The organism is Mycobacterium sp. (assembly GCF_019247635.1).
Classification (GTDB): Bacteria; Actinomycetota; Actinomycetes; order Mycobacteriales; family Mycobacteriaceae; genus Mycobacterium.
Map to the genome: position 1 here is coordinate 1 of NZ_JAFBAR010000081.1, position 56,297 is coordinate 56,297.

General features: G+C 64.1%; 58 protein-coding genes and 1 pseudogene (1 of these 59 running past the window's edge). 39 read left to right on the forward strand and 20 right to left on the reverse strand.

Translation table 11 applies throughout. The features are described 5' to 3' along the window. The coding region (locus JO236_RS12430) for an AMP-binding protein (RefSeq protein WP_323802155.1) at window positions 1–264 on the reverse strand (264 nt) is incomplete at its 3' end. Window positions 265–321: 57 nt separating this feature from the next. On the opposite strand from JO236_RS12430, the gene JO236_RS12435 reads away from it, so the two are divergent. After that, window positions 322–1,188: an SDR family NAD(P)-dependent oxidoreductase gene (locus tag JO236_RS12435; RefSeq protein WP_293330139.1), complete on the forward strand. Its 867-nt coding sequence runs from the start codon at window positions 322–324 to the stop codon at window positions 1,186–1,188. An 11-nt stretch (window positions 1,189–1,199) separates the two neighbouring features. On the opposite strand, the gene JO236_RS12440 is transcribed toward JO236_RS12435, so the two are convergent. Further along, the gene (locus JO236_RS12440; protein WP_293330142.1) at window positions 1,200–2,027 is read right to left on the reverse strand and encodes an enoyl-CoA hydratase/isomerase family protein; all 828 of its coding nucleotides are present in this window, start codon (window positions 2,025–2,027) and stop codon (window positions 1,200–1,202) included. 52 nt (window positions 2,028–2,079) lie between these two features. Between JO236_RS12440 and JO236_RS12445 the strand changes: the two genes are divergently transcribed. From JO236_RS12445 to JO236_RS12485, 9 genes and pseudogenes are all read left to right on the forward strand, one after another. Beyond that, window positions 2,080–3,330 (forward strand): hypothetical protein, encoded by a 1,251-nt coding sequence (locus JO236_RS12445; RefSeq protein ID WP_293330145.1) that lies wholly within the window; start codon window positions 2,080–2,082, stop codon window positions 3,328–3,330. Between the two features lie 4 nt (window positions 3,331–3,334). Continuing rightward, window positions 3,335–4,141, forward strand: coding sequence for an enoyl-CoA hydratase/isomerase family protein (locus JO236_RS12450; protein WP_293330148.1), 807 nt, complete (start codon window positions 3,335–3,337; stop codon window positions 4,139–4,141). A 12-nt stretch (window positions 4,142–4,153) separates the two neighbouring features. After that, window positions 4,154–5,413, forward strand: coding sequence for an acyl-CoA dehydrogenase family protein (locus JO236_RS12455; protein WP_293330151.1), 1,260 nt, complete (start codon window positions 4,154–4,156; stop codon window positions 5,411–5,413). Beyond that, window positions 5,410–6,225 (forward strand): enoyl-CoA hydratase/isomerase family protein, encoded by an 816-nt coding sequence (locus tag JO236_RS12460; protein ID WP_293330154.1) that lies wholly within the window; start codon window positions 5,410–5,412, stop codon window positions 6,223–6,225. The genes JO236_RS12455 and JO236_RS12460 overlap by 4 nt, the downstream gene beginning before the upstream one ends. Beyond that, a complete protein-coding gene (locus tag JO236_RS12465; RefSeq protein WP_293330157.1) occupies window positions 6,222–7,022 on the forward strand; it encodes an enoyl-CoA hydratase/isomerase family protein in 801 nt (266 codons plus the stop codon). The genes JO236_RS12460 and JO236_RS12465 overlap by 4 nt, the downstream gene beginning before the upstream one ends. After that, window positions 7,019–8,470 carry a class I adenylate-forming enzyme family protein gene (locus tag JO236_RS12470; protein ID WP_293330160.1) on the forward strand — a complete coding sequence of 484 codons (1,452 nt, stop codon included), beginning with the start codon at window positions 7,019–7,021 and terminating at the stop codon, window positions 8,468–8,470. Before JO236_RS12465 ends, JO236_RS12470 begins: the two co-directional genes overlap by 4 nt. A gap of 114 nt (window positions 8,471–8,584) precedes the next feature. After that, the gene (locus JO236_RS12475; protein ID WP_293330163.1) at window positions 8,585–9,187 is read left to right on the forward strand and encodes an SDR family oxidoreductase; all 603 of its coding nucleotides are present in this window, start codon (window positions 8,585–8,587) and stop codon (window positions 9,185–9,187) included. Further along, window positions 9,184–9,942 (forward strand): SDR family NAD(P)-dependent oxidoreductase, encoded by a 759-nt coding sequence (locus JO236_RS12480; protein WP_293330166.1) that lies wholly within the window; start codon window positions 9,184–9,186, stop codon window positions 9,940–9,942. The genes JO236_RS12475 and JO236_RS12480 overlap by 4 nt, the downstream gene beginning before the upstream one ends. Before the next feature lie 317 nt (window positions 9,943–10,259). Beyond that, window positions 10,260–11,438: pseudogene (locus JO236_RS12485) on the forward strand (amidohydrolase family protein). Window positions 11,439–11,547: 109 nt separating this feature from the next. Here the strand turns inward: JO236_RS12485 and JO236_RS12490 are convergent. The 4 genes from JO236_RS12490 to JO236_RS12505 are packed head-to-tail and all read right to left on the reverse strand — an operon-like array spanning window position 11,548 to window position 16,475. Beyond that, complete coding sequence (locus tag JO236_RS12490) at window positions 11,548–13,107, reverse strand: class I adenylate-forming enzyme family protein (RefSeq protein ID WP_293330169.1); 1,560 nt, start codon at window positions 13,105–13,107, stop codon at window positions 11,548–11,550. After that, window positions 13,104–14,306 carry an acyl-CoA dehydrogenase family protein gene (locus tag JO236_RS12495; RefSeq protein WP_293330172.1) on the reverse strand — a complete coding sequence of 401 codons (1,203 nt, stop codon included), beginning with the start codon at window positions 14,304–14,306 and terminating at the stop codon, window positions 13,104–13,106. The genes JO236_RS12490 and JO236_RS12495 overlap by 4 nt, the downstream gene beginning before the upstream one ends. After that, a complete protein-coding gene (locus JO236_RS12500) occupies window positions 14,303–15,271 on the reverse strand; it encodes an acyl-CoA dehydrogenase family protein (RefSeq protein WP_293330175.1) in 969 nt (322 codons plus the stop codon). The genes JO236_RS12495 and JO236_RS12500 overlap by 4 nt, the downstream gene beginning before the upstream one ends. A gap of 7 nt (window positions 15,272–15,278) precedes the next feature. Beyond that, window positions 15,279–16,475 carry an amidohydrolase family protein gene (locus JO236_RS12505; RefSeq protein WP_293330178.1) on the reverse strand — a complete coding sequence of 399 codons (1,197 nt, stop codon included), beginning with the start codon at window positions 16,473–16,475 and terminating at the stop codon, window positions 15,279–15,281. Window positions 16,476–16,741: 266 nt separating this feature from the next. On the opposite strand from JO236_RS12505, the gene JO236_RS12510 reads away from it, so the two are divergent. Beyond that, on the forward strand, window positions 16,742–17,866 hold the full coding sequence (locus tag JO236_RS12510; RefSeq protein WP_293330181.1) for an acyl-CoA dehydrogenase family protein: 1,125 nt from the start codon (window positions 16,742–16,744) through the stop codon (window positions 17,864–17,866). Beyond that, a complete protein-coding gene (locus tag JO236_RS12515) occupies window positions 17,863–18,765 on the forward strand; it encodes a TIGR03619 family F420-dependent LLM class oxidoreductase (RefSeq protein WP_293330184.1) in 903 nt (300 codons plus the stop codon). The genes JO236_RS12510 and JO236_RS12515 overlap by 4 nt, the downstream gene beginning before the upstream one ends. Window positions 18,766–18,771: 6 nt before the next feature. Here the strand turns inward: JO236_RS12515 and JO236_RS12520 are convergent, their stop codons facing one another. Continuing rightward, window positions 18,772–19,209, reverse strand: coding sequence for a nuclear transport factor 2 family protein (locus tag JO236_RS12520; RefSeq protein WP_293330187.1), 438 nt, complete (start codon window positions 19,207–19,209; stop codon window positions 18,772–18,774). A gap of 50 nt (window positions 19,210–19,259) precedes the next feature. Here JO236_RS12520 and JO236_RS12525 point away from each other — a divergent pair, with 50 nt between their 5' ends. The 4 genes from JO236_RS12525 to JO236_RS12540 all read left to right on the forward strand — a co-directional run bounded on the left by JO236_RS12525 (window position 19,260) and on the right by JO236_RS12540 (window position 22,533). Beyond that, on the forward strand, window positions 19,260–19,889 hold the full coding sequence (locus JO236_RS12525; RefSeq protein WP_293330190.1) for a cysteine hydrolase: 630 nt from the start codon (window positions 19,260–19,262) through the stop codon (window positions 19,887–19,889). Between the two features lie 99 nt (window positions 19,890–19,988). Further along, the gene (locus tag JO236_RS12530; protein ID WP_293330193.1) at window positions 19,989–21,182 is read left to right on the forward strand and encodes an amidohydrolase family protein; all 1,194 of its coding nucleotides are present in this window, start codon (window positions 19,989–19,991) and stop codon (window positions 21,180–21,182) included. Continuing rightward, window positions 21,179–21,655 carry a MaoC family dehydratase gene (locus JO236_RS12535; RefSeq protein ID WP_293330196.1) on the forward strand — a complete coding sequence of 159 codons (477 nt, stop codon included), beginning with the start codon at window positions 21,179–21,181 and terminating at the stop codon, window positions 21,653–21,655. Before JO236_RS12530 ends, JO236_RS12535 begins: the two co-directional genes overlap by 4 nt. After that, a complete protein-coding gene (locus JO236_RS12540) occupies window positions 21,652–22,533 on the forward strand; it encodes an SDR family oxidoreductase (RefSeq protein ID WP_323802156.1) in 882 nt (293 codons plus the stop codon). The genes JO236_RS12535 and JO236_RS12540 overlap by 4 nt, the downstream gene beginning before the upstream one ends. Before the next feature lie 139 nt (window positions 22,534–22,672). Here the strand turns inward: JO236_RS12540 and JO236_RS12545 are convergent, their stop codons facing one another. The 3 genes from JO236_RS12545 to JO236_RS12555 form a co-directional block, all read right to left on the reverse strand. Next, window positions 22,673–23,077: a VOC family protein gene (locus JO236_RS12545; RefSeq protein ID WP_293330199.1), complete on the reverse strand. Its 405-nt coding sequence runs from the start codon at window positions 23,075–23,077 to the stop codon at window positions 22,673–22,675. Window positions 23,078–23,188: 111 nt separating this feature from the next. Next, window positions 23,189–25,585 (reverse strand): CaiB/BaiF CoA transferase family protein, encoded by a 2,397-nt coding sequence (locus JO236_RS12550; protein ID WP_293330202.1) that lies wholly within the window; start codon window positions 25,583–25,585, stop codon window positions 23,189–23,191. Next, on the reverse strand, window positions 25,582–27,042 hold the full coding sequence (locus JO236_RS12555; RefSeq protein ID WP_293330205.1) for an aldehyde dehydrogenase family protein: 1,461 nt from the start codon (window positions 27,040–27,042) through the stop codon (window positions 25,582–25,584). Before JO236_RS12555 ends, JO236_RS12550 begins: the two co-directional genes overlap by 4 nt. A 259-nt stretch (window positions 27,043–27,301) precedes the next feature. Between JO236_RS12555 and JO236_RS12560 the strand changes: the two genes are divergently transcribed. Genes JO236_RS12560 through JO236_RS12595 form a run of 8 tightly spaced genes read left to right on the forward strand, consistent with a single transcriptional unit; the run spans window position 27,302 to window position 34,016 of the window. Then, window positions 27,302–28,474: a cytochrome P450 gene (locus JO236_RS12560; protein WP_293330336.1), complete on the forward strand. Its 1,173-nt coding sequence runs from the start codon at window positions 27,302–27,304 to the stop codon at window positions 28,472–28,474. Beyond that, window positions 28,474–29,682 (forward strand): acyl-CoA dehydrogenase family protein, encoded by a 1,209-nt coding sequence (locus tag JO236_RS12565; protein WP_293330208.1) that lies wholly within the window; start codon window positions 28,474–28,476, stop codon window positions 29,680–29,682. The genes JO236_RS12560 and JO236_RS12565 overlap by 1 nt, the downstream gene beginning before the upstream one ends. Then, on the forward strand, window positions 29,679–30,227 hold the full coding sequence (locus tag JO236_RS12570) for an FAS1-like dehydratase domain-containing protein (protein WP_293330211.1): 549 nt from the start codon (window positions 29,679–29,681) through the stop codon (window positions 30,225–30,227). The genes JO236_RS12565 and JO236_RS12570 overlap by 4 nt, the downstream gene beginning before the upstream one ends. Then, window positions 30,227–30,640, forward strand: coding sequence for a Zn-ribbon domain-containing OB-fold protein (locus tag JO236_RS12575; RefSeq protein WP_293330214.1), 414 nt, complete (start codon window positions 30,227–30,229; stop codon window positions 30,638–30,640). Before JO236_RS12570 ends, JO236_RS12575 begins: the two co-directional genes overlap by 1 nt. A gap of 21 nt (window positions 30,641–30,661) precedes the next feature. After that, window positions 30,662–31,771 carry an acyl-CoA dehydrogenase family protein gene (locus JO236_RS12580; RefSeq protein WP_293330217.1) on the forward strand — a complete coding sequence of 370 codons (1,110 nt, stop codon included), beginning with the start codon at window positions 30,662–30,664 and terminating at the stop codon, window positions 31,769–31,771. Further along, complete coding sequence (locus tag JO236_RS12585) at window positions 31,768–32,220, forward strand: MaoC family dehydratase (protein ID WP_293330222.1); 453 nt, start codon at window positions 31,768–31,770, stop codon at window positions 32,218–32,220. The genes JO236_RS12580 and JO236_RS12585 overlap by 4 nt, the downstream gene beginning before the upstream one ends. Then, entirely contained in the window at window positions 32,217–33,395 is a 1,179-nt protein-coding gene (locus tag JO236_RS12590) for a lipid-transfer protein (protein WP_293330225.1), read from the forward strand. Before JO236_RS12585 ends, JO236_RS12590 begins: the two co-directional genes overlap by 4 nt. Before the next feature lie 21 nt (window positions 33,396–33,416). After that, window positions 33,417–34,016 carry a TetR/AcrR family transcriptional regulator gene (locus JO236_RS12595; RefSeq protein ID WP_293330228.1) on the forward strand — a complete coding sequence of 200 codons (600 nt, stop codon included), beginning with the start codon at window positions 33,417–33,419 and terminating at the stop codon, window positions 34,014–34,016. Here the strand turns inward: JO236_RS12595 and JO236_RS12600 are convergent. Further along, window positions 34,013–34,312: a hypothetical protein gene (locus JO236_RS12600; protein ID WP_293330230.1), complete on the reverse strand. Its 300-nt coding sequence runs from the start codon at window positions 34,310–34,312 to the stop codon at window positions 34,013–34,015. The two genes, JO236_RS12595 and JO236_RS12600, sit on opposite strands and share 4 nt — an antisense overlap. A gap of 309 nt (window positions 34,313–34,621) precedes the next feature. Between JO236_RS12600 and JO236_RS12605 the strand changes: the two genes are divergently transcribed. After that, window positions 34,622–35,089, forward strand: a complete 468-nt coding sequence (locus JO236_RS12605; RefSeq protein ID WP_293330233.1) for a hypothetical protein — start codon at window positions 34,622–34,624, stop codon at window positions 35,087–35,089. 1 nt (window position 35,090) lies between these two features. Here JO236_RS12605 and JO236_RS12610 read toward each other — a convergent pair whose 3' ends face one another. The 3 genes from JO236_RS12610 to JO236_RS12620 all read right to left on the reverse strand — a co-directional run bounded on the left by JO236_RS12610 (window position 35,091) and on the right by JO236_RS12620 (window position 38,215). Next, a complete protein-coding gene (locus JO236_RS12610) occupies window positions 35,091–36,323 on the reverse strand; it encodes a cytochrome P450 (protein ID WP_293330236.1) in 1,233 nt (410 codons plus the stop codon). Next, window positions 36,320–37,552, reverse strand: a complete 1,233-nt coding sequence (locus JO236_RS12615) for a CaiB/BaiF CoA transferase family protein (protein ID WP_293330239.1) — start codon at window positions 37,550–37,552, stop codon at window positions 36,320–36,322. Before JO236_RS12615 ends, JO236_RS12610 begins: the two co-directional genes overlap by 4 nt. A 132-nt stretch (window positions 37,553–37,684) precedes the next feature. Continuing rightward, entirely contained in the window at window positions 37,685–38,215 is a 531-nt protein-coding gene (locus JO236_RS12620) for a nuclear transport factor 2 family protein (RefSeq protein WP_323802158.1), read from the reverse strand. Between the two features lie 114 nt (window positions 38,216–38,329). On the opposite strand from JO236_RS12620, the gene JO236_RS12625 reads away from it, so the two are divergent. Then, on the forward strand, window positions 38,330–39,943 hold the full coding sequence (locus tag JO236_RS12625) for a class I adenylate-forming enzyme family protein (RefSeq protein WP_293330245.1): 1,614 nt from the start codon (window positions 38,330–38,332) through the stop codon (window positions 39,941–39,943). Here JO236_RS12625 and JO236_RS12630 read toward each other — a convergent pair. After that, on the reverse strand, window positions 39,940–40,380 hold the full coding sequence (locus tag JO236_RS12630) for a hypothetical protein (RefSeq protein ID WP_293330248.1): 441 nt from the start codon (window positions 40,378–40,380) through the stop codon (window positions 39,940–39,942). The two genes, JO236_RS12625 and JO236_RS12630, sit on opposite strands and share 4 nt — an antisense overlap. Window positions 40,381–40,490: 110 nt before the next feature. Between JO236_RS12630 and JO236_RS12635 the strand changes: the two genes are divergently transcribed. The 3 genes from JO236_RS12635 to JO236_RS12645 all read left to right on the forward strand — a co-directional run bounded on the left by JO236_RS12635 (window position 40,491) and on the right by JO236_RS12645 (window position 43,371). Then, entirely contained in the window at window positions 40,491–41,279 is a 789-nt protein-coding gene (locus JO236_RS12635) for an SDR family NAD(P)-dependent oxidoreductase (RefSeq protein WP_293330251.1), read from the forward strand. Between the two features lie 51 nt (window positions 41,280–41,330). Beyond that, the gene (locus JO236_RS12640) at window positions 41,331–42,389 is read left to right on the forward strand and encodes a dihydrodipicolinate reductase (protein WP_293330254.1); all 1,059 of its coding nucleotides are present in this window, start codon (window positions 41,331–41,333) and stop codon (window positions 42,387–42,389) included. 169 nt (window positions 42,390–42,558) lie between these two features. Continuing rightward, window positions 42,559–43,371, forward strand: a complete 813-nt coding sequence (locus JO236_RS12645; protein WP_293330339.1) for a mycofactocin-coupled SDR family oxidoreductase — start codon at window positions 42,559–42,561, stop codon at window positions 43,369–43,371. Window positions 43,372–43,436: 65 nt separating this feature from the next. Here JO236_RS12645 and JO236_RS12650 read toward each other — a convergent pair whose 3' ends face one another. Further along, window positions 43,437–44,411 carry an LLM class flavin-dependent oxidoreductase gene (locus tag JO236_RS12650; RefSeq protein ID WP_293330256.1) on the reverse strand — a complete coding sequence of 325 codons (975 nt, stop codon included), beginning with the start codon at window positions 44,409–44,411 and terminating at the stop codon, window positions 43,437–43,439. A 182-nt stretch (window positions 44,412–44,593) separates the two neighbouring features. Here JO236_RS12650 and JO236_RS12655 point away from each other — a divergent pair, with 182 nt between their 5' ends. Together JO236_RS12655 and JO236_RS12660 are read left to right on the forward strand one after the other, a co-directional pair. Continuing rightward, window positions 44,594–44,893 carry a hypothetical protein gene (locus tag JO236_RS12655; protein WP_416362231.1) on the forward strand — a complete coding sequence of 100 codons (300 nt, stop codon included), beginning with the start codon at window positions 44,594–44,596 and terminating at the stop codon, window positions 44,891–44,893. 11 nt (window positions 44,894–44,904) lie between these two features. Then, complete coding sequence (locus JO236_RS12660; protein ID WP_293330258.1) at window positions 44,905–45,540, forward strand: NAD(P)H-dependent oxidoreductase; 636 nt, start codon at window positions 44,905–44,907, stop codon at window positions 45,538–45,540. A 164-nt stretch (window positions 45,541–45,704) separates the two neighbouring features. Here the strand turns inward: JO236_RS12660 and JO236_RS12665 are convergent, their stop codons facing one another. Next, window positions 45,705–46,547, reverse strand: a complete 843-nt coding sequence (locus JO236_RS12665) for an SDR family NAD(P)-dependent oxidoreductase (RefSeq protein WP_293330260.1) — start codon at window positions 46,545–46,547, stop codon at window positions 45,705–45,707. A gap of 134 nt (window positions 46,548–46,681) precedes the next feature. On the opposite strand from JO236_RS12665, the gene JO236_RS12670 reads away from it, so the two are divergent. From JO236_RS12670 to JO236_RS12680, 3 genes are read left to right on the forward strand one after another with little or no spacing between them, the layout of a single operon-like run. Beyond that, complete coding sequence (locus JO236_RS12670) at window positions 46,682–47,326, forward strand: fatty-acid--CoA ligase (RefSeq protein WP_293330263.1); 645 nt, start codon at window positions 46,682–46,684, stop codon at window positions 47,324–47,326. Further along, window positions 47,326–47,523 carry a (2Fe-2S)-binding protein gene (locus tag JO236_RS12675; RefSeq protein ID WP_293330266.1) on the forward strand — a complete coding sequence of 66 codons (198 nt, stop codon included), beginning with the start codon at window positions 47,326–47,328 and terminating at the stop codon, window positions 47,521–47,523. The genes JO236_RS12670 and JO236_RS12675 overlap by 1 nt, the downstream gene beginning before the upstream one ends. After that, on the forward strand, window positions 47,520–48,278 hold the full coding sequence (locus JO236_RS12680) for an SDR family oxidoreductase (protein ID WP_293330269.1): 759 nt from the start codon (window positions 47,520–47,522) through the stop codon (window positions 48,276–48,278). Before JO236_RS12675 ends, JO236_RS12680 begins: the two co-directional genes overlap by 4 nt. A 37-nt stretch (window positions 48,279–48,315) precedes the next feature. Here the strand turns inward: JO236_RS12680 and JO236_RS12685 are convergent, their stop codons facing one another. Together JO236_RS12685 and JO236_RS12690 are read right to left on the reverse strand one after the other, a co-directional pair. After that, window positions 48,316–49,380 carry a dihydrodipicolinate reductase gene (locus tag JO236_RS12685; protein WP_293330272.1) on the reverse strand — a complete coding sequence of 355 codons (1,065 nt, stop codon included), beginning with the start codon at window positions 49,378–49,380 and terminating at the stop codon, window positions 48,316–48,318. A gap of 14 nt (window positions 49,381–49,394) precedes the next feature. After that, the gene (locus JO236_RS12690) at window positions 49,395–50,633 is read right to left on the reverse strand and encodes a cytochrome P450 (RefSeq protein ID WP_293330275.1); all 1,239 of its coding nucleotides are present in this window, start codon (window positions 50,631–50,633) and stop codon (window positions 49,395–49,397) included. Between the two features lie 114 nt (window positions 50,634–50,747). Here JO236_RS12690 and JO236_RS12695 point away from each other — a divergent pair, with 114 nt between their 5' ends. Beyond that, complete coding sequence (locus JO236_RS12695; RefSeq protein ID WP_323802157.1) at window positions 50,748–51,821, forward strand: dihydrodipicolinate synthase; 1,074 nt, start codon at window positions 50,748–50,750, stop codon at window positions 51,819–51,821. Here the strand turns inward: JO236_RS12695 and JO236_RS12700 are convergent. Beyond that, window positions 51,813–52,958 carry an ABC transporter substrate-binding protein gene (locus JO236_RS12700; protein ID WP_293330278.1) on the reverse strand — a complete coding sequence of 382 codons (1,146 nt, stop codon included), beginning with the start codon at window positions 52,956–52,958 and terminating at the stop codon, window positions 51,813–51,815. The genes JO236_RS12695 and JO236_RS12700 overlap by 9 nt on opposite strands. Window positions 52,959–53,094: 136 nt before the next feature. Between JO236_RS12700 and JO236_RS12705 the strand changes: the two genes are divergently transcribed. The 4 genes from JO236_RS12705 to JO236_RS12720 all read left to right on the forward strand — a co-directional run. Then, entirely contained in the window at window positions 53,095–54,213 is a 1,119-nt protein-coding gene (locus JO236_RS12705; RefSeq protein WP_293330280.1) for a dihydrodipicolinate reductase, read from the forward strand. 49 nt (window positions 54,214–54,262) lie between these two features. Continuing rightward, a complete protein-coding gene (locus JO236_RS12710) occupies window positions 54,263–54,895 on the forward strand; it encodes a TetR/AcrR family transcriptional regulator (RefSeq protein WP_293330283.1) in 633 nt (210 codons plus the stop codon). Between the two features lie 120 nt (window positions 54,896–55,015). Continuing rightward, entirely contained in the window at window positions 55,016–56,296 is a 1,281-nt protein-coding gene (locus JO236_RS12715; protein ID WP_293330286.1) for an amidohydrolase family protein, read from the forward strand. Next, window positions 56,289–56,297 carry the beginning of an SDR family oxidoreductase gene (locus JO236_RS12720; protein ID WP_293330289.1) on the forward strand. It continues 783 nt past the right edge of the window, so only the first 9 of its 792 coding nucleotides appear in the window; its start codon is at window positions 56,289–56,291; its stop codon lies beyond the right edge, outside the window. The genes JO236_RS12715 and JO236_RS12720 overlap by 8 nt, the downstream gene beginning before the upstream one ends.

The window sequence follows — 56,297 nt, forward strand, 5'->3', positions numbered from 1 at the left end:
GCCGACCACCAGGACGACCGCACTGCCCGGAGCCACCCCGGCATCGACCATCGCCCGAGCCGTCGAATCGATGCGCTTGTCCAGTTCACCGTAGGTCACTTCAGTGTCTCGATTTGCCACCGCGAGCCGGGCGGGGTGTCGCGCCGCGGTGAATCGCACCAAGTCCACCGGCTCCGCCGCCCAGAAGCCGGCTGCACGATAGCGGGGCCGCGCCTCTTCGGCTCGCCGGCGCGCATGTCGTAGCAGCTGGGTCGGGCCACTCATGGGGTGTCCTCCGATGCAAATATCTGTTCTCGATTAGGTAAATGTAACCTCTCACCCATGCCGTCAATGACTTTCGACAACCAGGTAGCCATCGTCACGGGCGCCGGGGGCGGACTCGGCCGCTGCCACGCCGTGGAGCTCGCCCGGCGTGGCGCCCGGGTTGTGGTCAATGACCTGGGCAGCTCGGTGGACGGCAGCGGAGCTTCGACATCGCCGGCCCAAGCCGTGGTCGACGAAATCACCGCGGCCGGGGGTACCGCGATCGCCAACGGTGACTCGGTGGCAACCGAAGAGGGTGGCGCGGCGATCGTGGCGGCAGCGATGGAAGCCTTTGGTCAGGTCGATGTGCTGGTGAACAACGCCGGCATTCTCCGCGACGCCGCGTTTAAGAACATGACCGCCGACCAGGTCGACGCCGTCATCGCGGTGCACCTCTCCGGCGCATTCAACGTGACGCGGGCGGTGTGGCCGGTTATGCGGGAGCAGAATTACGGCAGAATCGTTCAGACCACTTCGGGCACTGGACTTTTCGGCAATTTTGGGCAGGCCAATTATGGCGCCGCGAAGATGGGCCTTGTCGGCATGATGCACGTTCTTGCCATCGAGGGTGCCCGTAGTGGCATCGCGATCAACGCCGTCGCTCCCATCGCGCGCACCCGGATGACCGAGAACATCATGGGCGAAGCCGGCAACGCCATGGATCCCGAACTCGTCACGCCCGTTGTGGTCTACCTCTGTCATCGGTCGTGTGACCGCACTGCGCATATCTACTCGGTCGGCGCGGGGAAGGTCGCACGGGTGTTTATCGGTGTCACCAAGGGAATCGAGGATACGTCGCTGACGGCGGAGTTGGTGGCGTCCTCGATCGACGAGATCGACGACAGCGCCACGTTCACCATTCGCGGCGGACCGACTCCAAGCTGACGCGGGCGACGTCAGCGACCGAGAAACCTGGGCTTTCGGCGTTCGGCGAAGGACGCGAGGCCCTCCTGCAAGTCGAGGGTCCGCGACACCACCTCCTGCGCCCACGCCTCTTGTTCGAACGCGCGATCACGCCCGGACTCCGACGACACCGACAACAACCGTTTGGTAAGCGCCAGCATCACCGTCGGCCCAGCGGCGAGGCGGCAGGCGATCTCTTCCGCGATGGCGTCGGTGTCCTCGGGTGCGACCACGCGGTTGACGAGGCCGAGGCGTTCACACGCCGCGGCATCGACAGGTTCGCCGAGCATCAGCAATTCCGTGGCCTTGCGCAGACCCACGATTCGCGTCAGTAGGTGAATGGCACCCGAATCCGGCAGGATCCCGCGGTGCACGAACGCCTCGACAAGCTTTGCCTCCGTGGACATGACGACGAGATCGCACGCCAGCACCAAGCTCGCGCCGGCGCCCACAGCGGTGCCCTGCACCGCGGCGACCACAGGCTTGTCGCAGTCCAACACCGATGCAACCAATCGCTGCCAACCCCGCTGCAACATACGAGCTATGTCGCCCGGCCGTTTGTCGGCAATGGGTTTGGCCTGCGTCTCGGCGTCCGCCGGCTGCGGCGCCAGGCCTGCACCGGCGCAGAAGTGCCGGTCGCCCGTCGCGCTCAACAACACGGCGCGGACAGCGGGATCGTCGTTCGCTCGTGTAAACGCCTCCGTGAGTGCGTCACGCGCCAAGGGCGACAACGAATTTCCGGCATCAGGACGGTCGATGGTGATTCGTTGCACTCCGTCATCACCAATGGTCACAACGATGCCCGAGGTTTCTTCGATCATCTGTCATCCCCTGCGTTAACGGCGTTTCCGCTTTTCGGGTATCTTAATTTCCATGTCGCCGACCGGTCAGATTACCGACGCGGGACTGGCCCGGCTGCGCGGCACTATCGGTATCGCCGTTCCCCATACCCAGCCGCCGCACTACTTTCGCCCGAACGAGGACTGCTTCCGCCACGTGGCGGAGAGCTACGGCGACGCCAACCCACTGTGGGCCGACCCGGAGTACGCCGCGAAATCCGTATGGGGCGAGTCGATCGCACCGCCCGCGCTCGTCGGCGGCGACACCTTGATCGGCGAGGATGAAGTAACCACGCTCTCCGACGAAGACCGCGCGCTGACCAAGGGCGACCCGTTGCGCGGCGTCCATGCCTTCTACGCCTCGACGTCGCGCGAATGGTGGGCGCCGCTGCGTGCGAATCATCGGGTCTTCCGGCGCAACGCTCTGGTCGCGGCGCTGGACAAGAGCAGTGAATTCGCCGAACGCGCCGTCCACGAATGGTCGGCACAGGTCTTCCGCGACGACGAGGGCGTCCTCCTGGGTGGCCAGTACCGCAACATGGTCCGCACCGAGCGCACCAAGGCGCGCGGCCGCAAGAAGTACGAGGCGGTCGAACTGAAGTCGTGGACGCCGGAAGAGATCGCCGAGCTCGACGAGAGATACGCGCGCGAGTCACCGCGCGGCGCCGAACCGCGATGGTGGGAGGACGTCAACGAAGGCGACGACATCGGTCCGTTGACCAAAGGCCCACTGACGGTCACCGACATGGTCTGTTGGCACGTCGGCATGGGGACCGGAATGTACGGCGTGCGGCCCCTGCGGCTGGCATGGCAAAACCGGCAGCGCATTCCCCGTTTCTACACGCCCAATGAACACGGTGTGCCCGATGTCCAGCAGCGCGTGCACTGGGAACCGGACGCGGCTCGCAACGTGGGCAATCCCACCACCTTCGACTATGGCCGCATGCGCGAGACGTGGCTGATCCACCTGTGCACGGACTGGATGGGTGACGACGCCTGGCTGTGGAAGCTCGACTGCGAATTCCGACTCTTCAACTACGTCGGGGATCTGCACACCATCACCGGAAAGGTGGTGCGCAAATACCTCGCTGAGGATGACCGGCCCGCTGTCGACCTCGAATTGGCGGCGACCAACCACCGTGGCCAGATCACGGCGCCCGGGCATGCCACGATTCTGCTGCCAAGCCGCGAAAGCGGGCCCGTCCAGCTACCCGATCCGCCCGGTGGCGCGAGCAACCTCACGGAGCTGCTCACCGCCGTGTCGGCGCAGTTTGCCGAGCGCTGAGGTCATGAGTTACGACGGCGTGGCCGGCCTTCGCGCCGAACAAAAGGGGCCGGTCCTGCACCTGACTTTGGACCGTGCCGAGCGCCGGAACGCGGTCAACGACGTGATGCTCGACGCCATGATCGGGCATCTGGCCGCCGCGGGCATCGACGAATCGGTGCGGGTAATCCGGATCGACGCAGAGGGACCGGACTTCTGTGCCGGAGCCGATCTGATCGCCAACAACGCCCGCTTGGAACGCAAGCCACGAGTGGGCAGTACACAGCGCAGGCTGCCGAACAAGGCCAACCGGCTTATCCCCTTGATGCTCGAGACACAGGTGCCCATCGTGTCGGTAGTGCGCGGCTGGGCCGCCGGTCTCGGATTCCACGTCGCGCTGGCCTCCGACTTCTGCGTGGCCGCCGACGACGCGCGGTTCTGGGAACCGTTCATGGCTCGCGGCTTCACCCCGGACAGCGGCGCGGCCTGGCTGCTGCCTCGGCTCATCGGCATGGTCCGCACGCGGCAGCTCTTGATGCTGGGCCAGGAGATCTCGGGTGCCACCGCGGCCGACTGGGGCATCATCCACACCGCGGCCCCTGAGGATCAATTGGACGCGGCCGCAACCGAACTGGTCATGCGTCTCAGCAATGCGCCTACGGTGGCACTCGGGCTCACCAAGTGGCTGCTGCACAGCGGTAACGGGCTCGACATCGACCGCCACCTGCAGAACGAGGCGATGGCGCTCGAACTGTCCAGCCGCAGCGAGGATTTCCGCGAAGGACTTGCCGCATTCCGGGACAAACGCGACGCCGAATTCAAGGGCCGCTGAAGGCCAACCATCATGACAGCGCTGCCCATCACCCCAGCCACCACGCCCACCGACGCCGTCGCGGCGGTCGAGCGATGGATCGACGCCGAGGTGCCCGCGTCCTGGCGGACCGCCGCCACCCAGAGTCCCGCAGCGCTGCGAGAGGTGCGCAGCCCCACGGACTACCGGCTGTGGTATCCGGTCTTCGCCGCGTCCGGACTTGTCGTGCCGACGTGGGCGCCCGAATACGGTGGCCTGGGTGTCGGCAACGAGGTCGCCCGCGCGATCGATCAAGTGCTGCAACCGTTGCGGTTGGCCAGGCTGAATCCGTTGGGGCTCAACAACGCCGCCGCAGCGCTGTTCGGCCACGGCACCGAAGAACAGCGGCTGCGCTTCCTGCCCCCCATCGTGCGCAATGAGGAGAAGTGGTGTCAGCTCTTCAGCGAGCCCGGCGCCGGCTCCGACCTGGCGTCACTGGCCACCCGCGCAGTCCAGGACGGCTCGGGAGAAGACGCAGCCTGGGTGATCTCCGGGCAAAAAGTCTGGACCACATGGGCCGACGAGGCCGACTTCGCGATCCTGCTCGCAAGAACCGATCCCGACGCACCCAAGCACCAGGGCATCACCTACTTTCTGCTCGATATGCATCAACCGGGCGTCCAGGTGCGACCACTGCGCCAGATCACCGGCGAGGCGGAGTTCAACGAGGTCTTCATCGACAACGCGCGGACCCCCGACGCGTACCGCGTGGGTGAGGTCAACGACGGGTGGCGCGTCAGCGCATCGACGTTGTCCAGTGAGCGGCAGATGGTTTCGGGTTCCGGGTCGGGGGGCATGGGCCGGCTCGGTGGCTCCGGCGCCGAACGCCTAATAACTCTGGCACGGGAGACCGGCCGGTGGGACGATCCCGTCGTGCGCAACAAAGTCATGCGCTTGTGGGCCCAGGAACAGATCCGTGGCTGGACGAACGCCCGTGTCCGCGCGGCACTTTCGGCCGGCCAGTCGCCGGGGGCCGCATCCTCGATCGGAAAGGTGCACCAGGCCACGCTGAACCAGCAGATCCAGGACCTGATGGTAGATCTGCTGGGCACCGACGCGATCGCGTGGCCCGGCACCGACGACTCGGACGCTCTGCCCCGCGACGTCCAGGGAATGCTGCGCAGCCTTGCCAACAGCACGGAGGGGGGCACTACCGACATCAACAAGAACATCCTGGGTGAGCGTGTGCTCGGGTTGCCCAAAGAGCCGGATCCGTGGAAAGGCAAACCCTGGAAGGACATTCCGCGCTCGTGAACACCTACCATCGGCTGGTGGTGGAGAAATCCGACGGTATCGGCTGGCTCATCCTGAACAGACCGGGCGCGGGCAACGCATTCGACTCGTTGATGCTCGACGAACTCGAGTCCGCCTGGGCCGCCCTCGACGCCGATCCCGACGTCCGGGTGATCGTAAACACCGCCAACGGCAAGGCGTTCTGCACGGGAATGGACGTGGTGCAGGTGGCGCGCGACAAGGAAGCGATGCGCCGACACTCACGCCGGACCAGGGATGCGGAGCTGAAGATCTCGTCGTGGCACTGCGGAGTGTGGAAGCCGGTGATCGCGGCCGTCAACGGGCTTTGCGCGGGCGGGGGTCTGCACCTGGTGGCCGATGCCGACATCGTGATCGCCGCCGAGGAGGCCTCCTTCGTCGACCCACACGTATCGATAGGCCAGGCCGTCGCCTACGAGGCGATCACGCTGCTTCGCAAGTCCCCGATGGAGGCGATCACCCGGATGACGTTGAGCGGCAAGGGTGAACGCGTCTCAGCTCAGCGCGCCTACGAATTGGGCATTCTATCCGAGGTAGTTCCGGCCGACCATCTCCGCGCAGCAGCAGGGCGGCTGGCCGCCGCGATCGCCACGAATTCGCCAACCGCGATGCGCGCCACCAAGAAGGCGCTGTGGCGCTCCCTGGAAGTCGGAATCACGCAGGCCCGCAGCGATGCCGCCGACGAGATCTGGCGGCTGCGTAATCACCCCGATCACGGCGAGGGTGCCCGGGCGTGGCGCGAAAAGCGCACGGCGCGCTGGCAACCGCTGTCAAATGCAGTGGAGGTTTCATGACATACCGGAGGCTGGTCGTGGAGCGACGCGGCCCGGTGGGCTGGATCATCAACGATCGGCCGGACCGCCTCAACGCTTACGACGTTGTGATGCGTGACGAATTCCCTAGAGCCTGGGCGCAATTGAACGCCGACCCCGACGTTCGGGTCATCGTGCACACCGGTAACGGGCGGGCCTTTCAGGTAGGCGCCGACGTCGAGGAGCTCGACGGCGAGGCCGTGCTGCAGTTCCAGGAGACCATGCGCACGCTGGACCTGAAGTTGACGGCGTGGCACTGCAACGTCGGCAAGCCGGTCATCACCGCCGTCAACGGAGTGTGTGCCGGCGGAGGATTGCACTGGGTGGCCGACGCCGACATCGTCATCGCGTCGTCGGACGCGAGCTTCGTCGATCCGCACGTATCGATCGGTCAGGTCAGTGCTTTGGAGACCATCGCGCTGATGCGCAAGATGCCCGCCGAGGCCGTGCTGCGGATGGCACTGGTGGGCAGCCACGAAAGACTCAGCGCCCAGCGCGCATACGAGCTCGGCATGATCAGCCAGGTCGTCGACCCGCCCGACCAGTTGCGCGAGGTAGCCCAGCAACTCGCCGAGCAGATCGCGAAGAACTCGCCCGCGGCGATGCGCGCCACCAAGCGAGCGTTGTGGGGCGCACTCGAATACGGCCTCACGGATGCGTGCCGCGAAGGCGCGAAACACCTGACGTCGATGTGGGGCCATCCGGATCAAAACGAGGGTCCGCTTGCCTTCGCGGACAAGCGAACTCCGCACTGGGCTCCGCTGGAGGCTGATTCGTGAGTCTCGCGAAGCTGCTGGACGGCCTGCCCGAGGTCGCAGTGCACATGCTCGGCGCCGAGGTGTCGCGCGCCGAGTTGGCCGCCAGTGCCGAACAACTCGGCGCGCTGCTCGCCGAGAACGGACTGACGCCGGGACAGGTCGTCGCCGCGATGCTGGCCAACGACGCCACGACCATCGCCGCGCTGTTCGGAACGTGGCGCGCCGGTGGCGTGTACACACCACTGAACCCCAGGGCGGCCGACGCCGAGATCGTGACCCAGCTCGACACGTTGCGCCCCGTTGCTGTCATCACAACTCCCGAACTCGCACAACGATTCTCGACGTTCCACCTGCCGGTCATCACCGGTGATGCGCTGGCGTGGGCGACGGTTGCGTCACCGGACCACCCGACTGACACGCGGTCCTACGACGAGGATGTCGCGCTGCTGCAGTTCACGTCCGGCACCACCGGTCCGCCGAAGCCGGTGCCGCTGCGGCACACCACGGTGCTCGACCTCATCGACCGGCTGCTGGCCAAGCTCCGCGGGACGAAACCCGCTACAGAAAAACCGAAGCGTCCACCGATGCCGAACCTGGTGCCGCTGTCGTTGTCGCTGTGGGCCGGCATCTACCAGGTGCTGTTCGCCTTCCGGGCGGGCTCTGGCGTCGTGCTGATGGACCGATTCTCCCCCGCGGACTTCGCCACCCTGGTCCGGCGGCACCAACTGCGTTCTACCGTGCTCCCGCCCGCGGCACTCACGATGGTCCTGCACGACGACTCGGTTACGGACTTGTCGCCGCTGAAGATCGTCCGCTCGATCACCGCCCCCCTGTCGCCCGTTCAGGCGGGCCGGTTCCGGGACAAGTTCGGGGTAATCGTGCTGAACTCCTACGGCCAGACCGAACTCGGCGGCGAGGTGGTGGGCTGGTCGGCCGCCGACGCTCGCGAGTGGGGCGAGACCAAACTCGGGTCCGTCGGGCGGCCGCTGCCCGGCATCGACGTCACCATCGTCGACGACGAGGTGATGGTACGCACGCCAACAACTTCCGCCCGCAAGATCGATCCGGCCTTCCTGGACCGGCTCACCGACGACGGCTGGTTCCACACCGGCGACCTGGGCTGGTTCGACGACGACGGCTTCCTATGGCTGGACGGAAGGGTGTCGGACATGATCAACCGGGGTGGGCTCAAGGTGTTTCCGGGCACCGTGGAGGACGTCTTGGTGGCCGCCGACGGCGTGCTTGATGCGGCCGTGGTGGGTATCCCAGACGAGCGGCTGGGCGAGGTGCCGTGGGCGTTCGTGGTGCGGGGCAACGATTCGGTATCCGAGGACGGTCTGGCGGCCTGGTGCCGCGAACACCTGACGCCCTACCGCGTCCCGGCAAGGTTCGTGTTCATCGAGCAGTTGCCCCGTAACGACGTCGGCAAGGTCGTCAAGCGCGAGCTCGCCGACATGGCCGATGCGTAAGAGTCACGTGGCAGGACGTATATCGGATTCCGCGAGCTGGTCAAGATCCACGACGAGCGAATCGCACGGCAGGCCAAGGTTTCTCCAACTCCGAAACCGTAGTTCGGTGCGAACATGACAACTCCGCATGTCATAGGACGCGGTGATGCCGTTTCGTGGGCGATCGCGGCAGGCCTCAAAACAGTCGTCCACGACCTCGACGAATCGGTTCTGCCGAAATCAGGCTCCGTTGTCATCGTGATTGGCGTTGATCCGGTTCTCGAGCCAACTCACATCTGCACTTTGAGCGCCACCGAGTGGCGCCGATTCGCGGAGCAACCGATGCGACAAGCGTTGAGTGCATTGCAGCGCTCATATTCATCGATGCACAAAGAAGGGGGACGAATCGTCCTGGTGCTGCCCTCCATCGGCATGACGGGAGGGCCATACCTCGTCCCATCCACCACCGCTCTCGAGGGAATCCGCGCGATGGCCAAATCCGCCGCTCGCCAGTGGGCTTCTGAAAATGTGATCATTAATATCATTGCCGCCCCGCTTCACCTCTTCGCAACCAAGCTGAGTGCATCGGCTGCACACGTGACTGCAGCCGCGCTTCAGGACGATGACAAGCTCATCGAATCGGTAATCGCGACGACACGATTCCTGCTCAAGCGCGAGGTCACGGGCCTGGTCGGCGCGACTATCGTCGTCGACGGCGGAGCGGTGATGCTGCCGTGAGACTCGACGGATACTCGGTGTTGGTTACCGGAGCCGGCGGTGGTGTGGGACAAGGCATCGCTCGCGCCCTTGCAATCGATGGCGCACACGTCTTCGTCGCCACCCGATCGGAGAAAGGGCATGCGGTCGCTGCGGACCTCACCGAGAGTGGCTATCGGGCGAGCTGGGTGCGGTGCGACGTCACCGTCTCGCAGTCGGTCGTCGGCGCTGTCGAGACGACGTTGCATGAGACCGGACGATTGGATGCACTGGTACACAACGCCACAAGCAACGCATCGAGCCAGCCACACCGGCTCGAGGACGTCAATGACGCACTGTGGCGGGACCACATAGGCGTATCAGTGACCGGTGCCTATCACTGTGCAAGTGCAGCCTTTGAGTCGCTGCGTGCACGGGCAGGAACGTTCTTGGTTATGACCTCGCCCACAGGTATCGAGGGGAGCGCCACACTGCCGCTGTACGCCACGATGAAGGGGGCACTGCGGGGCTTCGCCAAAAGCCTGGCTCGCGAATGGGGAGCTCACGGCATCACCGTCAACGTCATTTCCCCGCTTGCATATTCGCCCGCGATGACCGCAGCTATCGAAGCGGACCCCGCGATGGAGGGGCGGCTCGCACGCCGGATCCCTCTGGGTCGCATCGGCGATCCGCAAATGGACATCGGTTCAGCGGTCGTTTTCCTCGTGGGTCCGCGCGCTCGCTACATCACAGGACAAACCATAGGGGTAGATGGCGGCCACTTCACCAGCCTCTAGAACTTTATGAAAATCCGTCTGGTACTTCCCCACAGCGGCCCGAACGCGTCACCGTCGTTCATCCGTGACTTCGCTCAGACAGCCGAGGGTTGAGGGGCCGAGCGGCTCTGGGCGGTCGACCATCTGGTGCCATCGCCGGTCTCAAGGGAGACCTTGCCATCCGTGGCTGTTCTCGATTATTTCCGTGCGAGAACGTAGACTCTCTCTTTAAGATAATGACGTTGCTGCTCGCTGCTTGACCCAGTTGTCGAGTGAACCTCAACCAGAGCTTCAGGCGGGTTATCGGTGACCTGGACCGCCTCTCGAAAGGAATATTGATGACCGAACCTAAGGCTTTCGAAGTGTGGGATGCGGACAATCACATGTATGAGACGGTCGACGCCTACACGCGATACTTGCCCGAGAAGTACTCCGACGCAATCAAGTTCGTCGACGTCAATGGCCGGCAGAAGCTCCAGATCCTTGGCGTCATCACCGAGACGATTCCGAATCCGACGTACGAGGTAATCCCCACGCCTGGCGCGTGGGCCGACTATTACCGCGGGATCAATCCGGAAGGTAAGACGCTGCGGGAGCTGGCGGAGCCGATTCGCTGCCCCGACGAGTTCCGACGCCCCGACCTGCGTCTGGCGCTAATGGATCGTCAGGGAGTCGACGGCGCGGTGATGTTCCCGACCACCGCCGGCATGCTCGAGGAGCGGACGAAGTCAGACACCGAACTCACCCACGCCGTCACACACGCGTTTAACCGCTGGCTGCTCGAAGACTGGACGTTCAACTATCAGGACCGTATCTTCCCGGTGCCGGCAATTTCCCTCAACGACCCGGCGACTGGAGTCAAGGAGCTCGAGTGATGCCTAGAGAACGGCGCGAAGACGGTGCTGATGCGGCCGGCCCCTGTGCCGCGAGAGGACGAGACGTCGCGCTCACCTGCGTTGCCGGAGTTCGACGACTTCTGGCGACTGGTCGAGTCGTCGGGGATCTCGGTGCAGATGCACAATTCCGACTCCGGCTACGATCGCTACCTCTCCGATTGGGAAGGCGGCGACGAGTTCCAGGGCTTCCAACTGACCAAATTCCGCGGATTCATCTACGAGGAGAGCCGCCACATTTTCGACACGCTCGCGGCGTTCATTGCCCACGGTGTGTTCGAGCGGTTCCCCGGCCTACGCATCGGCGTGGTCGAGAACGGCGGCTCATGGGCACAGCGGTTGATGGCAGTGTTCGACCGGGTTTACCACAAGAAGCCCAAGGACTTTACCGAGCATCCTGGTGATGTCTTCCGCAGGCATGTCTGGGTCAATCCGTTTCACGAAGAGGACATGTCGCACCTCATCGACATCCTGGGCGCCGATCGCGTGATGTTCGGGTCGGACTATCCGCATCCGGAAGGCCTCGCCGAACCCGCGGAGTTCGTCAAGGAACTCGAGAACCTCCCGGTGACCACCACCGCACGAGTGATGGGCGGAAACCTGAGGGAACTTATCGGAATCTAGCCGACATCCATAATCAGGTGGGTTGGCACGACGGTCTTCGTATGCGTGATCTTGGCCGACTCGGTGTTACGGGATGGCCGGCGCCGCATGGCGAATCGAAGCGTGAACATCATATTTTGCTCCCGAACCGGGCCCGCAATTCGGTCTTGAGCACCTTGCCGGTGAGGTTGCGCGGTAGCGCATCAACGATTTCGAGTCGTTCCGGTGTCTTGTGCTTGCTGAGCCCTCGAGCTTGACAATGTTCAAAGACCGACGAGAGCGTCACCGCCGCGCCTGGGCGCACGACGACGACAGCGCAGACGCGCTCCCCGGTGCGCTCATCGGGCACTCCGATGACCGCGACGTCGGCCACCGCCGGGTGGCTGGCCAGCACGCCCTCGACCTCTAGCGCCGAGATGTTCTCCGCATTGCGGATGATCGCATCCTTGATCCGCCCGGTGACGACGACATTGCCGTCGTGGTCGATGCGGCCCAAATCGCCTGTGCGGAACCATCCGTCGGCGTCAAATGCGTGGGCATCCAAAGAGGCATCGACATAGCCGAGGAAGCATTGCGGGCCCTTGAGCCGCAGCTCTCCCTCCGCACCTCGGGCGACCTGCCGCTCCGTTTCATCGACGACCCGTACCGCAACGCCTGGCACCGGTTTGCCCACGGTGTGATCCAGCACCTCCGCAGGACCGTTCGGTGCCTGAGAAGTCGCGACCGGAAATTCGGTCAGGCCCCACGAATTGGCTACGCCGTCGACTGAAAGTATCTGCCGCACTTGGTGACCGAGCTCAGCTGTGATCGGCGCACCCCCGCCGACGCAGCCGCGCAACTCGGGATAGAGCCGTTCGTCACCACGCTTCGTCTGCGCCGTCATGAAGGCGATGAAGAAAGGTGTGGCGGTGCCCAGCAGAGTCGGGCGGTGCGCCGCGATGGCGAGCGGGGTCTCCACGGGGTCGAAGGCGTCGAACAGCACCAGCCGCATGCCCGTGCGCAGACCCGCGGCAAGCATGGCGGCGCCGCCGATATGCGAAATCGGAAACGCGATCGGGTTGACGTCGCTACTGGACGCCCCGACGATCCCGACGACTCCTGCTGAACCGGCGATAACCGAACGGTCAGTATGCCGCGCGCCTTTCGGTGCCGCCGTCGTTCCCGACGAGTAGTAGACCCAGCGCTGGTCCTCACCGTTGCTCGGCGGCGGAGGCAGCGTCCCCGGATCGCAGGCAGGCAGCCGAAGCCCGTCGGCAATGGGCGCGTCGTGGTCGATGACCACGACAGACATTGGCCGCTCAGCGGCGAGCCGACGCGCGAGCGCGGTGTGGTCGAAGTTGCGCCACAATCCCGGCACAATGAGGACATCACTCGCGAGTTGCCTTGTCGCAAAACGTAGTTCGCTCTCCCGCCAGATCGGCAGCACCGGGTTCTGGACCGCACCAAGACGAGTCAGCGCCGCCATGACGACCATCGTCTCCAGCGTGGTCGGTAGTTGCCACGACACCACCGTTCCTGCGCCGATCCCCCGTTGGGCCAGCGCCGCTGCGCACGTCAGCGCGGATTCCCGCAACTGCGCGCAGGACAGGCTGCGCCCGTAGTCATCGGCGAGGACCATCCGGTCGGGATGCCCTCGAGCCGCGGTCTCGACTAGGGACCAGTACGTCTGCACGGCGGAATGTGAGGTCACCGACTCGGCAAGTGCAGTCGGCGCTTGGCAAGAATGTTGCGCATCATCTCCGAGCTGCCACCCGATATCGTGTAGGCACGCGACCACAGCCAGCATTCACGCAACCGTTGTTTGGCCTCCCGCACATCATGGTCTGCTCCCCCAACCACTGTCGCAGACGCCGCCAGTTCTGCGCCGTAGGCTGCCACTCGGTGATATGTCTCGGCAAAGCTTAGCTTCGCGATCGAGCCGTCACCCGGGTGTTCGTCACCCGATGTCAGCCGCTCCACATGGTCGTCGATGAACGCTTTGGCCACCTCGACCTCGACAGCCAACTCAGCCACCTGCTGGCGGATGTCGCTGAGTTCCAGCGCCGGCGCGCCGTCGATATGCGTGTGGCGGGCCACGACGACCAGATCGTCGATCAACAGTTCCAGCAGAATGACGTTCCCGCCGATGCCGAATCGTTCAAAGTCCAAGCCCGCCATGATGATCGACCAGCCCTGGCCGGGTTCGCCGATCAGGCTCTCGGCACCGAGCCGGACTCCGGTCAAGAAGACCTCATTGACCTCGATCGCATCACCGATCGTGCGGATGGGACGAACCTCGACACCGTCCGATGACAGCGGCACGGCGAAAACCGAAAGACCATGGTGGCGCGACGACATCGGGTCCGTGCGGATCAGGGCAAGGCCCATGTCGGCCCAGTGGCCGTCGGTGATCCAGGTCTTCTGCCCGTCGATGAGCCAGCTGCCATCGTCTTGCCGTGCACCGCGGCTACGCACTGCGGCGATGTCGCTGCCGGCGTCGGGCTCGCTGAGCAGCTGGCACCAGACGTGCTCGCTGCGCCGGATCGACGGCAGCAGCGTGCGCTTCTGTTCCTCGGAACCGAAGTGCAGCAGGACGTGTGCGGCCAGGTTGACCTGGTCGACGGGCCGTGGTGCGCGGGCGCGCAGAATCTCCTCGCTCACGATGCGGTCGTGCAGCGGGTGGTGGTCGTCGCGACCGCCGTATTCGACCGGCCAGTCCGCGCCGGCGAACCCCGCCTCGAACAGGCCGGCAAACCACGTGCGCAGCTCGGCTTCCTGTTCTGCGGTTTGGGGCGCCCGGTGGCCTTCACGCGCTTCGCCCGCCGGAGCGCATTCGGCGATGTGTGCCCTGACCCGGTTCCTGAATTCGGTCAGCTGCGCCTCGGTAGGTCGGTTTCCGTAAACGCTCACCAGCCGGACACCTCCGCCAGCAGCGCCCGACTCGACCGCGCCGTGCCCACCAGATGACCATTGGTGAAGACCCGACGCAGTTCGTAGTGCAGCGGGTACTCCCAGGTGAATCCGATGCCGCCCGACAGTTGCATGCACTCGTCCACGGCGGCTGTGGCTTTCGCGCCGATGAACGAGTGCGCCGCCGCCGTCAGCAGGACCGCCCTTTCGTCGGCGGAGGCGATTGCGCGAGCCGCCCGCATGACGACGGCGCGCGCTTTGACCTCGAAGACCAGTAGCTCGACGAGCCGGTGCTGAATTGCCTGGAAGCTCGCGATCGGAACCCCGAACGCCACGCGCTCCCGTAGGTATGCCGTCAGCCGTTCCAGGGTCATCGACACAGCGCCGAGGGAGTCGGCAGAAACGAGTAGCCGAGCCAGGGCGATCAACTGTTCGGCCCGTTCGGGCGATCCGATCAAGGCGCTGGGTGCGTCCGCGAGGTCGACACGCCACACCGTTCTGGTGACATCCAGTAGATCGCCATCCGGAGTAAACCGGGCAGGATCCAGGTCGCGGAGCAGATGAATCCCGTTGCGCCCCAAGATAAGGACGATGTCAATCCCATCGCCGCGGATGACCCGCGCGGCGCCCTCGACGACGGTGGAACCCGCCGTCGTGGTGCCGGCAAGCAAGCCGGGCAGCAACTGTTCCCTGACATCGTCGGGCGCCCAGGCCAGCGCCGCGGCGGCCATCGTGGTTCCGAACCACGCCGATCCGTCCTGTGCTCGCCCGAGTTCCTCGGCCACGACGCACGTCTCGACCGGTCGCCAGCCGGCACCCCCCAACGCCTCATCGACGAGCAGCCCGGTCCAGTCCATCGCCGCGAGGTCCTTGACTGATCCCTTCTCCCCGCGCTCGGCCAGGAACTCCCGCGCCGACGCCCTGAGCAGGTCGAGGTCGACGTCGGCTGAGTTCTCGTCAGCCATGCCGCTATCAGCTCCTGGAGAGCAGCTGGGCGGCGTTGTCGCGCATGATCCGCCGCTTGGCGGCATCGTCGAGCGGATCGAGCAGTTTGACGAAGTCAGCAGGTTCGGCAAGCCCTTCGGCGTGGGGGTAATCCGAGCCCATCACCAGGCAGTCGTCGTATCCCATGCCCGCGACGATCGCTGGGATGTCGTCCTCGGGGTACGGCACGACACGGACATGACGGCGGAAGATCGCCGACGGCCGTTCCGTCAACTTCCCGCCGATCCACGGACCGTTGCGGCCCATGCCTCGGCTCTTGTCCATGTGTCTGACGAAGAACGGCACCCATTCCGCCCCATGCTCGGCCACAAGGACATTCAGAGCCGGAAAACGACCGAAGAGGTTGTCGAAGATGAGCGCGGACAACGTCTCCTCGATCGGCCGCTGGCCGTAGATGTTCATCCACTGCCAAGCCGACATGTGCCAAGAGGCAGGGTCGGGGTTCTGACCCCAGGCGGGGGAGATCGCATTGAAGTACCAGAACGGCATGATGTGGAACACCAGGACGCAGCCGGCCTCCTGCAAGCGTGCGTAAATCGGGTCGAAGTACGGGTCGCCGGGTGATCGACCGTATGCCGGCCCAGTTGGCAGCAGCACGAACTTTGCCCCCTGCGCGATGATCGCCTCTGTCTCTGCGATCGCAGAATTCAAGTCGCGCAACGACATCAGCGCCGTGGCGAAAATCTTATCTTGGTAGTTAAAACCCCATTCTTCGTCAAACCATCGGTTGAACGAGCGCAGATTGGCGTACAGTGCCGCTGTGTCATCGACGTAGTGTTCGGCGGCCAGGGCCATACCGCTTGGATAGATGACCATACGCTCGATGTTCTGGTCCACCATGACGGCCAGGCGTGCAGCACGCTGGATGAATTCCGGTTGCATGGGTTGCGGCTCGTAGGACTCCTCAGGATTGCCCGATCCCATTTGCTTGAGCATCTCCTTGAGCGAGCCGGGACGGTAAGCGACATCAAGACCCAGACCCCCTTCGCTGTTGAAGGTGGCGACGCGACGTCCCGCGAGGATCACCTCTACGCCGTCCGCCCCGCGCACGGTGGTGATCGCCCGGTCTCCATACTTTTCCGGCAGATAACGGGTGAACGCGTCGCGTGTCTCGTAGCAGTGGGTGTCGCAGTCAAAGATGCCGTAATCGAGTTTCGTCGTCACCGCGTCGCTCCTTCAGCGAGAATGCTTATTCTCTATTTTCAGAAAACATACTATCCTGATCCGACAATGCCCATCGAGAGCGGGATGGTGAGGACGCCCGGAGTTGGCGGCGCCGGCCCTGCCGCGACCCGCGCGAAGAAAGATATGGTCCCATCAAAGCCACTGACGGACAACGCGATCGGGTGAATCCATGAGCCTTCGCCGCCCTGTGCCGTTCAAGCCGATTTCCGCCGCGGCCGAGATGCGGGTGAGTCGGGAGGGCGTGCGTGGCGACAAGTGAGGCCGACGACCTCCGCAGCGTCGTGCGCGACTACCTGGCGGCGACGTCACCCAGCGAGACGGTTCGCAAGCTGATGGCGACGGACACCGGGTACGACGAGTCGTCCTGGCGCCAAATGGCCGGGGAGCTGGGCCTGCACGGCATCGCCGTTCCCGAGCGGTGGGGTGGGGCCGGCGCTGGAGTGGCCGAGCTGGCGGTGGTTTTCGAGGAAATGGGGCGCGCGCTGTTGTGCTCGCCATTTTTCGCCACGGTGGCGCTGGCGACACAGGCCGTTCTCGCCAGTGGCGACGACGCGGCAATGGAGCATTTCGTCCCCGGATTCATCGACGGCTCCACCACCGCGACGCTGATCCTCAACGGCCGACTCGACGCATGGGACCCCGCCGCCGTGACGTTGACGGCTGACCGCGACGGCGTCGGTCATCGGATCCACGGTACGGCGCCGCTCGTGATCGACGGCCACACTGCGGACGTCGTCCTGGCGGCGGCCATCACCGACGCCGGCATCTCGCTGTTCGCGGTGCACGCCGGGTCAGAGGGGATTCGTCGCACGCCGCTGGCCGGACTCGACCGCACCCGCAAGGTGGCCCGGGTGGAGTTCGACGGCGCGGAAGCAGAACTGATCGGAACCGACGGTGGCGCCGCCAACTTCCTGGCGCGCACATCGGACCTCGCCCTCATCGCGCTGACGGCCGAACAGCTAGGCGCCGCGCAACGTTGCCTCGACATGGCGGTCGACTATGCCAAGAATCGAATCCAGTTCGGTCGGCCAATCGGCAGCTTTCAAGCGATCAAGCATCGGTGTGCGGACATGTTGATTCAGGTGGAGGGTGCGCGTTCGGCCGTGTCGCATGCGGCCGACGTGGCCGGCGCTGATGACATTGACGACCTTCCAATTGCCGCGTCGGTCGCGAAAATGGTGTGTTCGGAAGCGTTCCTGCAAGTTGCGCTCGACAACATGCGCATCCACGGCGGCATCGGGTTCACCTGGGAACACGATGCCCACCTGTTCGTCCGGCGCGCCAAGGTCACCCAGTTGATCTTCGGCCACCCGGATTACCACGCCCAGCGCCTGGCGGCGCTCGTCTCCGGAGTGAAAGGACCCTTGTGACCGTATCCTTCTCCCTCGAACTGCCCACCCAGCGCGTCGAGGCAATCGACGAGTTCGTAACCGCTGAAGCCATCGCCGACGTCGCCCAAGTGGCTGAGGCAAGTGGGTTCGCGGCAGTCCACGTCACCGACCACCCGGCACCCGACGCGAAGTGGCTCGACCACGGCGGCCACCACGCCCTTGATCCGTTCGTCGGATTGGCGTTCGCCGCGGCGGCAACGACCGACGTCAAGCTGCTGACCAATGTCTACATCGCGGCTTACCGCAACCCGTTTCTCGGTGCCAAGTCGATTCAAAGCCTCGCCGCGCTGTCGAAAGGGCGGCTCATCCTCGGGACTGCCGCGGGATACCTCAAGCCCGAGTTCAGGGCCCTCGGCGTCGATTTCGATAACCGCGGCGCGCTCCTCGACGAGGCCCTCGATGTCCTGGACAAGGTGCTCACCGGTGCGGACATCGCCTACGAAGGGACGTCGTTCACCGCCCGCGGTGTACGGCTGCGCCCGCTACCGGCGACCCCGCCACCGGTGTGGGTCGGCGGCAACAGCAAGCCGGCCGTCCGCCGCGCAGTATCGCGCGCTCAGGGGTGGGCGCCGTTCAATACGTTCGGCTACGCCGTGGCGTCGCGTACCGCCGAAATCTCGACGATCGAAGAGTTGAAGATCGCCATCGACTGGGCTAAGCAGTACGCGGCCGAAATCGGCCGCACGGCACCGCTGGACGTCTGCTTTTCCGCGGGAAACATGTTGGACGACAGCATATCGGTCGACGAACGCCACACGACCATCGAAAGGCTCGAAGGGGCCGGGGCGACCTGGCTCACCATCGCGCCGCCGGGCGCCGATCGGGCCGAATTTATCGATCGCGCCTGCGCCTTCGCCAAGGAATTCATCACGGCATGACGGCCCTCAGGCCATCAGGCTGTTGGCCGCGAATGCGTCCACGCCGATTCGCCGATGGGCGAACAGCCACCGACCGTTCATGGGGACCAGTACGTCCCGGTAGCGGCCCCAGTGGTCGAGCCCGATGTCGGTGTGGACAGCGAAATAACTGCTGACCTCCACCCTGTTACGGGTCACCGACCCGAACCTGATGCTGGAGACGTGGTGCCGGACGTGAGTCGGTGCGCGCCGCGTGGCTTGCGATGGCCGGGTCACCGCGGCGCCAAGACCGGCCTCGATTTGCGCGGGTCCTGTGAGCGGTTGGGCACCCCCAGTGAATTCCAATACCCCCTCTTCGCCGAAGCATGACGCCAACGCGCGGAGGTCGAACCGGTCGGTGGCCGCGGTGTAGTCGGCCAACGTCTGCCGCACCGACTCCCGCACCTCAAGCTCCCAAGCCTCCATCTGGCCTCCTCGTCGAAGTCGCTTCCCGGCACACGATAACGTCTATTCTCATGCCGCAACCAAGCCTCCAGGACCTGCTCGATCCCGCAACCACCGCGCTGGTCACCCAGGAATGCCAGGGCGGGGTGATCGGAGCGCAGGCCGGTCTGCCATTGCTTGCCGAAGAGGCCCACCGCGAAGCCATTCCCAACATCGCCAAACTGCTTGACGCCGCCAGGGCTGCCGGTGTCACGGTCGTACACTGCCTGATCCAACGGCGCGCCGATGGTCGCGGCTCCAACACGAACGCTCGACTGTTCGCGGCGGGCAAGTCGTTCACTGTCGACCTCACGCCCGGTAGCCCAGGGGCATCGGTACTCCCAGAGTTGGGCCCGCTCGATACCGACCTCGTCCTCACCCGCACCCACGGCGTCGGCCCTATGTGCGGCACCGATCTCGACTCTGTGCTGCGTAACCTGGGCACTAAGACGATTGTGGGAGTGGGTGTTTCGGTCAACGTCGCTATCACGAACTTTGTCATGGACGCGGTCAATCGCGGCTACCAATTCGTTTTGCCGCGGGATGCGGTGAGCGGATACCCGCGGGAGTACGCAGATTCGGTCATCGACAACACCCTGTCCCTGCTGGCCACGGTGACCCTGTCCCAAGCGGTTGTCGACGCGTGGAATGCATTGGCCTGACCCCTGCTCTCACTCCGATGTGGATGTTGGCGTGCGATGGTGATAACGTCATTCTCAACTAGCGTAAATGATCATATTCGCTGCTCAGGAGGAAAATCCATGTCTTCCCGATCATTGCCCTACCCGGTTTTCGACATCGACAACCACATGTACGAGACGACGGACGCGCTCACGAAGTACCTGCCGAAGGAGCACCGCGGCAAGGTCGGTTACGTCGAGGTCAATGGCCGGCCCAAACTCGTCGTCAAGGACCACATCAGCCACATGATCCCCAACCCGACGTTCGCGCGTGTTGCCAGGCCGGGAAGCGCCGAGGACTACTTCCTGGGCAACAATCCCGAAGGCCTCAACTTCCGCGAGTTCATCGGCGAGGCAATGGATGTCATCCCTGCATACCAGGCGCCCGCGCCCCGACTTGAGCTGATGGATGAGCTGGGCATCGACCAGTGCGTGATGTACCCGACTCTCGCCAGTCTCATCGAGGAACGAACCACTGATGACGTCATCCTCACCCACGCGATCATCCACGCCCTCAACGAGTGGATGCACGAGCACTGGACGTTCAACTACCATGACCGGATCTTCGCAACCCCGGTCATCTGCCTGCCGCTGGTGGACGAAGCCATCAGGGAATTTCACTGGGGTCTCGAGCACGGTATGAAGACATTCCTGGTCCGGCCCGCGCCGGTGCCCAGCCGCTTCGGCGGTTCGCGCTCCATGGGTCTGCCCGAGTTCGACCCGTTCTGGGAAGAGGTTGTCAACGCCGGCATGCCGGTAACCATGCATGCCTCGGACAGCGGCTACCAAAAGCACCTCATGGAATGGGAGGGCGGCGACGAATACCTGTCCTTCAAGCCGAGCGCGCTGCGAGAGGTCGTGATGGGCCACCGCGCCATCGAGGACACCCTGGCCGCGATGATCTGCCATGGCGCGCTGTCGCGCTTCCCAGACTTGAAGATCCTCTGCGTCGAGAACGGCAGCGGCTGGGTGCGCAATCTTCTCGAGCAACTCAACACCGCATACAAGATCATGCCCAAGGAGTTCGACGAGCATCCCGTCGAGGTGTTCAAGCGCAATATCTATATTCACCCGTTCCTCGAAGACGACGTCAAGGGAATCATCGAGATCATGGGCGAGGACCACGTGATGTTCGGCTCCGACTTCCCGCACCCCGAGGGCATGGGTGACCCACTGAGCTTCGTCGACCGTCTCGACGGAGTCTCGGAATCTACCAAGGCGAAGATTATGGGCGGCAACGCTATTGAGCAGTTGGGGCTCAAGGTCCCGGCATGACCCAGGCGTCCACGTCTCCGACGGTCTACGACGGGATCGCCGGCTTCGAGGCGCATGTCGGCAGGCACCTCGGCTACAGCGACTGGCGTCAGGTCACTCAGCAGGAAATCGATCTGTTCGCCGAGGCGACCGGCGACCATCAGTGGATTCATGTCGACCCCGACAAGGCGGCGACCGGTCCCTACGGCAAGACCATTGCGCACGGCTACCTCACTTTGTCGCTGGTACCCGTTCTCGTGCAACAGATCTACCGGGTGACCGGTTTGGCGATGCAGGTCAATTACGGCGTCGACAAGCTGCGGTTCCCCGCCCCCGTCCCCGTGGATTCACGTATCCGGGCGGGTGCCGAGCTACTGAAGGTGGAGCGCAACGAGAGTGGAGGTCGGGCCACAGTGCGCGTCACCGTCGAAGTTGAGGGAAATGACCGACCGGCGTGCGTCGTCGACACGATCGCCGCGATGGTCGACGCGTGAATTTTCCCATGGGCAGTGAGCTGATTGTTGGGGATGAGAAACCGCTGGCGTCCAAGCTCGCAGTTGTGACCGGCGGAGCCGGAGGAATGGGACTCGCCGCCGCCAGGATCTTGGGGCGAGATCACTCAGTCCTGTTGAGCGACATACACCGCGAGGGCGTCAACGCCGCCGCAAATGAACTCAGAGCGGCGGGCGTCGATTGCACTGCGACGGTCTGCGATGTCACTGACCAAAAGTCGGTAACCGAACTCGCTCGGCTGGCGCAGCAACTAGGACCAATTGGCGCGATCGTCCACACAGCCGGCGTGAGTCCGAACATGGGTTCAGCGGATCTCATCCTCCGCATCAACGCTGTCGGCACGGTGCTGGTTAACACTGCCTTCTATGACATAGCCACCACGGAGATGGCGGTGGTGAACGTGGCATCCGTTGCAGGGCATCAGCTTCCGACTATCATTGCCCCGAAGCGGTGCTACGGCAGAGCATTGTCTGATCTCGATCGATTTCATCGAGACCTACTGCTGATGTGCAACGTAGCTCCGCGTCGGGCGCGACCAGGGCTCGCCTACATGCTCAGCAAGAATTTTGTCATCTGGTTCAGCAAGATTATGGCGGCGAACTTTGGAGCTAAAGGAGCGCGGGTGCTGTCCGTGTCTCCCGGATCGTTCGACACTCCGATGGGACGGCTAGAGGAACGTGGCGCAGGCACACTTGTACAACTGGGAGCCTTGAAGCGATTCGGCAATCCATCGGAAATCGCCGAACTGCTGGCTTTTTGCGCCGGAGACAGAGCCGGCTACCTTACCGGCACTGACATCATTTGCGACGGCGGCGTCATGGCCGCGATGCGACGGCGGGACCTCTTGAGGCTGGCTTGACAGCCGTCGTACCAGCGGCTCCAAGATTCGAGCGAGGCGGATAGCGAGAGGGAACACTTAAAGAAATCGACCCCGCCGCGTGCCTTCGTCAGAAAGCAGTTCGCCCGACTCACTCTGCCGCTCTGGCGTTTAGCAGTGGTCAGCTTGCCCTAGCCGACGGCCTGCTCAACTCAAAACGATTGCCATCGACGTCGCAGAACCAGATGAACTCATTATTCGCACTCCGGCGGATTTCGCTGACCGCAACCCCCCTTCCGACCAAAGCGCGCCGCACAGGCTGTAGATCTGCGTTCAGCACAGCCACCACATAGCTGTTGTTGTCATCGTCCTTCACTGAACGCGCCGCACCGGGCGGCATCTGCCATAACGACACAACCGAACCGGCGGTCGCAAACGAGGGGAACGGATGATCCGACCCGTCCGCGCCGATGTGAATTGGAGCCAGCCTAAGCTTGTCCCGATACCAACTAACCGAAACCCCGACGTCGCGCACCCGCAACACGGTCGCGACCATCGATGCGTCATCAAAGATGCATGACGTCATTTGCCCACCCTAGTGTCAAATCGACTCACCAACCCAAACCCGCTCAGTAGCATAGCTTTCCGACGATGTAAGCAGATCGCATAATCATTCAGCCCGTCTTATCGGCTCTGGCTAGCCGTTGAGCAGCCGTTCGCCGATTACCCGTTGTTCGCGCAGCTCGGCCAGCTCGTTGCTGGATAGTCCAAGGGCACCTAGCACCTCGTCGTTGTGTTGGCCAAGCGTCGGCGGCGCCGTGCGGTGATGGCGCACAGGCCCGGGGCTGACCCGAAAGGGCCAACCTGGAAACCTTTGTCGACCCGATATCGGATGCTCGAGGTCTTCGTAAAAGTCTCGCGCGTCGAGCTGGTCGATGTCATACATCCGGTCTGCAGTAAGCAGTCGTGCGGCAGGCACACCACGGCTGCGAAAAGTGTCAGCCACTTCTTCCGGCGCCCGCCCACTAGTCCATTGGGTTAGCACCTCATCCAGCGCATCGTGGTTTTGCAAACGTAGCGCCTGTGATGCGAACCGGATATCACTACTCAGTTCGGTGCGGCCGATCAGGTCTGTGACGGCCGTCCAGTCGGCATCATCGCGAACCGAGATGGCCACCCACTCGTCGTCAGCATTCGTGGGATAGACGCCCTGTGCGTAGGCGCGGTGCCGATTCCCCTCACGCGCGCGCACGCGATTGGTCAACGAGAACTCAATGACCGGCTCTGCCGTCACCGCAGCGCCAACCTCGATCTGCGCGACCTCGATCAGCTGTCCCTCACCGGTAGACCGCCTGTGCTCGAGCGCTGCCAGCAACGCGACGCAGGCGTGCACGCCGGCAATCGGATCCGCGGGCCCCTGCAGATTGCACGGTGGGCCGTCGGGGTAACCGGTCGCGGCCGACATACCCGACACCTGTTCGATGTTCAGCGCCCAACCGACGTAGTCACGCCACGGGCCCGCTAAGCCAAATCCGGGCATCCGCACCATGATGACGTCGGGGTTGATGTCGACGATGGAGTCGTAGTCCAGCCCGAACTGCTCAACCACGCGCGGCGAGAAGTTCTCCACCACCACGTCGGCTTCGGCGGCCAGCCGCAGCGCCAGCTCGCGGCCGGCGGCAGAGGTGAGGTCCAGCGTGATGTCACGTTTGTTGAGATTGGTTCCCTGCCAAAGCGGCCCACGTTCGTACCAGTCGTCACCCTGACGCAGTAACGCGCCCGAGTAGCGATGCCCGTCGGGACGCTGAATGGATTCGACCTTGATCACGTCAGCCCCGAACGCGCCCAGGTAGCACGTCAGATATGCGCCGGCCCAAAAAGTGCTCAAGTCGAACACCTTCAGTCCGGCGAACGGCAAAGAGACGTCAAGCACATCGTTCTCCACGCGGCGCGCGCCGCGCTCACTCCACGTGGTCTGCGCGCCTGGTTGGACGCCAGGAGCGGGAAGTGGCGGCGGTACCGGTGTTTTCGAAAACCGGAATGGCGCTCCCGGTCTGGCGAATCGCCATGCGTCAGTGGCTGTCTCGATGAAAAATCCTCGCTCAGCGTACTGCGGACTGCCCAGGATGGTGTCGCCTTCGGTGACCGGTGCCGCGGGTATTCGCATGGCCTGGCTCAACTCGACCAACTCCGCAACCGACATCGAATCGAGAAAGGGCTGGGCCTTGGCGAAAAACTCGTCGCGTTCGGGCCCGCCGAGCATGATCGCGAGCTGATGTTCGCCGAACTCGGGCAACCCGACCATTGCGCACACGTCCAGCCAGTGTTGGCCGGTCAGGCAGTTGATCCCGATCCAGCCATCGGCGGCATGTACGATACCCAGCATCGGTGCCGCTTTGGAATTAGTCGGCAGGCCAAGGGTTTTCAGCCGTTCAGCCATCAGCATGGGGTAGGGCAATGTCGACAGCAGCGACTCGAACATCGAGACGTCCACCTCGACAGGCCGGTTCGTTCCGGCGGCCGCGATTCGCAGTGCCGTTAACACGCCGAGGGCCGCATAGGCGCCGGCGACGTACTCGGGGATCCGGGCGCCGGCCTGCACCGGCGTCCGGCCGGGCTCACGCACGTTGACCCAACCCGCCGCCGCCTGCAGAGTTAGCGGAGTCGTCACCCGGTCGCGCAGCGGCCCTTCTTGACCGAAGCTCGAGATACGAACCACAACAAGACTCGGGTTGATCCGCTCGAGGCTGTCCGCGTCCAGACCCCACTCCCAGCGCTCAGCCGTGCCCACCGGCAGGTTTTCGACAAGCACATCCGCCTGGGAGATCATTTCGTGGAGAGCGGCAATATCGCTTTGATGTGCCGGATCACATGTGGCGCCACGCTTTCCGGCATTCAAATATTCGAACAACCCACTTCGCTCCGGATCAGGAAGTGCCGACGGGAACGGTCCCCATCGGCGCAGCGGGTCGCCGGATGGTGGCTCGACCTTGCACACGTCGGCGCCAAGGTCGACGAGCAGTTTCGTGCAGTACGGTGCCGCGATCTCGCCGCCGACCTCGACGACACGCAGCCCCGCTAGCGAACCGCTCACGCGGGTAACCCGATGGCTTTGGGCTCCATGTAGGCCCGCAGCCCCATCACACCACCCTCCCGCCCGATGCCGCTCTGCCCGAAGCCGCCGAACGGCGCATCGCCGGGAATCGTGCCGTTAATCGACACCTGTCCGGTCCTGATCCGGCGGGCGATGGCCAAGGCGCGGTCGACGTCGTTGCCCCACACCGCGCCACCGAGTCCGTAGGCCGAGTTGTTGGCGATGGCCACCGCGTCGTCGTCGTCGCGGTACCGCAACACGGTCAGCACGGGACCGAACACCTCCTCCTGGGCGATGTATGAATCGGCCGACGCGTCCGTGAGTATCGTTGGCTCGAAATAGAAGCCGCTGCTGAGATCTTTCGGTCGGGCTCCCCCGGCCACCACGGTTGCACCGTCGGCTTCAGCGCGCTTGACGAATCCCTCGACGCGGTCCAGGTGCTCGCGGCTGATCAACGGTCCCATGGTGACTGCCGAGTCGACGGGATCGCCGATCACTACTCCGCGGGACAGCCCGGCGAGCCGGTCCACCACCTCGCCGTAGATCGCATCGGGCAACAACAGCCTGCTGTTGAGGATGCAGGCCTGACCGGCGTGCATCGTGCATCCCTCGAACAGCAACCGCTGCAACAATTCGTCGCTGACGTCGACGTCGGGTAGCAGAATGGTCGCCGATTTGCCCCCGCATTCCAGCAAAACGCGCTTCATCGTGGTCGCTGCGCCCGCCATCACATCGCGGCCGACGGCCGAGCTGCCGGTGAAGCTGACCATGTCGACCCTGGGATCCAGCGTCAGGGTCCTGCTGGCCTCGACGCTGGTCGGCGTGACTACGTTGACGACACCCGCCGGGATGTCCGTCTCCTCGTCGATGAGCCGAGCCAGAGCGAGCCCCGCTAGCGGCGTCAGCGGTGACGGCTTGAGCACCAAGGTATTTCCTGCCGCCAGCGCCGCGCCCAGCTTCATGACGTTGAGTGTGTGCGGGAAGTTCCACGGCGTCATGGCCGCCACCACACCCAGCGGTTCGTAGCGCAACAGCGTGGTGCCCGCTGCACCCCACGCGTCCATCGGCGCCTCGGCGGGCTCCGTGGCGAGTTCGGCTGAGCGACCGACCATGAACGCCGGACCCTCGACGTGAATCACTCGCTCGTTTGCTGAACAACCCCACTCGGCCTGCGCGAGGGCGTAGATCTCTTCGCTCCTGGCCAGCAGCGCATCGCTGAGCTGTTGCAGGCATCGGGCGCGTTCCGCTGGCTCGGCCGTGGGCCACGGGCCCGTGTCGAAAGCGGACCTCGCAGCCGCGACCGCCTGCCGGACCTGCGCCACGCTCGCGTCCGGGGCTGTCTCGATCACCGCCTCGGTGGCGGGATTGACGACGTCGTAGCGCCCGCTGTCCGGGTCGGTCCATTGGCCGCCGATGTAGTGCCCATAAGCGTCGAGGAGCGAACGCGACCCACCCATCCCATGCCTGCCTTCCTGACTGCCTGATCGTGGCGCGGCGCGAACGACACCATCATGAGAACATACATATCCAGACTGTGTGTACACCGGCGGCCATGAGAGCGTCAACGGGCAATTAGCTTTACGTTTTTGCTACCGGTGGCGATTGACAGCCATGTCGAGCTTACGGTAGACAGCTTGTAAATGGACATTCTTGCCTAATCTGTCCGAACAGCTCAGCGCCGAGGAAAGGCATGCGGTGCCCACTACTACTGTTCCCTTGCACTCACCGGACTTCTACGCCGGCGATCCCTACCCGATCTACCGGGAACTACGCAACACAACGCCCGTCGTGTGGAACGACGTCACCAACTTCTGGGCGCTGCTGAAGTACGAGGACGTCCGCTACGTTTCGGGCCATCCGCTGACTTTCTCGTCAATGAAGGGCATCTCGATCCCGGATCCCGCCCAGCCTGAACCCGTTCAGGAGGGAAATCTGATCTTCACCGATCCCCCGCGCCACCGGCAGCTTCGCAAGCTCATCAACTCTGGCTTCACCCGCCGCCAGGTGCAGTTGCTGGAGCCCAAGGTGCGTCAGATCGTGGAGGGCATCGTGGACGGTATCGACGCGTCGCGGCAGTGCGAATTCGCGGCGGAGATCGCCGCGCCGCTTCCCACCCGGATCATCGCCGAGATGCTCGGCGCCCCGCCCGAAGACTGGGAGCAATTCCGCGCATGGTCGGACGCGGCGGTTGGCACTGCCGACCCGGACATCGAACTGGACTCGGTGGTCGCTCTCGGCGAACTGTACGAGTACTTCACCAAGCTCATCGCCGCACGGCGCTCCGGCGAGGTCAGCGGTCAGGACGACCTGCTAAGCATCCTGGCCACCGCGGAGGTCGACGGTGAGCAGCTCACCGACGCCGATCTGCTCAACTTCTCCTTCTTGCTGTTGGTAGCCGGCAACGAAACCACGCGCAACCTCATCGCATTGGGCACCCTGGCGCTGATCGACCACCCCGACCAGTTCGCGCTGCTGCGCTCTAACCCGTCGCTGCTGCCCAGCGCGGTCGAGGAAATGCTGCGGTTCACCAGCCCGGTCACCCACATGGCCCGCTGCGCCACCGAGGACGTCGAGATCCGCGGCCAGCAGATCAAGGCCGGCGACACCGTGGTCATGCTCTACGGCGCCGCCAACCGCGACGAAGAGATCTTCGGGCCCACCTGCGAAGAGTTCGACATCACTCGTAACCCCAACCCGCACATCGCATTCGGGGCCGGTGAACACGCCTGCCTTGGTGCGCAACTCGCCCGGCTGGAGGCCAGGGTGATGTTCGAGGTACTGCTTGGTGCCTACCCGACGATCGAGCTCACCGGGGACGTGTCACGACTTCGCGCCACCATGGTGCCCGGGGTGAAACGCATGCCGATTCGCCTAGGAGCAGGCAACTGATGGACTTCGACTACACACCCGAACAGGAACAGCTCCGAAACGACTACCGGGCCCGCCTCAAGGCGGTGATGACACCGGAGCGCCGTGCTGCCGTTGCGAACCCCGCCGAGGGAGGCGCCGCAGTGAACGAGTGCAGGCGCGCTCTCGGCGATGCCGGGCTGCTCGGCGTCGCCTGGCCGGTTGAATACGGTGGCGGCGGGTTGACCGCCCTCGAGCAATACATCTTCTCGGAGGAAGCTCGCAGGGTCAACGCCCCGCTGCCGATGATCACCCTGAATACGGTGGGCCCCACGCTCATTCAGTACGGCACCGAGGAGCAGCGGACCACGTTCCTCCCCGCGATTCTCAAGGGCACCGTTGACTTCGCGATCGGCTACTCGGAGCCCGGCGCCGGCAGCGACCTCGCGTCGCTGCGTACCACAGCGGTACGCGACGGCGACGAGTTCGTCATCAACGGTTCGAAGATGTTCACCAGCGGCGCCGAGTTCGCCGACTACATCTGGCTGGCGGCGCGCACCGATCCGACTGCCAAGAAGCACAAGGGAATCACCCTGTTCATCGTGCCGACTGACTCGCCTGGGTTCTCCTGGAAGCCCCTGCACACCATGCCGGGCGTGTCCACGTACTACACGTTCTACGATGACGTCCGGGTACCCGAAAACGCCATCGTGCTTGGCGAGAACCAGGGGTGGACGCTGGTGACGAACCAGCTCAACCTGGAACGTGCCGCCCTCGGCAACCTCGCCGCTCTGGCGCCGCTCTTCAGCAAAACGCTCAAATGGGCGTCGACGACACCGCTCGACGACGGCATGGTCATCGACCAGCCCTGGGTACAGCAGGCCCTGGCCCGGGTGGAAGCACAGGTCGCCGCCTACCGGCTGCTGAACCTCCGCGTGAACGCGACGATGAGCTCTGGCGCACTCGGGATGGGCGAAGCCTCCGCGGCAAAGGTATTCGGCACCGAGCTCACCCAACAGGTTGCCCGTGAATTGCTCGAAGTCGTGGGACAGGCCGGTGTGCGCAAGGACTCGGCGGCTCCGCTCAAGGGCGAGCTGGAGAGCGCATACCGCATGGCGGTCATCAACACATTTGGCGGCGGAGCCAACGAGCTCCAACGCGACATCATCGCTATGGCCGGTCTCGGGATGCCGCGCGCACCCCGGGACATGCGGGCCAGCGCATCGGAGAAAGGAAGCTCCAACCCGTGACCGAGACTACGAAGGACGAACTTCGCGACCGCCTCGATGCGCTCATCGGCCAACCCATCAGTTCCGGACAGCCGGTCAAGGCGCCAGATCCGGTGAATGCGGCGATGATTCGGCACTGGGCGTACGCATTGGACGATATGAACCCGGCATATCTGGATCCGGAGTTCGGCGCCTCCTCCCGTTACGGCGGCCTCGTCTCACCCCCTGTCATGCTGCAGTCATGGACGATGGCGCCCCCCAAGCTGGCGGGCATTCACGAGCGCGGCGGTGTTCCGGTCGAGCTGAAAGAGAACCCGCTGCAGTTTCTCACCGACGCCGGCTACACCGGCACCGTGGCCACCAACTCCGAGTTCGAACTCGAGCGGTACCCGCGGGTTGGTGACGAGATCACCGCCGAAACGGTGTTCGAGACGATCTCCGACGAAAAGAAAACGGCGATGGGGCACGGCTACTTCGTCACCTGGATCACGACCTACCGCGATCAGGACGGTGAAGTGATCGGGCGCCAACGGTTCCGCACATTGCGATTCAAGACAGGAAGCTGATGGCCACCAGACTCGCCCCATCGGTCAGTCCGGACACCGAGTTCTTCTGGTCGGCCCTCAAGGACCACAAGCTGCTGATCCAGCGGTGCGCCGACTGCCAGACGTTGCGGGTGCCACCGCGCCCCATGTGCGGAAACTGCCAGTCGCTCAACTGGGATTCCGTCGAATCAACCGGGCACGGAACGGTTTACAGCTTCGTGATGCCGCAGTATCCGCCGCTGCCGTTCCTCCACTACCCCTATGTGGTGGCACTGATCGAGCTCGACGAAGGCGTGCGCATCGTGTCGAACCTGTGCGATATCGAACCCGCGGCCATCGAGGTCGGGCTGCCGGTCGAGGTCTTCTACGAGAAGTTCGAAGCCATCCCGAGCGGGGAAGAGCTGGTGCTGCACCAGTTCCGGCCCGCGCGCTAACAGACGAGGCATCAAGCGAGCATGGACTTTTCTTTCACCGAAGAACAAGAGACCGTCGGCAAGGTGGCCCGCCAGCTCTTCGAGCACCGCGCCACGGCTGAACATCTCACCGACCTGGAATCGGGCGAGGTCCGCTATGACCAAGCGCTGTGGCTTGAGCTGGCTTCGTCGGACTTGCTGGGTATCGCGCTACCCGAGTCCGTCGGCGGCAGCGGCGGTGGCTTCTTGGAACTCGGCGTGCTGCTTGCCGAGGTCGGTTGGAGCGTTGCGCCGGTCCCCGTCTACGCGACGCTCGTGCTCGGCGCGGATACGATTGCGCGGCACGGTGACTCGGCGACCCAGCAGCGGTATCTGCCGAAGGTGGTGGACGGCAGCACGATCCTGACGGCCGCACTGGCCGAACAGAGCAACTCCGACCCGACCGCGCCACGCACCACCGCACGCCCCGATGGCGACACCTGGATCCTGGACGGCAGCAAGGAACTCGTGCCCGCAGCGCAGCTTGCGGACGCCATCGTGGTTTCGGCCCAGGCCGACGACGGCCCGAACCTGTTCATCGTCGAAACGGCAACCGACGGCGTCATCGTCAGGCCGGCAAGCACCACCAACGGCGAGCCCTACGCCGACGTCGAACTCGCCGGCGCCGTCGGACACCGGCTCAGCGGTACCGATGGTGCGGATGCGGTCGGTTCGCTCCACACCAGGGCGCTGGTAGGGCTGAGCGCCATTCAGGTCGGCGTGGCCGAACGCGCGCTGAAGATCGCCGCTTCCTACACCAGCGAACGTGAGCAGTTCGGCCGGCCGATCGGCTCATTCCAGGCCGTACAGCAACGGTTGGCCGATGCGTTCATCGACGTCGAGGCGATTCGCTGGACCACCTGGCACGCGGCGTGGCTGATCGCCGAGGGCCGAAACGCGATCCGCGAGGCGGCCATCGCCAAGTTTTGGGCGGCTGAAGCCGGAGCGCGTGTCGTCGCGTCAGCCCAGCAGGTACACGGCGGCATGGGAATCGACATCACCTACCCGCTGCACCGATATTTCTTGTGGGCCAAGCAGATCGAGCTCTCGCTCGGCTCGGCCGCCCAACAGCTCGCCCGGCTCGGGGCCACATACCCGGAAGGAAGCAAATGACCTCCACCGTCGACCGCAAAACCACGCTGGCATGGGATTCCATCAAGGTGGGTGACGAAGTCACCCCACTGGACGTTCCAGTGACCACCACGTTGATCGTCGCGGGTGCCATCGCATCCCGTGACTACATGCCGGTACACCACGACCGCGATTTTGCCAATTCCCAAGGCTCCAAAGACATCTTCTTGAATATCCTGACGACCAACGGGCTGTGCGTGAAATTCCTCCATGACTGGGCAGGCCCCGAGGCGATGATCAAGAAGCTGTCCATTCGTCTCGGCGTACCGGCATATCCGAATGATCCGATGCGCTTCACAGGATCCGTCACGGACAAATCGTCGGCCGACGGTGACGGACTGGTCGAGGTCACCTTCAAGGGCACCAACAGTCTCGGCGACCACGTCTCGGGAACCGCAGTGCTGAGCCTGCTCGAAGGTGTCGATGCATGAGCGACGGCTCGGGTGGGATTGGCGGCAAGGCCGCTCTCGTCGGGATCGGCCAAACCGAGTTCTCCAAGGAATCCGGCCGCAGTGAGATGCAACTCGCCTGCGAGGCGGTCAAAGCCGCGATCGAGGACGCCGGGCTGCGGCCCGCCGACATCGACGGCATGGTCACCTTCAGCGTCGACGACAACGAAGAGATCGAGGTCGCCCGCAACGTCGGAATCCGGGACCTGACATTTTTCACCAGGGTCCCGCATGGCGGTGGGGCGGCCGCGGGGACTGTGCTGCAGGCCGCGATGGCGGTCGCAACAGGGGTAGCGGAGGCGGTGGTGTGCTATCGCGCGTTCAACGAGCGGTCCGGTTTCCGGTTCGGCGGCGCAGGACGCCAGGCGGGCGTGACACCGCTGTGGATGGCACCCTATGCACCGTTCGGCTTCATGACGCCGGCCGCCTGGGTCGCGTTGCATGCTCAGCGCTACATGACGACATACGGCGTCACAAATGCCGATTTCGGCAAGATTTCCGTGATCGACCGCAAGCACGCCGCGAAGAACCCCGATGCCTGGTTCTATGAGAAGCCGATAACCCTTGACCAGCACCAGCAATCGCGATGGATCATCGAACCGGTGCTGAGGCTGCTCGACTGCTGTCAGGAAAGCGACGGCGGCGTTGCGATGGTGGTGACGAGTGTCAAGCGAGCCCGAGACCTGGCCAAGCCGCCCGCTGTCATCACAGCGGCGGCCCAGGGTGCCGCCTATGACGGCGAGGTGATGACAAGTTACTACCGCGAGGAGATCACGGGCCTGCCCGAAATGGGTGTCGTCGGCGACAAGCTTTGGCGGGATTCCGGTTTGAAGCCGCAGGATATTTCGACGGCATTCCTCTACGACCACTTCACGCCCTTCGTCTTCACTCAACTCGAGGAACTGGGGTTCTGCGGTCGCGGCGAAGCCAAGGACTTCGTCTCGATCGACGAGTTGTCGCTGGGCGGCCGTATGCCGATCAACACCAACGGCGGGCTACTCGGCGAGGCCTACATCCACGGCATGAACGGCATCACCGAGGGTGTCCGTCAGGTGCGCGGCACGTCCCACAACCAGGTGGACAACGTCGAACACGTGCTCGTCACATCAGGCACCGGCGTTCCGACGAGCGGTTTGATCCTCGCGCCCGATCACTGAGTACGGAAAGCGAGGGGCCACATGACGCAAGCCACTGCGGTCGACACCCGCACGGTGCTCATCTCGGCCGCCTTCGCCTGCTTTCGCACCCAAGGATTGCGGAAGACGACGATCGTCGACATCGCGCGCGCCGCGGAGGTGTCCCGAAGCACGTTCTACGAGTACTTCCGGGACAAGGAGACCATCCTTGAGGCCTGCGCGGAGGCGGCGTCACAGAGCTTCTATCGCAAGCTGGCCAAGGCGATCGACCGCGGCGGCACCACCCTGGAGGACAAGCTGGTCCGGGCGGGCGTTTTCGTCACCCAGGCCCGACGAATGGTGGAGCACGAGTCGTATTTCGACGAAGAAGAAGTCGACCTGATGTTGACCAAGAATGCTGCGACGTTCCTGCAGGAATGCGGCGAGTTTTTTGCGCCTTATTTCTTGGCCGCGAGGCTGACCGGCGAGGTGCGCAGTGACCTCGGCATCCACTCGGCAACCGAGTGGTTCGCGCGAATGTTGTTCTCGCTGTTCACAACTCCGTCGCCCAACCTCGACATGGACGACGATGGCGTGGTGGCCGACTTCGTCCGCGCATATGTCGTGCGGGGATTCGTGGATGACCGGATTAAGAGGCGCTAGTCGCTGGCGGGCAACGGCTTTGTTGCCTTGACGCTCAGCGGCGCGGCACCGACCGTCAGGGTGCCCGCCCCAGGTCTGGTCACCAACACCTCTGACCCCGCCGCATCGACGTAGCGCTTCCCCACCACACTGCCGTCGGCCAGGTGCGGATCCAGGGTCGCCGCTGGATCGATGTCGGCGTCGAGCGGCACCATGGCCGCTCCGCCGCACCGTAGGTCGGCGAGGCCGGCGGTAGCTTTCACGACGATCACCTGCGTGTCGCACACCTGACTCTGCAGCCGCATGCCGGACTTCATCTCGTCTCCCTACTGGTCAGCCGACGCCAGCGTCAACTGGTGTCGTCACCCTCTGACGCCACCCCATTAGCTGCGATTATGGACATTCTCAATAATGAAAGGGATCATTATCTCGTATGTTCTCATATCCGAGTCGCCGCGTCGTCGTCGGGCATTTGCAGGAGCGTCACCGTCCACGCCAGACGATCGCGCCGACCGAGTAGGGAGTGGATGCCGATGGCTGCGGAATCTGGGACGGAGGGGGATGGGGCTGAAACCCGTCGTCGGCGACCTACTGCAGATGGGGCGTTTCCATGCAGGTTGACGGTGGTGGGTGTCGATGCCGCCGACGTCGTGACCGCGGCGGGCGGGCTCGTATTCGATGCGGTGCGCGCAGGGTGGGCGGTCGATCTCTACCTGGAGACTGCCGACGACCAACGGGCCCTCCAGATCCTTGGTGCGTCCGGACGCCCGCTGTCTGACGGGTTCGGCTGTGAGGCGGACTGGCCCAGCGCTATCTTCCTGGCCGCGGATCTGCACCGCCGACACAGCGGGGTCCGAAGCTTTGTGCGGGATGCGGACCGTCGCGAGCGCACGGATGTGGCGATCTGGGGTGAAGACTGCCCGTCGGACCTGGCGACCGGCGCGCGCATCGAGCACAAGCTCAGCCACGCCGCCGCAGCATTCAAGCGCCACGCCCTAGACGCGGCTGGATTGACACCACAGCTCACCCAGACCGAGCCATTTCGCAGCCGGGGCCGTCGGCCACCCACCGTGCCATCGCCGGCGCGGCCATGATTCATCCCGCCTTGCGCACGGGCACGTTGGACCACCCACAGACGTTGGACATGGCTACCCTCCGCAACCCGCTGCGGTCGACTTCGTATTCGGGGACGATATCGAGCAGCGCATCGAGCGCGATACGGCTCTCCATTCTCGCCAGCGCCGCCCCCAGACAGCTGTGCACGCCATACCCGAACGCGAGATTGAAGCCCATCTTGCGCTTCCTGTCGATGTCCAGCCGATCGGGGTCGGGGAACATCCGCTCATCGCGCGTCGCCGAGCCCGTGACCAGCAGGACAGCGCTACCTTCGGGAATTGTCTTGCCGTGCAACGTCACATCGCGGGTGGCGGTGCGGATCTGGTACTGCGACGGCGCCTCGTAGCGCAATAACTCTTCGACCGCGGCGGGAATCTTGCCGCGGTCCTCCCGCAACTTCTGCCACTGGTCGGGAAAGTCGGCGAAGGCGACCATCGCGTTGCCGACGAGCTTGGTCACGGTCTCTGCGCCCGCTCCCCCGAGCATGGTCGCGAACCCGGTGATATCCACATCAGTGAGCTTCTCCACCTGACCGTCTCGCTCGATCTCGGTCTCGATGAGTCGACTGATCATGTCGTCGCGGGGTTCGGCACGACGCTGCTGTACCAAGTTGTAGTAGTAGAGGCCGGTCTTCGTCGAGGCTTCGAATCCTTCTGCCGTGGTGGCGATCTCCCCTGGCCGGCGTTCAAGCAGCAGATCGAGCCAGACCCGAATTTGGTCGCGATCCTGCTTGGGCACTCCCAGCATGGTGGTGATGACCTCGTTCGGAAACAGGGCCGAGAAGTCGGCCACGACATCGAACGAGGACGGGTCGAGCGCGCCGATGCGTTCGTACACCTTGTCGCGCACCATGTCTTCCAGCGCGGCGATCGCGCGCGGGGTGAACACGTTGCTGACCAGCCTGCGCATCTTCTGATGTTCGGGCGGGTCCATAGAGATAATCACGTTGGGCACCGGCAGCGCGTCGTCGTGCGCCTGCACCATGTCCAACGTCGCGCCCTTGGCCGAAGAAAAGGTTTCGTGGTCCTTGGTGGCGGGCGTCACGTCCTCATAACGTGTCAAGGCCCAGAAGTCCCACTTATTGCTGTAGTAAACGGGAGCCTCGTCGCGCAGGCGTCGGTAGGTGTCGAACGCCCCGTTGAAGAAGTCTTGAGAAAACGGGTCGAATTCGACAGGGTCATCAACGACAGCCTCCGACGCCGTCGAGCTCATAGGATCGCCCCCGTCTCCTTGTAACCCTCTATCGTTTCCCAGTCCAAGCCTGCCTCCATCAAGACTTCCTCGGTGTGCTGGCCGTGTTCGGGCGCCCCGGGAGGGATTACGGCCCGTTCGTCGAACTGGACGGGGTTGGTGGGCAGGGCGTACGGCGTACCGTTCATCGTCGTGGTGTTCGCGATGTAACCGTTGGCGGTCACCGCCGGGTCATGGCACAGCTCTGCCGGCGTCTGCACCACGCCCCACGCGCCGGAAATGTCCGCAAGCTGTTCACGCCATTCGACGAGTGTGCGTTGGGCAAACACCTCGTCCATGAGCAAGATGAGCTCTGTGCGGTTGGCGAATCGCGATGCGGGATCGGCGAATCGCGCATCGTCGATCAACTCGGGTAGGCCGATCGCGCGCATCGTTTCCGGGTAGAACTTGTCGAGTTGCAGCATCATCAGCTGAACGTAGCGGCCGTCTTTGGTGCGGTAGGTCCCCACCAACGGGTTGGGCGCGTCGGCGTGGCTGTACTTCGGGACGGAACCGCCGCCGTGAATCTGGCTCACGGCAACGTCGGGGCTGAGGTTCCAGGCCGCCAGCCCGAGCAGGGAGACGTCCACAATTGACCCCTGGCCGGTGGTGGCTTTCTTGTACAACGCGGCCGCAATCCCGCCCGCGATCGCCATACCTCCGAGCAGATCCCCGAAGGCAGGCCGCGAGCGCACCAACTCGCCGGCGTCTTCGGTAAGCATTGTGGCGATGGCGCCGCGAGCCCAGTAGGAGACGCCGTCGTAACCGGGTTTGTCCGAATCTGGCCCTTTTGGGCCGTGACCCGACCCTCGCACGTAAACGATGCTGGGGTTCGCGTCCCTGATGTCGTCGACGTCGATGCCCATCTTCTTGCGGCGGTTCGGCAGATAGCTGGTGAGGAACACGTCGCATGTCGCGGCAAGCTTACGGACGACGTCCTGGCCACCAGGAGTACTCAAATCGACGCCGATAGACTTCTTCCCCCGATTTGGTATCTCGATCATGTAGTTGACGGCACCACCACCCTGGTCCACGATGCCCATCGTGACGAGGCCACGTTGCGGGTCGCCGCCCTCGCGTGGCTCGACCTTGATGACCTCAGCCCCCCACTCCGCCAGCACGGCGCCGGCCGACGGCACGAAGGTCCACGCGGCAACCTCCAGCACGCGGACGCCGCTGAGTACTTTGTCGACGGAAATGACGGCCTCCATTGGTCGCAGGGTTACGGGTGCGAGCGCACCAACAGGTCAGCAAGGGCGCAAACGCCCGTTTGCATGTTGTGAGAATGGCAGTTCCGAACGGATTTGTAAACCGCGCCACCGGTGAGGCAGCCAGCCAGAACGCTACGGGCGCGCCGACAGTCGTTCGGGCAGGGCCGGGTCTCCGTCAGCCCAGAAGGCCCGCCACGTCGGCATCCGCTGGGGCATGGCCGCGCGCAACCGGATGTCGGTCGGCCAGCGCATGAACTCCGGTCCCGGTCGCTCCGTCACATCGACCGAGTACCAGGGATGCTCCCGTCGTTTGACGAAACACCATTGGTTATCGCGCCGCTCGTAGACGTCGTCGTAACGCATGGTGATCACATACCACCCGTCGCCGTCTTCGTGCTCGGCGCGGCAGTAGATAGATCCGATCGCATGGTCGGCATCGACAAAGTCGAATTGGTGGCCGCAGACCAAGTGGATGCTGCGGTAGAACCGCCGAAGCACGCCGTCATACCAACGCTTTAACGCATCCCTGCCCCGACCCTGCGCGCCGGCATCGACATCCTCGACGAACAACGCCACCAGCGCGTCGAGATCACGGGCGTCGAGAGCCATCGCGTACCTGGTGGGTAGCTGACTGATCGCGAGGCTCGACTCCACCCGGTCCAACCCGTCGCCAGCGGAGGGACTCACTGATTCTGTCGCCATATCGGGGATTGTAGGCGTCGGGCGATCAACGAGAACTGGTGTTCTCGTATTTCGGAAATCTACTATCCTACGCTCATGCCCTTCCCGACCATTCCGCCCACGATTCCTGCGCTCGTGAGGTCAAGCTCCGCCCGTTTCGGGGACAAGCCGTTCCTCATCGCAGACGGGCAGGAATTGACCTATACCGATCTGGACGGGCGCTCGGCCGCACTAGCGACCGCCCTGTTGGCGGAGGGCATCGGGAAGGGTGATCACGTCGGAATCTTGATGCCTAACAGCATCGAGTGGGCACTGGCCTGGTTTGCCACCACACGTATAGGCGCGGTCGCCGTTCCGCTCAACACCTTTCACAAAGCGTCCGAACTGGCATGGACCGCCCGTCATGCTGACCTGCGGACGATTCTGGCGTGGTCACGGTTCCGCAATCACGACTTCCTCGCCCGGCTTCAAGAAGCATTGCCGGGGCTGTCTGATCAGCGCGAGCCAGGCCGCATCGCGATACGGCAAGCGCCGTTTCTGCGGACCGTCGCGGTGTGGGGCCCATCCGATCGGGCTTGGACGACAAGGCTTCCCGCCGATGGCGCGGTGTCGGATAACGACGCCGGCTTCCTGGTGGACGTGGAATCGTGTGTGACACCGGCTGATGACGCGATGATCATCTACACCTCGGGCAGCACCGGTGACCCGAAGGGACCCGTACACAGCCAGGGCACCCTGGTCCGCCATACCTACAACCTCACGTTCGCCTACGGCGTCACCCACGATGATGTGATGTTCACCGCCATGCCCTTCTTCTGGGTGGGTGGGCTGATCACCGGATTGCATGCGGTGATCCACCACGGCGCGACCCTGGTCACCCAGCCCGCATTCGATGCGGCGGAGGCCCTGGAACTCATCGAGCTCCACCGCGCGACGATCACGCTGGGCTGGCCGCAGCAGGGCAAGACGCTGGCCGAACATCCCGAGTTCTGCGCACGCGATCTGAGCTCGGTGCGACGCACCAGCATGCCCGCGATGGTGCCGGCCGAGCGTCGACCAAAGGGCCCCAATGCTCTGGGGATGACGGAACTGTGTGGCAATCACATCGGGGTGGACCCGTATCTGCCGCAACCCCCCGAGCGGTCCGAGACCGGCGGGGTATCGGTCGACGGACTGCACCATTTGCTCGTGGATCCCGACACAGGACGACCGACGCCCGTCGGTACGCCGGGCGAAATCTGGGTTCGCGGATACTCGTTGATGCAACGCCTGCACAAGCGTGAGCGCGAAGAAGTGTTCACCCCGGACGGGTACTACCGGACGGGCGACTGCGGCGTCGAATATGACGACGGATGGATCAGGTTCACCGGCCGCTTGGGCGACCTGATCAAGACGGGTGGCGGCACCAACGTCACACCCGGCGAAGTCGAACTGGCGCTCGCCGACTGCGACGGCGTGCTCGAAGCGTACGTGGTTGGCGCCGAGAGTCGTGACGACGGGACGGTGGTCGCCGCGGCGGTGGTCCCGCGCGGTGAATCGGCGCTCGACGGTGAGTCTTTGCGGGCGCAACTGCGCGGCCGGCTCTCGGCGTACAAAGTGCCGAAGTTCATCTGGATCGCCGCAAAGCAGGACCTTCCGTTCACCGCGACCGGAAAGGTCAAGAAGTTGGAGCTGGCCCAGCAGCTCAGCGCGCTATTGGCGCGCCCCTAGGGGTTAACCGGTTGCCCGTCGGCCATGTTGGTGCTCATCAGTGTCAAGGGGATGCCGAACAGCGGCTCCAGCTTGACTTCGGTCAACTCGAATCCGTCGCCCTCATGCCGCTGCCGGAAGTCGGACTTGACGCCGTATCGCGCGGCGATGTGTTCGCCCGCAGCACAATCCGCCGTGCGCACGATGACGGAGAACAACCCGTCGCCGTTGCGGGCCAGGAAGTCCGCCGCAGTACCCGCGTCCGTTGGTGCGGCGGCGGTGGGGGCGATGAGCTCGAAACCGCGGGCCCAGTCGAGGCGGATCTGCAGGCCCAGGTGTTCCAGTTCGAAAGCCTGAAACTGAAAGCCGAAGGAGCTCAGGTAATCCGCAGCACGTTCGAGGCGCTCGAGTCCGATCGCGAACACGACATGGTGCAACATCGGCAGTGGCTGCGACATGACAGCAACTCTACGACGTACTAAACCAGGATTTTCGATTACCGGAAACATCAATTCTCATTGGGGTAGATTCGCGGCTGCGTATCCAGTTCTCCGCAGAGAGGCGCTTCGTGGCACTCGAACAGTTCAACCTAGATGGTCAGGTGGCGATCGTCACCGGTGCCGGGCGTGGCGTCGGCGAGGGCATCGCCAAGGTGCTCGCAGAAGCGGGCGCAACTGTCGTTGGTACGGCGCGCACGTCGTCTGAGGTGGAACAGACGGTCAAGGAGATCGAAGACTCGGGCGGAAAAGGCCTCGCACTCACGGCCGATGCGCTCGAACGCTCCGACAGCGAGCGCGTGGTGCAGACCACGGTCGATAAGTTCGGCCGCATCGACGTCCTGGTCAACAACGTTGGTTTCGCAACCTACGGCCCATTTCTGAGCCTCACCGACGACAACCTTCGGCAGACGTTCGACTACTGCGTCACTTCTGCATTCATCATGAGCCAGCTTGCCGTGCCACACATGTTGAAGGTGGGACGGGGCTCAATCGTCAACATCTCCTCCGGGGCCGGTCGATTTGGAATCCGTGGACTATTGCCATACTCCGTGGCCAAGGGCGGACTCGAAGCGCTGACCCGAGCCATGGCGCAGGAGCTCGCCCCGAAGATCCGCGTGAATGCCATCGCCCTGGGCGCGTTCATGACGACCGGGCTGCAGTCGAGCTTCGACCTGATGCCGGGCTCTGAGGAGAAACTCAAGGAGCTGACGCCGCTGCATCGGATCGGCGACGTCGCAGACCTCGGCCGGCTGACGTTGTATCTGTCCACCCGCGATTGCTACGCCACCAATTCGACCTTCATCGTCGACGGTGGTCTCCAAGGGCCGAATTCGTCCCTTCCAATCCCCGATCTGTAGCCAGAAACACTCAATGAAGGAGCAATAGTCTTGGCTGACAAGGTCTTACGCGTGGCAGTCATATCGACGGGCGGTGTGGGCAGCATCGCGTTACGCGCGATCAACCGCCGTTCGCACCTCGACTTGGTAGGTGTATGGGTGCATAGCCCTGAGAAGACGGGCCGCGACGCCGGCGAGGTCGTGGGGCTGGGCCCCATCGGCGTGATGACCACATCCGATCTCGACGACATCATCAAGCTCAAGCCCGACTGCGTGGTGTATGCGGCCATGAGCGCCGAGATGGATGCGGCTGCGGTTCCCGACTACGTCCGCTTCCTGACGGCCGGCATCAATGTGGTCACCACCAACACGCCGGGAATGATGTTTCCGGACAGGTGGATTCCCGACATGGCCGACCAGGTGCGTGCCGCGGCGCTCGCGGGCGGGGTCACGATATACACGTCGGGCATTGAACCAGGATTCGCCGGCGACCAGTTCGCCGTCCTGCTGTCGACCTTGTCCAGCACCATCCGCTCGGTCCGCGCGCAGGAGATCTTCGACTACTCGGCCTACCCCAATGCGCACCTGATGTTCGACGCGATGGGGTTCGGTCGCCCGCTGGACTTCACACCGCTGCTCGAGCTGGATGGCGCACAGCAGTTCGCGTGGGGACCACCGATCGGCCTGGTGGCGCGTGCCCTCGGCGTCGAGCTCGACGAGGTCACCGAAAGCTATGAGCGCGTGATCACCCCGCGCGACCTGCACGTGGCGTGCGGGTTGATTCCGGCGGGCACCTGCGGCGCGGTGCGGGCCGAGACCACCGGAGTCGTTGACGGTCACCCGGTGATCACCATCGAACACGTCAACCGGATGGCTCCCGACCTGGCACCGGAGTGGGCGTCGGCACCAAATGGCACCTACCGCATCGTCATCGAGGGCGAACCGCGCATCCAGTGCGATCTTCGCCTGGGCACCGAGGACACCCCGGCATCGGCCAATGACAACGCAATGGAGGCGACGGCCATGCGCGTGGTCAACGCCATCCCGTACGTGGTCGATGCGGCTCCCGGCATCGCGACCTCGCTGGATCTGCCGATCACCGCGCCTCGCAACGCATTGGTCTTCGACTAGACGGTGAACATCGGCCAGCGGGGTGCACCCCTGACCTCGTTGCCGCCGTCGATCGCAAAGCCGGGGACTACGGTCGCAGACGATTCCGTGGATAGAATCATTGTTCTCGTTCTACGGTAAAGATTGTTCTCAGATACAGCGCGTGGTGTAGCGTACGCGTGTGCCAGACATGACCGGCAAGGTGGTACTCGTTACCGGGGCAGCCCGCGGCCAGGGCCGCGCGCACGCCGACAGGTTGAGCGCCGACGGCGCCGACGTCATCATCGTCGATATTGCTGGCCCGCTGCCGCCAAGCGTCCCATACGATTCGGCCACCCCCGAGGAGTTGGCGGAAACCGCCAGCCTCGTCGCCGCGAACGGCAGGCGCGCCGTCACCGCTATCGTCGACACCCGCGACCACGACGCCCTGTGCGCTGCTGTCGACAAGGGAGTGGCCGAACTGGGCCGGCTCGACGTGATCGTCGCCAATGCCGGCATCTGTTGTCCGGCTCCTTGGGATCAGGTGTCCCCCTCCGATTTCCAGGACACCATCAACATCAACCTGGTCGGTACATGGAACACGGTGATGGCCGGCGCCAAGCACATCATTGCCGGTGGACGTGGCGGGTCGATCATTCTCATCGGATCGGTGGCAGGTGTGAAGATGGAGCCCTTCATGGTGGCCTATACGGCAAGCAAGCACGGCGTCACGGGGCTCGCGCGCTCGTTCGCGGTCGAACTCGGTCGCTACGACATCCGGGTGAACAGCCTTCACCCCGGGTCGGTCGCGACGCCGATGGGTAGTGGCCGGATGATCGAAGCGATGCAGCAGGCAGCGGATTCCTACTCTCATCCGCAATACGGGTTCAGCAAGCAACTCCTACCGAACGCGGTGACGATGCCCGAGGATGTTGCAAACGCAGTTGCGTGGCTGGCCTCAGATGAGTCGAAATTCGTTACTGCCGCCGCGATTTCCGTTGACGTCGGAGTCGCCCAGGCGTAGCAGGACGGGCGACAAGCGTCATCGCAGCGCCACCGACGGTGCGAGACGGCTGACGGCGTAGAACATCATTGATTCACCGCCGCCTCGGCCGCGGCGGCACGCTCCAGGTAGGGCCACGCGAGCGCGGGCGGGAGCCCGCCACACAGCGGATGCAGGGGCAGTGGCCTGCCGCTGCGCAGTGCCGTCGCCGCCTCGTCCGGTGTGAAGATTGCGTAGGCCCCAGGTGAATCACGCAGCTCGGCAACGGTTTTGGCGCTGGTGATGCTGGCGACCGAATCGTCACCGCGCCGGTAAGACGCCGCCATCAGCGCGTCGTGCAGGAGATAGGGCCCGATCTCGGCCCACGCCGCGTCCACATCGTCGGCTACGAATGCCGTCGTGGGCCCCGCGTTGTCCGGGAACATCGTGGGTCCTGGCTCGTGACCATGCGCGCGTGACTCGCTCTCGAACAGCTCGAGTAGCCCCGGTGGGTTCGCCTGGGCGACGAACCCGAGGCCGTGCCGCGCGGCCCGTTTGACCGCCGCCGGGCTGCCTCCGGCGATCATCAACTGCGGTCCGTTCGGGCCGACGACCGCGGGCGTCACGTGCACACGCCTGCCGTCGACGGTCACCGTCTCCCCTGACAACAGCCGCAACACGAGATCGGTGTACTCGTCGGCGAGGCGTCCGCGCCTGCGTGGATTCACACCGAGGTGCTCGTACTCCTCGTCGCGATGGCCCACGCCAAGAACGTAAGCCGCGCGGCCCTTGCTGATGATGTCGAGCACCGCGATGTCCTCCGCGAGCCGGACCGGGTTGTACAGCGGTACAACCAAGGCGGCCAGCATGATCGCGATGCGTTCGGTGCGGCCTGCGATCGCCGACGCGAGCATCAGCGGCGACGGCAGGTGACCGTCCTTTGCGGCGTGATGTTCGGAGAGGATGACCGCGACACCGCCACGGGTCTCTGAGTAGGCGCACATATCCAGTGCCGCGGCGTACAAGTCGGCGAATGGTGCGCCCTGGACCGAGGATCGCATATCGAACCGCAACGTGAACATCGACGAACTCCTTGTATCGCAACAATCCGTGACTACGTCACTTGTAAAGGGTCCCGGTTTGCCTGTCTCCTCGAGATGCCCGTCAGGGTCGTACACCTTGATAGTCGACTTCCCAGTAGGGCCTGGTCGAAATCGAAAATTCAGCACTATACCGTACTTTAAAGTATGTTACGGTTTCAGGCGTGACGCCCTCCGCGACAGATATCGAGCCGATGACCGAGAAAGGTTACTTAGTGCCTTCTAAAGTGCGTGCTAATGGGCGGGTTGTTGCGGCATACACAGTGCGCGAGTCTCGGGTGGTCATCGCCGACCTGCCGGCGGCTTCCAGGGCCAGTGCGCATTTCTTGACTCATCCGTTGCAGCTAACCAAACGAGATGTCGACATCATTTCGGGGCACGTCGTTTTCGACTATGACGTCAGTCGCGAGCCGTCCGGCGCCCCGTCATTTGGTGCCAGCGTCTCGTCGATTGCGACGGTCTGATGATCCGGACATTGTGGATTGAGGCCTCACCAAAAGGCGAAGCGTCCTTGTCGTCAGCGCTGGCCGAAGAATTTCTGGCGGCCGCGCCTGCTGAATCTGTTGGATTCGTAGAGCATTTCAGCGTGTGGTCGGATGATCTCCCGGTCACAGACGGTGATGTGGCGATTGCCAAGTTCGCGCCGTTGTTCGGGGAAGCGATCACCTCGGCACAGGCCACGAAGTGGCAGCGCATCGTCGATGAAATCGAGAGGGTTCGCGCTTTTGACCGACTTGTGATTTCCTCGCCGATGTGGAATTGGTCGGTGCCGCATCGGTTGAAGGCATGGATCGACGTGTTGGTACAGCCCTTGCTCAGCTTCACCCTAGATCAGGACGGTCGTCACGTCGGAACTCTGGGCCAAGGAAGACCGGCTCATCTGATACTGACGCGTAGCAGCTCCTACGATGGTCGGCATCCCGACCTACAGGACTTCCAATTGCCCTACCTGGACTATGTATTCACCATGCTCGGCTACACGGTCGACGCGTTGGTTATCGAGCCCACCACGCGCTGGACGGTCGAGGAGCGCGAACAGTTTCGTCAGGATTCACTGTGCAGGGCACGCGATCGCGGCGTCTCGTTACCCGCGCTCACCGAGGGTGGGTGAGCAGGAGGTCATGGAGCGTTAAGTCCCGCATCCGTTTCCACATGGGCTACGTGTCGTCACTGATCTCGAAGACGACCTTCCACGCGTCGCGAAACCCCCTCGACTCGTAGAGAGTTTGTGTTAAAACACAACGCAAACAAGCTTTCCGCTCCCGTTCGCCGGAATTAGCCGCCCGCCTCCGCCGGCTTCCCGCTGTTGCCCTTGATGACCGGCATGTTCGTCCACGTGCCCTGGTCGTCGCGATACCAGCCGGCGGCGGCCAACGCACCTCCGTCGGCGTGCAGCACAGTTCCCGACACCCAGGCGGCCAGCGGGCTCGCGAGAAACAGCACACAGCCCGCGATGTCCTGCGGGGTCCCGAAGCGGCCCAGCGGAATCCAGCGCGGTATGTGGTGTCGCTGCGATTCGTGAATCATTCGGTCGAGCGGCACCTGGGCACTGTCGGTCGTCTCGGGTGCGACGGCGTTAACCCGGATGCCCTCCGGGCCCAACTCGAGGGCAAGGCTCATCGTGAAGCCAGTCACCGCGGCTTTGAAGGCACCGTACACCGCGAATCGAGGTATCCCCCGGAAGCCCTCGATCGACGAGACGTTCGTGATACTCGGGTTGCCGTCAGCGGCACGCAGCAGCGGCAGCATGACGCGGGTGACCAAGAAGATGTGCTTGAGATTCACCCGATAGATGTCGTCGATCTGCCCGTCGGTGAGCCGCTCAAACGGCGTCGGCCGCGTCATGAAGTGGCCGACATTGTTCACCAAGACGTCAAGGCGCCCGTACCGCTCGTTGATCGTACCGGCGAGCGCCGAGACGTCGGGAGCGACGGTCGCATCGCCCGTGACTACGAGCGCCCGGTTGCCGAGCCGGCTGCGCAGGTCCTCCGCCCGCTCCGGATCGACCTCGAGTGCGACGACCGACGCACCCAGGTCCGCGAACGCCGCCACGGTGGCTCGCCCGATGCCCGCGCCCCCTCCGGTAACCAGCACTACCTTGCCGTCGAAATCGATCACGTCATCTCCTTACCCGTGCCGAGCGATGTGGGTCCACCCTCGGTGAGAATATTAATTCTCACATGCGAGAATCGGATTAACATTGGCGCGGCTAGCCATGGGCAGCGGCAGGAACCTAAGCGAGGGGGCGGTGGATGATGGCCCCCGCGACGCTTCGCAGCTTCGTTTTCGCCGTCGAGTTCCGGATCGCCGAATCCGACCGCATCGGCCCTGTCCTGCAACGCCACCAGGACAGCCTCGTCGACCTCGGCGCCCGCTACGCGTTCGTCTATGAGTCGATCATCGACCCGGGAAATGTCCTGGTGATCATTGGTATCCGCTCCGAACAACCGCTGCTCAGGCTGCTGCGCTCGCCATACTTCTTCGAGTGGTTCGACGCGGTTGGCGTCGAAGACATCCCTGCCGTCTTCGCGGGAGAAACGGTTGAGCGATTCGACATCGACGAGCCGCCCGCGCCGGGCACCGAGCTCGTGGTGGCAGCCGTCACGCCCGTCGAAGACGTCGAGGACTTCGTCGCGCACGTGCGCGGATCGGTCGACGAGTTCGCAAAGGCCGGCATTCGGCGAACGCTTGTATACCGCGCCTTGGACACCCCGCGCGAAGTAATGTTCCTGCAGCAACTCGCCAACGCCGACAATGCGCTCAGATGGGTGAGACGCTCCGACATCGCCTCAACATGGCTGGCGGCCGCTGGAATCGGCGCCTACCCGCCGGTCTTCGTCGGACGGTTTGTCACCGCCATGCGCGTGGACGAGACCACTGGTACGGGACTGCACTGATGTATGTCTGTCTCTGTCACGGCGTCACCAACGAAACGGTAGCCGGTGCGGTCGCCGCCGGCGCGACCACATCTAAGCAGGTGGCCGGCGCCTGCGGCGCCGGAACGGAGTGCGGCAGGTGTCGCCGCACGATTCGGTCGATCATCGACGCGGCCCAGCCGTCAGCCATGAAATCATCCAAAGGAAACAAGTTATGAGCGACCGGCACTCCAACATCGCGGGGACGCGGATATTGATCATCGGGGCGTCCTCCGGCATCGGACAGGCGTTGGCCCATGCCGCTCACTCCAGGGGCGCCAGCGTGGCACTCGCCGCCCGGCGGGTGGACATCCTCTCGGAGCTGGCCGCTCGGCTCGACGGATCAGCACACGAGCTCGATGTGTCCGACCCCCGCGCCATCGAATCTGTCATCGGCGACGTCGCCGCCAAGTTCGGCACGCTCGACGCGGTGGTGTTCACCAGTGCCGTGGTGCCGTTCGCGCTGATCGAAGAGACCGACGTGGAGACCTGGCTGCACGCGTACGCCGTCAACGCCGTCGGTGCCTCCCACGTGCTGCGCGCGGTCCTGCCTCACTTGGCCGAAAACGCCGCGGTGGTCGTCGCATCGAGCCACGATGTCGGCCGGCCCCGCGCAGGCGTGGCCGCCTACCACGCCAGCAAGGCCGCGCTCGACGAGATCCTGCGGTCCTGGCGGGCCGAGCATCCCGACATCGCCCTGATCCGGGTAAGCGTTGGGCCCACCGCGGACACCGAGATCCTGCGCGGCGCCGACCGCGACCTGCTGGCCGATCTGTACCGCGCCTGGGCGCACGAAGGCCAGATTCCGACCAAGATGTCGTCAGTCGTGGACGTGGCCAATACGATGCTTTCTCTGATCGCCGTTTCGCGTGCGAACCCCACCGTGGTCAGCGACATCGTGCATCTGGCACCCCGAATCACCAAGGGGCACTAGACCTTCACCGGTAACCGTACGAGAGGAGGACGCGCCGCTACGTCGTGGGCACGACGCCGCGCTCGGTCCAGTGCGCGACGAACGGTGTGATCGTCGACAGGTCGTAGAGACCCGGTTCAGCCGCAATCACGGCCGGGATGGCGTTGATGGCGTGCATGGCAGTGGCCAGGCAACCCTGCTCGGCGTGATCCTCCTCGTGGGAGCCGATCACCAAGTGAAAACTCATGTTGGGCTTGCCCTCGAAGGTCACGGCATAACCGATCTCGGTCGGCCAGTCCGGGGCCAGGTCGTCTGCCATCCTGGTGAGATGTTCGACGGCGAGTGTGGTTTCGCCGCAGTCGACCACGACGCCGAAGCGCATCGCTCCCACGGTTCCGGCGGGAATCTTGCCAGCAGCCACCGTCAGCGCCCTGGGCGTGGTCGCGACCTCGCGGAATCCCGCGACGGACCGAATCTGGAGCCCGAGGGCCTGCGCAAGGACCGTCGCGCTGCCGATCCATGCGCTCGCGGCGTAGTCGGTGTTGGTCAGCAATGGGGTGGTGTCATCGGGCGCATGACCGAAACCCATCGCGTTGAAAATCAGGTCGTGGCTGGCATAGGTCGAGTAGTTCAGCACCTCCCGCACACTGATTCGATCGGTGCGCTCGGTGAGCCGGGACAGGACCGGCGCCAGCGACTCACCGATGAAGCCCGGGTACAGACCCAACCCGAGAAAAGATGAATTGCCTGCGCGGCAAGCCTTTTCGATACTGTCTGCCAGTGATTCGTGCAGCGAGCGGGGATGGATGAATCGGCTGCCCGTGGCCACCACGTTCTTGCCGGATGCCAGTAGGTCACAGACATCGGCGAAGCAGCCCGGTGTGTCGGTTTCCACCTTGCCCATATAGAGCACCACGTCGGCATCGATGCCGATGACGGCGTCGCGATCGGCAGACGTCAGCACCCCTGCTTCGGGAATCCCGCACAGGGTGCCCGCGTCGACTCCCGCCTTCGCCGGGTCGTACACCCGGACGCCGACCAGTTCGAGGTCCGGGCGGCCCAAGACGTGACGCAACGACATCATTCCTGTCACCCCGGTCGCCCACTGGATTACGCGAGTCATGTCAACCGATCTCCTCAATCCCACACCACGTCGAGACGCGGCGGCGAACGGAACATGGTGCCGGTGACATAGGGCGGCGCGGCGTCGGGATCGAGGCGCAGCCCCGGTAGTTCGTCGAACAGCGCGGTGAAGATCTTGGTGCTCTCCAGCCGGGCTAAGTGCATTCCCAGGCACACGTGCGCGCCATGACCGAATCCGATGTGCGGCTTGCGTTCCCGGAAGATGTTGAAGGACTGGGCGTCCTCCCAGCGTGTCTCGTCATGGTTGGCGCTGCCGAGATTCACCATCATCGTCGATCCCTTCGGGATGTGCAGGCCGAAGAATTCGACGTCGGCGCTCACCTCACGGATGAAATTCAGCAGCGGCGTCTCCCACCGGATGCCCTCCTCGATCGCCTGCGGCAACAGGCTGCGGTCGGCACGCACCGCATCGAGTTGGTCGGTGTGGGTTAAAAGCCCCAACGCGAGGCTGGCGGTCGATCGCGACGTCGTCTCCGCTCCGGCGGGCAGGAGATTGCGCATGAACCCGTAGATTTGCTCGTCCGACATCTTGACGCCGTCGATCTCGGCTTGCGACAGGATGGTCACCATGTCGTCCTTCGGCGACTTGCGGCGGTCGGCGAGCACTCCGATGAAGTACTCCTTCATCTCCGCCGACGCTTTCATCGCGGTTTCCATGTCGGCGCGAAAGCCCAGCAGGTCGATGGCCAGCCGGTGAAACTCACCGATATCGGACTCGGGCAACCCGAGAAGGGCCGCGATGATGCGCACGGGGACCGGCATGAACAGCGCATCGACCAGGTCGACACGCTTGTCGTCGCGGAACTTCGCGATTGTGCGATCCACGAGGGGCCCGACAAGCTCGGTTTCCCAGCGCTTCATCGAAGACCTGGCAAAAGCGAATTCGTGCAACCTGCGGTAGGTCGCGTGCTCGGGCTCCTGCATCTCCAGGATCGTCGGACCCTGCAGCGGCCGCACCATGTCCTCGTAGATCCGGGTGCTGAACGTGATGTTGTCGGTGAAAACGCCTTTGACGGCGTCGAATGAGTACGCCGTGAACGTCTTCCTGCCGTCGGGTCCATCCTCCGGGACGCCCATCTCCGGCCAGCCCGGGTGGACCGCCGCCTTCGTGCGCAGCTCGCGCAGCAACGGATAGGGGGTGGCGTCTCCGTCTGCGCCCATTCCGGCGTTGAACTTCTCCTGCGCCTCGCGGATGCGTTGCTCGATGTCGTCAGTAACCGCCGGCTCCGCCACGTGCCACCTCCCTTACGCCGTTCAACCTACATCTTGTCGGTTGCAAACCTACATGATGTAGGTTGGACCAACCAGAAACCGGCAAATCGCGAAAGCGCAACCTGGAGCATTCGATTGGCTATTCGAGTCGCGCAATGGGCAACCGGCGCCGTGGGTCGCGCCGCATTACAGGAGCTGATTGAGAATCCTCATTATCAACTGGTGGGTGTGCTGGTGTACGACCCGGCGAAAACCGGCGTGGACGCGGGCGCACTCTGCGGGCTGCCGGCCACGACGGGCGTGATCGCCACAGCGGACAAGAACGAGATCATCGCGTTGGGAGCCGACGTCGTCGTGCACGCGGCCAGCAAGGCCCACGCCATCGAGACGAACGCAGAGGACATCTGCCGCCTACTCGCGGCGGGCAGCACGGTCATCACCACGACGTCGTACAACCACCTGCCCACCTACGGCGCGGAAACCCAGTCGGCTTTCGCCAGGGCCTGCCGGCAGGGTGGGTCGCGGTTCCACGCCGCGGGCGAGAACCCCGGCTTCATGTTCGAGCGACTCGTCGCGACGGTGACGGGGCTGAGCAAGACGATCGATCGAATCGACCTCTATGAGGCCACTGACGTTTCAGCCGTCGACAGTCGGCCGATGCTCGTCGACCTAATGGGCATGGGCAGGCCGCCGGAAGACGTCAGCATCGATTCCCCGATCATCAAGAAACTCGACATGGCCTACCGCCAGGCGCTCAATGCCACCGCCGACGTCCTGGGGATCACCTTGTCGCACATCGACGTTTCGGTCGACGCCACCACGCTGCCCTACGACATCGAGGTTCTCGCCGGCACGATCGAGGCGGGAACCGTTGTCGGGCAGCGGTTCTCGTGGGTCGGCCACTGGTCAGACCGTCCACTGCTGGCCATCCACGAGGAGTGGGTACTGACCCGCGACCTTCCCCAGTGGGGTATGGCACCGCTGGCGCCCGGCGAGAAGGCGCCGCTGATCCGTGCGGCCATCAAGGGTGAGCCGAGCTTTGAACTCCAACTCGATGTGGGGTCCGGTGGCCCGACGCCGGCGGGCCAGCATGCCATTCCGGGTCACCTGATGATCGCGATGGGCGCGGTTCGCGCGATTCCCTATGTGCTTGCCCAACCACCCGGCATCGTGACCGCACCGGTGTTCGGCGCCATCCAATTAACTTGAGGCGAGAGCAACCGCGCGTGCGATGTGGTCGCTGGGCGCAGCATGAAAGACGTGTGCGCTGCCGTCGGGCAGCACCCGTCGGGCCACGAGATAGTCAGACCCCATCCAGCCCTGGCGGATGAAGCGGCCGAACCGCAGGAATGTTCCCGGGGCGCCGCTGGCCGATGGGACGAGCTTCACCTGCTCCAGCCCGTTCTTCACGCCCTCCCCGGTGAGCGGTCGCGCAGCGGCGAGGCCGCGCACGATCACCGTGGCCGCGTCGTGGGACAGGCCCGGCATCGAGTGGCCGGGCCGACGACCGTAGCGGGACTCGAAGCGGTCGAGGAACGCCTGCCCGACGGTATTGCGTTCGTCGTAGCTGTCCAGGCCGATCCAGCCGGACAGGTGCCGCATCCACTCCGCGCTGATGTGGGCCATTTCGAAGGCGGTCGTCGTGTAGCGCGGTGGATCCCAGCCCACGGCCAACAGGGCATCGGTAAAGCCCCAGAGGCCGTGCCCGAACCCGACATGCACCAGCGCGTCGGGCTCCGCTGCGCGCATCGCGCTGACCGTCTTGGACTTGTCGGCTTCCACCTGAGGAATCGCTACGGTGGCAACGACCGTCAAACCCGCTGCATCGTAGGCCCGTTGAGCGAAGGCGAGATATTCCTTGCCGATCAGCGACGACTCGTAGGCAATGGCGATCCGTGACCGGCCGTCGCCGATCATCACCGCGGCCAGCATCACCGGCTCCTCAGCCATCGAGCCATTGTTCAGCGCGAAGCACCAGTCGCCCAGCGCGCCCTCCGACCCGGAGAGAGTGACGATCGGAACCCGTGCGGTGGCGTCGACGTGGGATCGCAGCGGCACCACGTTGTCCGATACCCAAGGCCCGTAGATGGCCAGGCAACCCTCCGTCACGAGCTCGTCGAAGGCGCGTTCGACCGCCAGATAGGTGCCGTTGGGCAAGCCAACCACGTTGCGAGTGACGAGTTCGATCGGCCGGTCAAGCAGTCCTGAGGAATGGGCTTCGTCCATCACCAGCCGCAGCGCGTCGACGCTGTCGTTGTCGGTGTCGCCGGTGGTCGGATAGTCGTTGAGCAAGCCGACTTTCAGTGGAGCAACCGAACCGTATGCGCGAACCTCGTCGTGTGCCATAGCGGCAACATACAGGACGAAGGTTGTGCGAGACCGATGACAACTTTCCCACTGCCCGAAAACAGTGGTTTACAAAAATTGCATATCACGCTTTCTGCGATGCTAGCCTCGGTTGGGGTTGCCTGAAGGAGACGCAATGACGCTGGTATCACCGCTGGAATCCCGCACGTCACCTGCTGAGCAGAAGTACCGCGTAATCCAGTGGGGCATGGGCAATGTCGGCACGCTGGCGCTGCGCCACTTCGCACACAACCCCGTCTACGAGGTGGTCGGGGTGCTCTGCAACCGGCCGGAGAAGGTCGGCAGGGACGCGGGTGAGCTCGTCGGGGTGGCGCCGATCGGTGTGCTTGCAACCACCGACAAGTCCGCTCTGGAGACACTCGACGCCGACTGCGTGTTCTACGCGCCGTTGTGGTCGGACGTCGACGAGATCTGCCGCTTGCTGCGCGGGGGCAAGAACGTCGTCGCGTCCGGCGGCGCATGGTGGTACCGGACGGAGACCAACGCCGCCGACATCGACAAGATCGAGGCGGCCTGCCAAGAGGGTAAGACGTCGTTTCACGGTGGTGGGATCCATCCCGGCTACGCCGCGGACCTGCTCGTGTTGACCCTGTGCCGCATCGTCAGCCGGATCGACCACATTCACATCTACGAGGTGGTGAACTTCAACAAGGACACGTTGAAGTACCTCGACGAGATGGGGTTTGGCAAGGCTCCTGCCGAGTTCGAGCAAGGCAACCTCTTCGGAACCGCATGGTCGCTGTTCGCGCAGTCGCTGACCATGGTGGTGGAGGGCATGGGCAAGACCGTCGAAAGGTTCACCACGGACGTCAAGCTCGGCCTGGCGACCCGCGACATCCCGTACGAGGGAACCGAGGAGATGGATATGCCGGGTCTGACGGGTGTGATCAAGAAGGGCACCGTGGCCGCCCAGCATCACGAGTGGACGGCGTGGGTGGACGGTATGCCGTTCATGACCCTGCACGAGCTGTATTCATTCATCGAGCACGACGCCATCGACCCCAGACCGGAGTGGGACGGTTACTACCACTACCGGGTGGTAATAGAGGGCGAGCCCGGCACCGAGTTGATACTGCGTGGCGCCGCGGACGAGCACGGTGACCACGGCAACCCTGGTTACACCTGGACGGCGATGGAGCCCGTCAACGCGATTCCGGCTGTCTGCGACGCACGGCCGGGGTTTATGAGCCACAAGGAACTTGGGCTCATGTCGCTGCGGGGTCTAGTGCGCTGACCCAACCCGGCCCTCAACATACAGATTGAATGTTGCTACGATCGTCGTCATGGCAAAGCGCGGTGGGGCGGACGACGATCGGCGCGCCCGAGGCGAGCAGACCCGTCGCGACCTGATCGATGCGGGCCGGGAACTGTTTGTGGAACGTGGATACTTCAACACGAGCATCGGCGACCTCGTGACGAAGTCCGGCGTCGGCACGCGCGGCGCGTTCTACCACCACTTCAAGGACAAGGCCGAGCTGTTTCGCGCTGTGTTCGAAGACGTCGAGAATGACCTCACGCTTCGATCCATCGCCGCTCCCCCGCCGGGGACAGACCCGTGGGAACGGCTCACGAGCGGTCTGCACGGATTTCTCGAAGCCGCACAGGAACCCGCAGTACAGCGGGTGATCCTCGTCGATGGACCGGTGGTGCTGGGCTGGCAGACCCTGCGCGAAATCCAGGAGGGCAACAGCATCGCCCTCATCAACAACGTGGTCCGCGAGGCGATCGCGGCGGGCATCATCGATGATCAACCCGTCGGTGAGCTGACCCACATGCTAGTCGCCGCGCTCGAGGAGGCCTCGCTTCTTGTCGCGCATGCCGCAAATCCCGCCAAGGCGCGCCGTCGGGCCGCGAAGATCCTCGACCGGCTCCTGCTTTCGTTTGCCGTCGACCCCCGAAAAGCATTGCGGCGGTGATCATTCTGCCTAACACATATGGACGAGCGCCGGGGTGTGAAAATGCTTATTTCCAGAAAGCGAATATAGTACTTCTGCATCACTGATAGCGTCGCTCTCGACCTCTGTACAAGGAGACCCATGCAGCCCGAAGACATGATCTTGGTAAGCGTCGACGACCATCTGGTGGAGCCTCCGAACCTGTTCGAGGGGCGGGTAGCGAACAAGTACGCCGACGATGCGCCGCGAGTCATCCTGCTGCCCGACGGCTCGGAGGTCTGGACCTTCAACGGCGCGATTATTCCCAACATCGGCCTCAACGCTGTGGCGGGTCGCCCACGCGAGGAGTACGGCATCGAACCCACCGCCTTCGACGAGATGCGACCGGGGTGCTACGACATCCACGAGCGGGTCAAGGACATGAATGCGGGCGGTGTGCTCGGGTCGATGTGCTTCCCGTCCTTCCCCGGCTTCGCCGGGCGGCTGTTCGCCACGCACCCCGACAAGGACCTCGCCCTGGCCGTCACCCAGGCGTACAACGACTGGCACATCGACGAGTGGTGTGGGTCCTATCGCGGACGCTTCCTGCCCATGGGATTACCTGTGTTATGGGATCCGGAGTTGTGCGCCAAGGAGATCCGCCGCAATGCCCAGAAGGGCTGTCACTCAGTAACCTTCACCGAGAACCCCGCCACCCTCGGCTTCCCGAGCTTCCACGACAAGTACTGGGATCCGATGTGGCGGGCGCTGTCGGACACCAACACGGTGCTCTCGGTCCACTTGGGGTCGTCGGGCAAGATCACGATGACCGCCGACGACGCCCCCATCGACGTGATGATCACCCTGCAGCCGATGAATGTCTGCTCGGCCGCCGCGGACCTGCTGTGGTCGCGCGTCATCAAGGAGTTCCCCGACGTCCGGTTCGCACTCTCTGAGGGCGGCACGGGGTGGATCCCGTACTTCGTCGACCGCCTCGACCGCACCTACGAAATGCATCACTTGTGGACCGGCCAAGACTTCGGCGCCAAACTTCCCAGTGAGGTCTTCCGGGAGCGCTTCCTGACCTGCTTCATCGCCGACCCGATCGGAGTGAAGCTGCGCCATGACATCGGCATCGACAACATTTCCTGGGAGTGCGACTACCCCCACTCCGACTCGTCGTGGCCTACCGCAGCCGAGGAACTCGCGCTGGTCATGGCCGGGCTACCCGACGACGAGATCAACAAGATCACCTACGAGAACGCTTGCCGATGGTACTCCTTCGACCCATTCGAACACCGCACCCGCCAGGAGTGCACGGTGGGTTCCCTGCGCGCCGAGGTCGGTGAACACGACGTCGAGATCCGCAGCTTCGATCACGGCCGGTTCGAGCGCACCGCGGGCGCGACCCTCGGCTCCGTCAGCGCCAAACTCGATGTCTGAC

What these genes read in the sequence shown, in the direction of transcription:
- JO236_RS12435 (WP_293330139.1), top strand. Translation starts at nt 322, where the DNA reads ATGCCGTCAATGACTTTCGACAACCAGGTAGCCATCGTCACGGGCGCC.
- JO236_RS12440 (WP_293330142.1), bottom strand. Translation starts at nt 2,027, where the DNA reads ATGATCGAAGAAACCTCGGGCATCGTTGTGACCATTGGTGATGACGGA.
- JO236_RS12445 (WP_293330145.1), top strand. Translation starts at nt 2,080, where the DNA reads ATGTCGCCGACCGGTCAGATTACCGACGCGGGACTGGCCCGGCTGCGC.
- JO236_RS12450 (WP_293330148.1), top strand. Translation starts at nt 3,335, where the DNA reads ATGAGTTACGACGGCGTGGCCGGCCTTCGCGCCGAACAAAAGGGGCCG.
- JO236_RS12455 (WP_293330151.1), top strand. Translation starts at nt 4,154, where the DNA reads ATGACAGCGCTGCCCATCACCCCAGCCACCACGCCCACCGACGCCGTC.
- JO236_RS12465 (WP_293330157.1), top strand. Translation starts at nt 6,222, where the DNA reads ATGACATACCGGAGGCTGGTCGTGGAGCGACGCGGCCCGGTGGGCTGG.
- JO236_RS12475 (WP_293330163.1), top strand. Translation starts at nt 8,585, where the DNA reads ATGACAACTCCGCATGTCATAGGACGCGGTGATGCCGTTTCGTGGGCG.
- JO236_RS12500 (WP_293330175.1), bottom strand. Translation starts at nt 15,271, where the DNA reads ATGGCTGACGAGAACTCAGCCGACGTCGACCTCGACCTGCTCAGGGCG.
- JO236_RS12520 (WP_293330187.1), bottom strand. Translation starts at nt 19,209, where the DNA reads ATGGAGGCTTGGGAGCTTGAGGTGCGGGAGTCGGTGCGGCAGACGTTG.
- JO236_RS12525 (WP_293330190.1), top strand. Translation starts at nt 19,260, where the DNA reads ATGCCGCAACCAAGCCTCCAGGACCTGCTCGATCCCGCAACCACCGCG.
- JO236_RS12530 (WP_293330193.1), top strand. Translation starts at nt 19,989, where the DNA reads ATGTCTTCCCGATCATTGCCCTACCCGGTTTTCGACATCGACAACCAC.
- JO236_RS12535 (WP_293330196.1), top strand. Translation starts at nt 21,179, where the DNA reads ATGACCCAGGCGTCCACGTCTCCGACGGTCTACGACGGGATCGCCGGC.
- JO236_RS12545 (WP_293330199.1), bottom strand. Translation starts at nt 23,077, where the DNA reads ATGACGTCATGCATCTTTGATGACGCATCGATGGTCGCGACCGTGTTG.
- JO236_RS12555 (WP_293330205.1), bottom strand. Translation starts at nt 27,042, where the DNA reads ATGGGTGGGTCGCGTTCGCTCCTCGACGCTTATGGGCACTACATCGGC.
- JO236_RS12565 (WP_293330208.1), top strand. Translation starts at nt 28,474, where the DNA reads ATGGACTTCGACTACACACCCGAACAGGAACAGCTCCGAAACGACTAC.
- JO236_RS12575 (WP_293330214.1), top strand. Translation starts at nt 30,227, where the DNA reads ATGGCCACCAGACTCGCCCCATCGGTCAGTCCGGACACCGAGTTCTTC.
- JO236_RS12580 (WP_293330217.1), top strand. Translation starts at nt 30,662, where the DNA reads ATGGACTTTTCTTTCACCGAAGAACAAGAGACCGTCGGCAAGGTGGCC.
- JO236_RS12585 (WP_293330222.1), top strand. Translation starts at nt 31,768, where the DNA reads ATGACCTCCACCGTCGACCGCAAAACCACGCTGGCATGGGATTCCATC.
- JO236_RS12590 (WP_293330225.1), top strand. Translation starts at nt 32,217, where the DNA reads ATGAGCGACGGCTCGGGTGGGATTGGCGGCAAGGCCGCTCTCGTCGGG.
- JO236_RS12595 (WP_293330228.1), top strand. Translation starts at nt 33,417, where the DNA reads ATGACGCAAGCCACTGCGGTCGACACCCGCACGGTGCTCATCTCGGCC.
- JO236_RS12600 (WP_293330230.1), bottom strand. Translation starts at nt 34,312, where the DNA reads ATGAAGTCCGGCATGCGGCTGCAGAGTCAGGTGTGCGACACGCAGGTG.
- JO236_RS12610 (WP_293330236.1), bottom strand. Translation starts at nt 36,323, where the DNA reads ATGAGCTCGACGGCGTCGGAGGCTGTCGTTGATGACCCTGTCGAATTC.
- JO236_RS12615 (WP_293330239.1), bottom strand. Translation starts at nt 37,552, where the DNA reads ATGGAGGCCGTCATTTCCGTCGACAAAGTACTCAGCGGCGTCCGCGTG.
- JO236_RS12625 (WP_293330245.1), top strand. Translation starts at nt 38,330, where the DNA reads ATGCCCTTCCCGACCATTCCGCCCACGATTCCTGCGCTCGTGAGGTCA.
- JO236_RS12630 (WP_293330248.1), bottom strand. Translation starts at nt 40,380, where the DNA reads ATGTCGCAGCCACTGCCGATGTTGCACCATGTCGTGTTCGCGATCGGA.
- JO236_RS12645 (WP_293330339.1), top strand. Translation starts at nt 42,559, where the DNA reads ATGACCGGCAAGGTGGTACTCGTTACCGGGGCAGCCCGCGGCCAGGGC.
- JO236_RS12650 (WP_293330256.1), bottom strand. Translation starts at nt 44,411, where the DNA reads ATGTTCACGTTGCGGTTCGATATGCGATCCTCGGTCCAGGGCGCACCA.
- JO236_RS12670 (WP_293330263.1), top strand. Translation starts at nt 46,682, where the DNA reads ATGATGGCCCCCGCGACGCTTCGCAGCTTCGTTTTCGCCGTCGAGTTC.
- JO236_RS12675 (WP_293330266.1), top strand. Translation starts at nt 47,326, where the DNA reads ATGTATGTCTGTCTCTGTCACGGCGTCACCAACGAAACGGTAGCCGGT.
- JO236_RS12680 (WP_293330269.1), top strand. Translation starts at nt 47,520, where the DNA reads ATGAGCGACCGGCACTCCAACATCGCGGGGACGCGGATATTGATCATC.
- JO236_RS12685 (WP_293330272.1), bottom strand. Translation starts at nt 49,380, where the DNA reads ATGACTCGCGTAATCCAGTGGGCGACCGGGGTGACAGGAATGATGTCG.
- JO236_RS12700 (WP_293330278.1), bottom strand. Translation starts at nt 52,958, where the DNA reads ATGGCACACGACGAGGTTCGCGCATACGGTTCGGTTGCTCCACTGAAA.
- JO236_RS12705 (WP_293330280.1), top strand. Translation starts at nt 53,095, where the DNA reads ATGACGCTGGTATCACCGCTGGAATCCCGCACGTCACCTGCTGAGCAG.
- JO236_RS12710 (WP_293330283.1), top strand. Translation starts at nt 54,263, where the DNA reads ATGGCAAAGCGCGGTGGGGCGGACGACGATCGGCGCGCCCGAGGCGAG.
- JO236_RS12715 (WP_293330286.1), top strand. Translation starts at nt 55,016, where the DNA reads ATGCAGCCCGAAGACATGATCTTGGTAAGCGTCGACGACCATCTGGTG.